The sequence below is a fragment of the Micromonospora sp. WMMD730 genome (genome assembly GCF_049178955.1).
Lineage (GTDB): Bacteria > Actinomycetota > Actinomycetes > Mycobacteriales > Micromonosporaceae > Micromonospora > Micromonospora wenchangensis.
The window spans coordinates 7211332-7268369 of sequence record NZ_JBMHML010000002.1; the positions used below are offsets into that span (position 1 = coordinate 7211332).

The window sequence follows — 57038 nt, forward strand, 5'->3', positions numbered from 1 at the left end:
GCCTCGATCGCCGGGGGCAGGGCGGCCAGGGCGAACAGCGCCGTCAGCCGGGCTCGCGGTCGGTGCACGCCCTCTCCTCACCAGATAACCGGGGCTCCCCTAGCAGGTTCCCCTGCCCGACGACCGCGTGTCGGGCCTACCGCCGAACTACCGCCGACCGGCTTGCCGCTCGTCCCCCCGGTGGAGGGTCGTCGCGCGCTGTTGGAGGCCGGCGAGCCGCAGCGCTATCCGGCGGCGTACCGGCGGCATTCCCGACACCGCGCGCAACGCCAGGTCCCGCAGCGGCCGGCCGGCGGGCGGCAGGGTGGCCAGCCGGGTCAGCCTCGCGGCGAAGCCGACGACCTCTTCGGCGAGCGGCCGACGGCTGGCGGCGTAGTCGTCCAGCAGGGTGTCGGGGTCGCCGGCGAGGACGTCGCCGAGGGCGGTGCCGAGGGCCACCGCGTCGCAGATGCCGAGGTTCATCCCCTGTCCACCGGCCGGGCTGTGCACGTGCGCGGCGTCCCCGGCGAGCAGTACCCGGCCACGTCGGTAGCGGTCGGCGATCCGGTGGTGGACGCGGAACCGGGAACTCCAGAGCACGTCGGTCACCCGGTCCGGCCGCCGGGTCGGGCCACGCTCGTCGAGCAGCGCCTGGAGCCGGGCGGCGTCCGGATCGCGGGGCGCGTCGGCGACGGCGGCGACCAGCCGGACCACGCCGTCCGGCAGGGGTGCCCACACGAGCGGACCCGGTCGGGCGAGGAAGAGCGCGACCTCGTCGCGGGGGAGCACGCTGCTCACCCGGACGTCGGCGAGCAGGAACGACTCGCCCCCGTCGGCCGGCCCACCGAAGCCGATGCCGGCCAGGTCACGGACGGTGCTGTGCATGCCGTCCGCGCCGACCACCCAGCGGGCCCGCACGCTCGTCCCGTCGGCGAAGCCGGCGACCGTCCCGTCGCCGTCGTGGTCCAGGCCGGTGAGCTGGTACGGCCGGTGCACCTGCCCGCCGAGGGCGGCCAGCCGTTCGGTGAGCACCGCCTCGGTCACCGACTGGGAGACCAGCAGCGCGTACGGGTACGCCGACGGCAGGTCCCCGAAGCCGAGGGTGAGCAGCACCCGGTCGCGGTCCCGCACGGTGAAGCGCGACGCCCGCAGTCCCCGGGCCACCAGCGGCGCGGTGACGCCGATCCGGTCCAGCACCTCCAGCGTGTACGCATGCACGACGGCGGCCCGGGAGGTGACCGGCGGCGCGGACGCCCGGTCGACCACGGTCACCTCGACGCCCTGCCGGGCGAGGGTGGCCGCCACGGTCAGTCCGGTCGGGCCGGCTCCCACCACCAGGACGTCGGTCTGCGCGGGCAGCATCTCCCACCTCCGTTGCCAACACACGTTTGCCAACACTTGTTGGCAACGGTAGGCCGGGTGGACAGCGGAGGTCAACGCCTGTTGGCATAGAGTCGGGGACATGACCGCCCGCCGATCGGACGCCACCCGGGCCGCGATCCTGACCGCAGCCCGGCAGCGGTTCGCCGCCGACGGATACGAGCGCGCCACCATCCGGGCCATCGCCGCCGACGCCAGGATCGACCCGTCCATGGTGATGCGCTACTACGGCAGCAAGGAAGGGTTGTTCGCGGCGGCCGCCGAGTTCGACCTGCGGCTGCCGGACCTCACCGACCAGCCCACCGACCAGCTCGGTGAGGTGCTGGTCCGGCACTTCCTCGACCGCTGGGAGGGCGACGGGACGCTGGTCGCACTGCTGCGTACCGCCGCCACCAACCAGGGTGCGGCCGACCGGATGCGGGCGGTCTTCACCGACCAGCTCGGCGCGGCGGTGGCCGCCGTCGTACCCGATCCGGCGCAGGCGCCCCGGCGGGCCGGGCTGGTCGCCAGCCAGATGCTCGGCCTGGCGCTGACCCGGTACGTGCTACGCCTACCCCCGGTGGTCGACACCCCGCCGGCCGACCTGGTCACCTGGCTGGCCCCCACCGTCCACCGCTACCTCCGCGCCCCTGCCTGACCCCCGTCCCGGCGACCGCCGGGTCAGCCGCGACGCAATTGGGCGGATGTTGCGGTGTCCCGGGGCTGGGATACCGCAACATCCGCCCAAGCGCGACCCAGCCGGGCGCGGCCCGAAGCCCGGCGGAGGGCTGGTCAGCCGGCCAGGCCGCCGGGCTGGTCACCCCGGACCACGGGGGCCCGGACCAGGTTGCCCCACTCGGTCCACGAACCGTCGTAGTTGCGAACCTGCGGGAAGCCCAGCAGGTGGTGCAGCACGAACCAGGTGTGGCTGGACCGTTCACCGATCCGGCAGTAGGCCACCACGTCGTCGGCCGGGCTCAACCCGAGCTGGTCGGTGTAGATCGCCCGCAGCTCGTCGGCCGACTTGAAAGTGCCGTCGTCGTTCGCGGCGGACTTCCACGGCTTGCTCACCGCGCCCGGGATGTGCCCCCCGCGCAGCGCGCCCTCCTGCGGATAGTCGGGCATGTGCAGCATCTCGCCGGTGTACTCACCCGGCGAACGGACGTCGACCAGCGGCCGACCCGCCGCCACATGCGCCATCACCTGCTCCCGGTACGCCCGGACCGGCGCGTCGTTGCGCTGCGGCACCGGATACTCGGCGCGCGGCCGGACCGTCTTCTCCCGGGTCAGCTCGCGCCCCTCGGCGATCCACTTCTGCCGGCCGCCGTCGAGCAGCCGTACGTCGGAGTGGCCGAACAGGGTGAACACCCACAGCGCGTACGCGGCCCACCAGTTGAAGTTGTCGCCGTAGAAGACCACCGTGTCGTCGCGGCCGATGCCCTTGGCCGCGCACAGCTCGGCGAAGCTCTCCGCGTCCAGGTAGTCCCGGGTCACCTGGTCGTTCAGCTCGGTGTGCCAGTCGACCTTGACGGCCCCGGGGATATGACCGGTGTCGTAGAGCAGCACGTCCTCGTCGGATTCGACCACGACGAGACCCTCGTCGCCGAGGTGTTCGGCCAACCATTCGGTGGTGACCAGCCGCTGCGGGTCGGCGTACGACTGGAGGCGGGGATGCGGATCACTCGGCACAGACATGAGCCCCAAGTTACGCCGGAATCCGGGGCGTCGACCGCCCGTTGGGCCCGGAACGTCGGTCGGTCAGGCGCGGCGGTGTACCAGGCGGCCGGCGACGACGGTGGCGAGGCAGCGGCCGTCGTCGGCGAAGACGGCCAGGTCGGCGCGGCCACCGACGGTGAGGGCCAGGGGCCGTGCCACGTCGAGGACGGCCACGTCGTTACGGGCCACCGCCGCCCGTAGCGCCGGGTCGGTCAGGTGCCCGGCGAGCACCGCACCGACCCCCACCCGCAGCAACGCGTGCACCCGTTCACGCGGACTGGTCGCCGGGGGCAGCGGCCCGTCGTGCACCAGCGCCGGCCCGAGGGTGCCGGGCCACCGCCGCACCCGCACCATCGGGTACGCCTGCGTCAGCTCCCCGACCGGTCCGACCGCCTCGATCCGGTCCCCGTCGACCAGCACCGCCCAGCCCGACAGCGACCCACCGTCGCCCGGGGCCGGCTGGCCCGACAGCGACCCACCGGGGGCCGGGGCCGGCTGCCCCGAAGGTGGCCCTCCGTCGCCCGGGGCCGGCTGGTCCGGCGGCGGCCCACCCGGGGCCGGCACCGCCAGGCCCGACAGCGCGTCGTCCTTCGACGTCGCCCCGTCCGACAGCGCATCGTCGTCCCCCGGGGCCGGCCGGTCCGGCGGCGGCCCGTCGTCCCGGGTGAGGCGCAGCAGGGGGGCGGTGTGCAGGGTGCGCACGTCAGTCGGTGACCGGGCCGAGGATCGGACGCTTCGCGGTGACCGTGTCGCCGGAGGACCGGCCGGTGAGTCGACGGGTGATCCACGGGGCCAGGTGCCGGCCGACCCAGCTCAGGTCGGCGGCGCGGGCCGCGAGCCACGGGGTGGCGGCCGGGCGCTCCGGCACCATCAGCCACTCCTCGTCGCAGCCCACCCCGAGCGTCGTCAGCACCTGGGCGGCGACCCGCCGGTGCCCGGCGGCTGACAGGTGCAGCCGGTCAGGGCTCCAGAGCATCGGGTTGAGCCGGAACGTGTCGTCGGCGAACAGGTCGATCAGGATCGCGCCGTGCCGCTCGGAGATCTCGCCGATGAGCCGGTTGATCAGCGCGATCCGAGGTGAGACGAGACGCTGGCCGGGCAGCCGGGCCAGCACGTCGGCGAAGCGGAAGAGGATCACGTCGGAACCGTTGGCGCGCAGCCGGGCCACCACAGCGTCGAACCGGGTCGCCAACGCGTCCGGGTCGAAGGTACGGCGCAGCACGTCGTTGCCGCCGGCCGCGAAGCTGACCAGGTCGGGCTTCATGGCGAGCGCGGCGGGCACCTGCTCGGCGACGACACTCGGGAAGAGCCGGCCCCGGATGGCCAGGTTCGCGTAGCCGAAGTCCGGCCCGGCCTCGGCGGCCAGCCGGGTAGCCACCAGATCCGCCCAGCCCCGGTAGGTGCCGTCCGGGTAGGCGTCGTCCATGCCCTCGGTGAAGCTGTCCCCGACCGCCACGAAGCTCCGCCAGCGCACGCCGCCCCCTCATGCCCTCGTCGACCGCGGCGACCAGTGTGTCACCGGCCGGCCCTCACCTGTCGCCGCCCACCGCCCCAACGTGGCGCAGGTCATCGACCAGCACTCCGCGCCCTTGATCGACTCGCCTGGGGTCGGGGTGGATCGATCCTTTTGGGTCGATATAGCGGCATCCCGTACCTCCGGACACCGCTATATCGGCCCCCATGCCGCCGCCCGCCCCACCCCGGCCAGCTCAGCCCGGACCGCTCAGCCCGGCGGGAGCGGGGTGGCCGGTCCCCGGCGGTAGGGGGCCGTCGAGGTCGCCGGCGGCCTGCCGGGCGTCGTCGGGGTGCGCGACAGCAAGGACCCGACCGGGCCCGTCCTCACCTTCGAGCGCCGGGCCTGGCGCTCCTTCGTCGCCGCCACCGGCAAGGGTGTCGGCACCCACTGACCCGACCCGACCCGCCGGCCCCGACCCGACCCGCCGGCCCCGGCCCGACCCGGCGGCTACTGGCCCAGGATCGCCTCGATCAGGCGCATGGTGCCGTCGCGTTCCCAGGTCGACTGGTAGTTGGCGACGATCGAGCCGGGTGGATAGTGCGCCGGCATGTCCGGCCAGGTGCAGCCGGTGCGTCTGCGGTGGTAGATCGCTTCCACGATCAGCCGGCGGTCGTACCGCCGGCCCCCATGCGCGTCGCTGCCCGGCAGGATCGCCGCGACCTGCCGCCACTGCTCGTCGGTGATGCCGCCCGGAGTCGACGGTCCGCGCTGCTCGACCCGCTCGGGCCGGCGGGATGGTGGTCGCGGCACCTCGACAGCTCTCGGCGTCTCGACGGCTCTCGGCGTCTCGACGGCTCTCGGCGTCTCGACGGCTCGCGGCGTCTCGACGGCTCGCGGCGTCTCGACGGCTCGCGGCGTCTCGACCGGTTGCGGCGGTTGCGCACTGGCCTGTTGGCTTTCCCTGGCCGACAGCCGGGCCCGCGCCGCCGCCGCGATCTGTTCCCGAACCGGCAACGGCTGGGCCGGCGGATATCCGGTGAAGCCGGGTTCGAGGGCGGCGGTGAGGAGCTCGCAGGCCTGGCGGAGCTGCTCCCACTGCGGGGCGAGGGCCTGCAGGTGGGCGGTCGCCGGATCGTCGGGTTGCCCCTGCTGCCCGCCGAACGCCTGGAGGCGACCCAGGATCACCGGTTGACGGTGGGCGTACCAGGCCATGACGCGGGCGATGGCATCGTGCACCGACGACCGGTACTCCTCCTGGTACGGCCCGGCCAGGCTGAACGCGTACGCCTGCGTGTTGTACTCGGCCATGTCGGCGGCGAGGTCCGGGCAGTCCGCCAGCACCTGCGGGAACTGGTCGGGGTCCAGGTAGTCCAACCATCGGGGTGCCGGCTGGTCGCCGCCGTCAGGTGCCGGGTCCCCGGGCTGACCGGGCAGGTCCGGTTGCGCGACGGTGGCGGTCAGGTACCACTGCCGCAGGTGCTCGTCGCAGGCCGCGGCGAAGTACGGCAGGTACGCCCCGGCGACCTCGCCGGCGAGGGCCTCGGCGGCCACCGACCAGAAGGCGAACGTGGCCCCGGTGTCCACCTCGAACACCTGCGCCAACCGGGCGACCAGCGCGTACATGTCGTCGATCTGTGCGAACTCCGCGACGAGCGTCGGATCGACCTCCCCGAACGCCACCGCCAGGGGGTGGTCGACCCACGGCGGCCGGACGGTGTCCACCAGCGCGACGACGAGGTGGTCCCGGTCCAGCTGCCCACTGGCGTGCTGCTGAAGCAACGTGATCGTGGCCAGGCTACGGCGCAGCTGATCGACGCCGGTGTGGGCGGCCTGCTCGTCGGCCCAGGCGTGGAACATCGCCAGGCAGGTGGGGTTCTGCTGGGTCTCGGCCCAGGTGAGGCGCTGGAAGAACGCCGGCTCGTACTCGGCGATCCAGGCGAAGGTCGTGGCGAACGTGTGTTGCCACGGCGCCGGCTGAACGTCCTGATGCGGATGCACGCCTGTCTCCCGGTCGGTGGGCGGGTCCGCACCAGCGTGCACCGGATCTACCGGCCCCCTCCCCGGTCACCGGCCGGCCCTGCGGGCAGTCCGGGCTGCCCCTGCGGGCAACGCGGCGCCGACCAGTCCGGGCGCGGTGATGGTCAGTCCGGGCGCGACGACGTCGAGACGCGGTGCCCACCGCTGAAGGCCGGCGTTGCGCGACCCGGGCAGCCACCCCTCAGGCACGGACGGTCAGCGACCAGGCCCGGATCGTGATCCAGGACCGCGGTCAGAACCTGCCGCTCGTCGACCTTCGGCGTGGCCAGCGCCCCGGTGATCGGCAGACCCGACGGGGTGCAGACCAGATGCAGATGCAGACGCAGGCTAGGGCTAGGGCTAGCTAGGGGCTAGGGCAGACGGTAGACGGAGACGTGGGAGCGGGATTCGGCGGTGAACTCGCCGCCGGTCCAGTCGGCGTGCCGGCTCTCCAGGGTGAACCCGGCGAGCTGCCCCATCAGGTCCAGCTCGGCGGGCCAGACGTAGCGGTGCGGGGTGCGGAACAGTTCCGCCTGCCGACCGTCGCCGAACCGGAAATGGTGGGACACCACCTGCTGGTTCAGCACGTCGTAGGTGTCCAGGCCGACGTAGCCGGGTTCGGAGTGCCACACCACCGCCTGCTGACCGGGCGGCAGTTTGCGCAGCTCGGGCACCCACAGTTCAACGACGAACCGGCCACCGGGGGCGAGGTGCCGGGCGGCGTTGCGGAAGCAGGCCACCTGCTCGGCCTGGGTGAGCAGGTTGGCGATCGTGTTGTAGATCAGATAGACGAGGGAGAACTCACCCGGGGCGACGGCGGTCGCCATGTCACCGGCGACCACCGGGATCGTGTCCGGGTCCACCTTGGTGCGGAGCTGCGCGATCATCGGGGCGGACAGCTCGATGCCGGTGACCGGGATCCCCCGGGCGGCCAGCGGGACGGCGACCCGACCGGTCCCGATGGCGAACTCCAGTGCCGGCCCGTCACCGGCGAGCGCGGCCAGCCGGTCCACCGTCGGCCCCAGCACCTCGGCCGCGAACATGCCCTCGCCCGGCGTGTCGTAGTGCCGAGCAGCCTCGGCGTCCCAGATCTCGTCCTGCCGCATGCCCCGATGCTCACCGCCCCGAAAAACCATGTCCATCGAATTACCCCACCCCGCGCACCCCGCCGCCCCTCGCCCTCTCGCCCCCGCCCCTCGCCATCTCGCCCCGGTGATCAAGAGGTTTGCGTCACCCCGCCCCCGAACCCTGACGCCAACCTCTTGATCACCGCGAAACAGCGGAGGCGGCGGAGGCGCGCGGGGCGGGGGGAGCGCGGGGGCGGGCGGGGTGGAGGGCGGAAGGGGTGAAAGGGATCGCTGGGGTGGGGGGTGCGGCCTTACGCTGCGTCGATGTTGCTTCGTACGTCGACCACCCTGCTGCGGACCCTGCGCGAGGACCCGGCGGACGCGGAGGTGCCGAGCCACCGGCTCCTGCTGCGCGCCGGTTACATCCGCCGCGTCGCCCCGGGCGGGTACGCCTGGCTGCCGCTGGGCAAACTGGTGCTGGACCGGGTCACCGAGATAGTCCGGTCGGAACTGGCCGCGATCGGCGACCAGGAGGTGCACTTCCCGGCGTTGCTGCCGGCGGAGCCGTACCGGACCAGCGGCCGGTGGACGGAGTACGGCGACGACATCTTCACCCTCGCCGACCGGCGCGGAGCCGAGCACCTGCTCGCCCCCACCCACGAAGAACTGGCGACGCTGCTGGTCAAGGACCTGGTCTCGTCGTACCGGGACTTCCCGTTGACGATCTTCCAGATCCAGACGAAGTTCCGCGACGAGGCCCGCCCCCGAGCCGGGCTGCTGCGCGGGCGGGAGTTCCTGATGAAGGACGCCTACTCGTTCGACCTGGACGACGACGGTCTGCGCGCGTCGTACGCCAGGCACCGGGCGGCGTACCGGCGGGTCTTCGACCGGTTGGGGCTGGCGTACACGGTCGTGCGGGCGGTCTCCGGGGCGATGGGCGGCTCGGCCTCGGAGGAGTTCCTGGCCGGCACCCCGGTCGGTGAGGACACCTACGTCGGCTGCACGGCCTGCGACTACGCGGCGAACACCGAGGCGGTGACGACCCCCGCCCCGGCCGGCGGCGACCCGGACGCGCACCGCCCCACCGAGGTGCACGACACCCCGCAGACGCCGACCATCGCCGCGCTGGTGGCCCTCGCCAACGACCGGAGGCTCGCCGGGCGGCACGACTGGACCGCCGCCGACACCCTGAAGAACGTGGTGCTGACCGTACGCCGGCCCGGCACGGACACCCCCGAGGTGCTGGTGATCGGCCTGCCCGGCGACCGGGAGGTGGACCTCCGGCGGGTCGCGGCGGCCCTGCACCCGGCCGACGTGGCGGTCTTCGACGACTGGGCCGCCCACCCCGGGCTGGTCCGGGGCTATCTCGGGCCGCAGGTGCTGGCCAAGCTCGGGCTGCGCTACCTGGTCGATCCCCGGGTGGTCACCGGCACCGCCTGGCTGACCGGGGCCAACGAGCCGGGGCGGCACGCCACCGACGTGGTGTGCGGGCGGGACTTCGTCCCCGACGGCACCATCGAGGCGGCCGAGGTCCGCCCCGGTGACCCCTGCCCGGCCTGCGCCGCCACCGCCAGCGGAACTCCCGGCGGCACCGCCGTCGGGAGGGACGGCACCGGCGGTGAGCTGACGATCCGGCGCGGGATCGAGATCGGGCACATCTTCCAGCTCGGCCGCCGGTTCACCGACGCGTTCGCCCTCGACGTGCTGGGCGCGGCGGGCAAACCGGTCCGGCCCACCATGGGCTGCTACGGCATCGGGGTGTCCCGGGCGGTCGCCGCGATCGCCGAACAGCACCACGACGAGCGGGGGCTGGTCTGGCCGGCGGCGGTCGCGCCGTGCGACGTACACCTGGTGGTGGCGGGCAAGGGGGCGCAGCTCGACGCGGCGCTCGACCTCGGCGGCCGACTGTCGGCGGCCGGCCTGCGGGTGCTCGTCGACGACCGGGCCAACGTCTCGGCCGGGGTGAGGTTCACCGATGCCGAGCTGATCGGCATCCCGTGCGTCGTCGTGGTCGGCCGCCGACTCGTCGACGGGTACGTCGAGGTGCGCGACCGGGCGACCGGCGGACGCGACGAGGTGCCGTGGGACGGCCTGGCCGACCAACTACTGAGTCGGGTTCGCGGCAACGGGGTGTAGCGGACGCGCCACGGGGTACCGAAGTCGGATCGACTACGGGTGTTGTACGGAGGCTCTCATGTACCGGGTCAGTGACGTGATGACCAAGCAGGTGGTCTATCTGTCGGCGGAGACCACTCTGGACGAGGCGGCCAGGGTGATGAAGGAGGCCGACATCGGGGACGTGGTGGTCACCGACGGCTCCACGCTGGCGGGTCTGCTGACCGACCGGGACATCGTGGTCCGGGCGGTGGCCGAGTGCAGCGACCCGACCAGCACCTCGATCGGCTCGATCATCACCCGGGAGGTGGTGATGATCGAGCAGCACGCCACGGCCGGCGAGGCGGTGGCGTTGATGCGCGAGCGCAACATCCGGCGCATCCTGGTCTGCGACAACGAACGCAAGCTCGTCGGCATCGTCTCCCTGGGTGACCTGGCGATGCAGCTCGACCCCAGCTCGGCGCTGGCCGACATCAGCGAGGGCGCCCCGAACAACTGAGCCGGGCACGACGGCCGGGGTACGGGCGGGCACGACGGCCGGCGGTGCGGGCGGGAACGACGGCCGGAGCGGACGAATGACGTGGCCGGGGGCAGGTGGACCCACCCCCGGCCGGAACGGCCGCGCCGGCCGGTGCCGACCGTCGGGCGGGGACGGCAGGGGACGGCGGTAGCCTGGCGGAATGCCCGAGATGCCGACGAAGCTGGCCGAGATCGTCGAGGAGTTCGCCGACGCGCCCCGTGACGTGGTGCTGGAAATGCTGCTGGAGTACGCCGACGTGGTCCCGCCGCTGCCGGCCGGGGTGGACCGCGACGACCTGGAGCAGGTCCCCGAGTGCCAGACGGCGTTCTTCCTGCGCGCCGAGGTCGCCCCGGACGGCACGGTGACCACCGTGTTCGACTGCCCACCCGAGGCACCCACCACCCGGGCCTTCGCCGGCATCCTCGCCGAGGGGCTGGCCGGGGCGAGCGCCGCGCAGGTGCTTGACGTGCCGGACGACCTCTACCAGCGGATGGGCCTGGCCCAGGCGATCAGCCCGCTGCGGGTGCGCGGCGGCACCGCGATCCTGGCCCGACTCAAGCGACAGGTACGGGAACAAGTGGGCTGAGCTGGGGGTTGTCTCCGGTCATGGAGATCGAGATCTACGCCGACGTGGTCTGCCCCTGGTGCTACATCGGCAAGCGCCGACTCGAACAGGCCCTCGCGTCGTACGACGGTGAGGTGACCGTCAGGTACCGGCCGTTCCAGCTCGACCCGTCGCCGGTGACCACGCCCGGGCCGCTGCTCGACGCGCTGGCCGCGAAGTTCGGTGGCCGGGAGCGGGCCGAGTCGATGGCCGGCCAGGTTACCCAGGTGGCCGCCGGGGTGGGGCTGACGTTGAACTTCGACCGGGCGGTGAGCGCCAACACCTTCGACGCGCACCGGCTGGTCCGGTTCGCCGACGAGCACGGCCGGGCGGGTGAGCTGGTCGAGGCCCTCTACCGGGCGCACTTCACCGACGGGGTCGACGTCGGCTCGCCGGAGGCGTTGGTGGCGCTGGCCACCTCGGTCGGGCTGGACGAGACCGGGGCGCGCGAGTACCTGGCGTCGAACGCCGGCCGCCGCGAACTGGCCGCCGACCTGAGCACCGCCCACCAGCTCGGGGTGACCAGCGTGCCGACCTTCGTCCTCGCCGGCAAGTACGGCGTCACCGGGGCGCAGGAGCCCGAGACGCTGCTCGCCGCCCTGACCGAGGTCGCCCAGCGCGAGTCGGCCGCCTGACGCCCGCGCCGGGGTGGCATCGACCGGCGCAATGTTTCACGTGCAACAACATCGATGAACAGGAATGGCTAGGCGGGCCGGGCCAGGCCCTCCACCACCCGCGCCCCGGGCAGCGCGCCGAGCGCCGGCCCGGGCAGGGCGATCTTGCTGTGCCGCACGCCGGACCCGATGATCACGTGCGGGGTGGCGATCACCCGGGCGTCGACCAGGATCGGCCACGACTCCGGCAGCCCGATCGGGGTGATCCCGCCGTACTCCATCCCGGTCGACTCGACCGCCTCGGCCATCGGGGCGAAACTCGCCTTGCGCACGTCCAGCGTCCGGCGGACCACCCCGTTGACGTCGGCCCGGGTGGTGGCGAGCACCACGCAGGCGGCGTACCGGATCTCACCCTCCCGCTTGCCGGCGATCACCACGCAGTTCGCCGACACGTCCAGCCCCACCTCGTACGCCGCGCAGAACGCCGCCGTGTCGGCCAGGGTGGCGTCGATCGGGGCGACCAGGACGGCGTCGACGTCGACGGGCGCCTGCGCCGGCCACGACGCCAACGCGGCGGCCACCGGTGCCGCCAGCAGGTCGGGTCGGGTCCGGGCGGGCTCGGTCTGCAACGTTCCCATCACGGCAGCGATCCTCGCACCCCGGACCGCCGGCCGCCCGTCGGGCCACCCCCGCAGACCACCGGGCCTGCCGCCACGGGTCCGGCAGGTCAGCTGCCGCCGAGGAAGGAGTTCTCCCGCAGGAACGCCCGGTCGTCAGCCGACGCCGACTGCGCACCCCGCAGCACCTGGGGCCGGCGGGCCTCCAGATCCTCCATGCCGTGCCGCACGGCGAGACGGATCACCCCGTAGAGGAAGACCAGGCCGAAGACGTAGAGCAGCACCGTGACGACGAAGACCAGCATGGCGTCACGGTAGGCAGGGCCGGAACCCGTAGCAGGCTCATCTTCGGTCGGTTCCCCCGTACGTGTCGGCCAGGTGATCGGCGTCCCGCCGCCCGGCCGCCCGGCCGACGGGCCGGCCACCCGGCACGGCCTCACTTGAGCAGGTCGACGACGGTCAGCACGAGGAAGAACCCCACCACCGCCTCGCTGATGATCCACGAGTGCCGGTCCGCCCAGTCGCGCATCCGGGGCAGCACCCGGTCCGCCCGGTCACCGAACAGCAGCAACGCCAGCAGCGGCAGCGCGAGCAACAGCACGGTCAGCAGCACGAACGGCACCAGGTGCCACCACGGCAGCCCGTGCCGGGCGGCGGTCGCCCCCACCGTCACCATCGTCAGGTCGTCGGAGGGCATCACCACGAACAGCAACAGGCCCAGCCGGAACGCGTACCCGAAGCCGGCATGCTGCAGGCGGCCCATCCACCCGGGTTCGCCGGCCGAGTGCCGCCGGAGGAACACCACCACGGCCAGCACCACCAGCAGCGCCAGCACCACCCAGTCGATGGCCGTCTCGACCGGCTTGCGGCCACCACCCCCGCCACCACCGGCCGCACCCCTGACCAGCCGGAAGACCAGCCAGGCGAGGGTCGTACCGGCGGACACCGCGAGCGCCGCGCCGGCCAGGAAACCCGCCGATGCCCGCCGGGGCCGGTCACCGGAGGCGAGGAAGACCGCCGCCACCAGCTGCGTACCGGCCACCATCACCACGGCCATCGGCAGGAACGTCAGGAGGTTCATCGCCCACCATCCTCGCCGTCGGCACGGCCGGCCCGGCGGGATTCGCCCGGATCAGGCGGTCCGCTCCCGGCCCGGCACCACCCGGCCGGCGAGCACCGCGCCGAGCAGCGCACACGCCACCGCCACGGCGAGCGTCCCCGCGTACCCGGCCGGGCCGGGCGTCGTCCCGCCGGCGAGCACCGTGCCGGTCAGCGCCAGCACGGTGGCGGTGAACAACGAGTCGGCCAGTTGCAGCGAGGAACTGTTGCGGCCCTGCTCCTCAGGGGCCGACAGGGCCAGCGTCAACACCGACAGCGCCGGGAACGTCAACCCCATCCCCAACCCGGCCACCGCCCAGCCGGCCACCCCGACCGCCACCGGCACCGCCGGCCAGACGGCGAGGGTGACGGTGGCCGTGCCCGCCGCCACGCAGGCCAGCCCGAGCCGGGGCAGGGTCGCCGAGGACCGTGGCGGCGGCAGCCGGCCCTGCGCCCAGGAACCCACCGACCAGGACAGCGCGCCGACGGTCAGCACCAGCCCGGCGGCGGTCGGCGAGAAGCCGCGTTCCCGGGACAGCATCAGCGGGATGACCACCTCCGCGCCCACGAACGCCGCCGCCGCCAACCCGCGCAGACCCACCACCGTGGGCAGGCCCCGGGCCGCCCGCAGGAACCCCGCCGGCAGCAGCCGGGGCGCGCAGACCCCCAGGCCGGCCAGGGCCACCACCACCAGGGTCACCGCGAGCACGCCGCGCTGCTGCCCCCCGTGGTGCAGCAGTGCGGCGCTCACCCCCGCCCCGGCCGCCCACCCGATCCGGGCCGCCGCGCCCGCCGGCGGCCCGGCCGGCGGCGGGCGGTGCAGCGTCCGCAGGCCCGACTCGACCAGCAGCACCGCCGGCAGCGCCACCACCGGTACGGCGAGGAAGACCCACCGCCAGCCCAGGTACTCCACGATCAGCCCGGCCAACGCCGGCCCGACCAGCGACGGTACGACCCACGCCGCCGCGAACGCGGCGAACACCCGACGCCGCAGCTCCTCCGGGTACGCCTGCCCGACCACCACGTACAACGCGACGGAGAGCAGGCCGGAGCCGAAGCCCTGCACCGCCCGGCCGACCACCAGGGTGCCCATCGCGTCGGCGCTCCCGGCGACGAACAGGCCGGCGACGAACAGACCCACCCCGGCCCACATCGGCCCCCGGGGACCCCGGGCGTCGCACCAGATACCGGAGAGCACCATGGCCAGCACGCCGGCGGCGAACGAGCCGCCGAAGGCGAGCGCGTACAGCCCCAGCCCGTCCAGCGCGCGGGCCACCGTGGGCATCGCGGTGCCCACCGCCAACGCCTCGAAGGCGAGCAGCGACACCAGGGCGACGCTGCCCACCGTCATCGCCCGCAGGCGCGGGTCGTAGAGGCGGGTGGCCGGCGTCAGGGTGGCGGTCACGGGGTGACGCCGGGCGGTACGTCAGACATGCGCCCAGCCTGCGACCTGCACCCGGGTTCAGGTCAAGGGTGAGCCCGGTCTCGTCAGGCTGACTCCAGTGCCTCGCCGAGCCCCCTGGCCAGCCCCGACAGGTGCTGGTCGGCGAGCAGGTGACCGGCGGTGATCACCAGGGCCAGCGGCCACTCGATGACCTGGAGGGCGGCGAGCACCCCCAGCCCGGCGTAATAGGCGATCTTGTCCGGTGGTGGCACCGCCACCTCGCCCAGCATCGGCACCTCCACCCGTCGGGTGTACGCCCGGACCATCTCGTGACCGCCGCTGAGATGACGCGTGATCGTGCTCATTCCGGCCTCCCTGCCACTCGTCGGGTCGTCAGGGGGATTCCACCGGCACCGCCGTCCATGCCCCGCCACCGGCGGAAACTTCCCCCGGCCGGGGGGCATAACGGACGTCCGACCGGGAAGCCAGGCCGCCTGACGAACGCGGGAGGCGAGATGGGGTACGGCGGCAGTGGGCGGGACCGATCCGCCCGTACCCCTCGATGACCACGCTGGGCCGGGTCGCCGGCCGGGTCCTCCCGTCGGTGCCGGTGCCGCCGCTGCTCGGCGGGGCGTCCCGTACCGTCGGTTCGGCCGCCGGCCGGCTGGCCCGGGTGGCCGGGTTGACCCGCCGTCGGGTCTGGTCCCGCGACGGCCGGCACCACATCGAGGTGCACGGTGTCTGCCAGGACGGCGGTGACCGGCTGGCCTGCCAGGTCGAGGCGGCGTTGGAGCGGCTGCCCGGGGTGGCCTGGGCGCGGGTGAACGCCCCCTCCGGCCGGGTCGTGGTGGCCGTCGAGGACCCGAAGCCGAAACTCGCCACCCTGATCGACACCGTGGCCCGGGTCGAGCGGGTCTGCCCGCACGAGCCGGACCCGGAGATCCCGCCCCCGCACCCGCCGGAGGACGGGCCACGTACCCCCCGGACCCTCGGCGCGCTCGCCTCCGACGCGCTGGGCCTGACCATCTCCGCCGCCACCCGCATCCTGCCGTTCACCCCGGTACCGGGCGAGGTGGCCGGCCTGCTCACCGCCGTCGACCTGCACCCGAAGCTGCACGACCTGGCCGGCCGGGGGTTGCGTGCCGACCCGCGCGCCGAGGTGCTGTTCCCGCTCGCCGAGGCGGTCGTGCAGGGGCTGACCGGCGGCTGGGCCGGCATCGTCCTCGACGGCGCGCAGCGGATCGTGCAGTGGGGTGAGGCGCGCGCCCAGCTCACCGCGTGGACCCGGGCGGAGCCGAGGCTGACCGGTGACCCGCGACGCGCCGTCGCCCGGTCACCCGGCCCCGGCCGTCCCTGCCCCCGACCCGACGGCCCCGTCGAACGGTACGTCTCGACGATGCTCGCCACCGGAGCCGCCGCCGGGGCCGCCGCGTGGCCCGTCGCCGGTCCGAAGCGGGCCGCCGCGCTCGGGCTCGCCGCGCTGCCCAAGGCCCCCGGCAGTGGCCGCGAGGGGTACGCCGCGCAGCTCGGCCGGGTGCTGGCCCGGCGCGGCGTGATCGCGATGGACCGCAGTGTGCTGCGGGAACTCGACCGGATCGACACGGTGGTGCTGGACGCGGCCGTGCTCGGCTCGCCCCGGGGCGTCCTCGCCGACCTGGCCCCGCTGGCCGACACGGACACCGGGGAGGTGGCCGGCCGGGCGTTCGCCCTGTTCGACCCCGACCACCCGGACGAGACCCACGAGGCCGACGGTTGGCGACTCGGGCCACTGGCCGATCTCGACGCCGTCGACCCGGGGGACACCCCGCAGAGCCGGCGGCTGCGCGCGACGGACGGCCCCCTACTCGGCCTCGCCCACGGTGGCACCCTCGCCGCCGTCGTCCGGGTCGCCCCCGAGCCGGCGCCCGGCGTCGACGCGCTGCCCGCCGCCGCCCGGCACGCCGGCCTGCGCCTGGTCGTCGCCGGCCCGGACCCGCAACGGTACGGCTTCGCCGACGCGGTGCTGCCCGGCGGGGACCGGCTCGCCGGATCCGTCCGGGCCCTGCAACGCGACGGGGCGGTGGTGCTGCTGGTCTCCGGCGACCGGTCGGCGCTGGCGGCGTCCGACTGCGGGCTCGGCGTGGCCGCCCCCGACGACCTGCCCCCGTGGGGTGCCCACCTGCTCGTCGGCACCGACCTGCGGATTGCGGCGCTGCTGATCGAGGCGGCCGGGGTGGCCCGGCGGATGACCGGGCAGAGCATCCGCCTCGCCATGGCCGGCACCGGGCTCGGCGCGTTGGGTGCGTTCACCGCCGCGCCGACGCAGCTTCCCGGCCGTAGCCTCGCCGCCGTCAACGGCGCGGCGGCGGTGGCCTTCGCCAACGGGGTGTGGCGGGCCCGCCGGCTACCCGACCCGGCCGTGGCCCCGACGCCGGCCACCACCGCCTGGCACCTGATGCCGGTCCCGACCGTGCTGCGGCACCTCGGCACCGGCCCGGACGGGCTCACCGATGCCGAGGCACAGCGCCGGCACCGCACCGACCCGGACCCGTCGGCCGGGCCGGTCGGCCTGTTCCGGGCGTTCGTCGACGAGCTGGCCAACCCGCTCACGCCGGTGCTCGCCGCCGGTGCCGTCCTGTCGGCGGCGTTCGGCTCGCTCGTCGACGCAGCCCTGGTCGGCGGCGTGGTCGGCGGGTCGGCGCTGGTCGGGGCGGTGCACCAGCGCAACACCGACCGGGCGCTGGCCGAGCTGCTGTCCCGCTCGGCGGTCACCGCCAAGGTGCTGCGGGACGGCGTCGAACGGGTGGCCGCCGCCGAGGACCTGGTCTGCGGTGACGTGGTGATCCTCGGCCCCGGGGACGCGGTGCCCGCCGACTGCCGGGTGCTCACCGCCGACGGTCTGGAGGCCGACGAGTCGTCGCTGACCGGCGAGTCGCTGCCGGTGCCCAAGGGGGCCGCCCCGGTGGTCGCCGCCGTCCTCGCCGACCGCGCCTCGATGCTGTACGAGGGCACCACCGTCGCCACCGGCCACGGCACCGCCGTGGTCGTCGCCACGGGTGCCGCGACCGAGTCGGGTCGCAGCCTCGCGCTGGCCCGGCAGGCCCCACCGGAGAGCGGGGTGGAGGCCCGGCTCGGCCGGCTCACCCGCTCGGCGGTCCCGCTGGCCGTCGCGTCGGCGGTCGCGGTGGCCGGGGCGGGACTGCTGCGGGGCGTACCGCTGGGGCAGACGGCGGCGACCGCCGCGAACCTGGCCGTGGCGTCGGTGCCGGAGGGGCTGCCGTTCCTGGTCAGCGCGGCCCAGCTGGCCGCCGCCCGACGGTTGGCCGAGCACGGCGCGCTGGTCCGCAACCCGCGCACCATCGAGGCGCTGGGCCGGGTCGACGTGCTCTGCTTCGACAAGACGGGCACCCTCACCGAGGGCCGGCTGCTGCTCGCCGGGGTCGGCGACGGCGACCGGTTCGACCCCGTCGACCGGCTCGACGACGAGTTGCGCCGGGTCCTCGCCGCCGGGCTGCGCGCCACCCCGTACGCGGCCGACCCGCAGGAGCTGCCCCAGCACACCGACCGGGCGGTCCGGTACGGCGCACGGCAGGCGGACACGACCGAACAGACCGGTGCGCACGGGTGGACGGCGGTGGGTGGGCTGCCGTTCGAGCCGTCCCGGGGTTACCACGCGACGGTCGGGCGCACCGCCGACGGTCTGCTGCTGAGCGTGAAGGGCGCCCCGGAGACCGTGCTGCCCCGGTGCGGCGCGTGGCGGCTGCCGGGCGGCCGGGACGAGCCGCTGGACGACGAACGCCGGGAGCGGCTGCACGGTGTGCTCGCCGACCGGGCCGGGGCGGGGCACCGCATCCTCGCCGTCGCGGAGTGCCGGGTCGGTGCCGAGACGGTCACCGACGACGAGGTACGCGGGCTGGTCTTCGTCGGCTTCCTCGCCCTCGCCGACGGGATCCGCGACAGCGCCGCCCCGGCGGTCCGCCGGATCAGGCAGGCCGGCGTGCACACCATCATGATCACCGGGGACCATCCGGCCACCGCCGAGGCGATCGCGTCGGCGATCAGCCCGGATGCCGACGGTCAACGGGTGGTCACCGCCACCGACCTGGACCAGTGGGACGACGCGGAGCTCGGCGAACGGCTCAGCCGTACCGACGTGGTGGCCCGGTGCACCCCGGCGCACAAGGTACGGATCATCCAGGCGTTGCAGAAGTGCGGGCGGACCGTGGCGATGACCGGGGACGGCGCCAACGACGCGCCGGCGATCCGGCTGGCCGACGTGGGCATCGCCCTCGGCCAGCGGGGCACCCCGGCCGCCCGCGCCGCCGCCGACCTGGTGGTCACCGACGACCGGCTGGAGACCATCATCGCCACCCTGGTCGAGGGACGGGCGATGTGGTCGTCGGTACGCCACGCGCTGAGCATCCTGGTCGGCGGCAACCTCGGCGAGATCGCGTTCAGTGTGCTCAGCGCCGCCGTCACCGGCCGGTCGGCGCTCAACGGCCGGCAGTTGCTCCTGGTCAACCTGCTCACCGACCTGGCGCCGGCGCTGGCCATCGCCGTCCGGCCGCCCGACGCCGACCACGCCGACGGGTTGCTCCGCGAGGGGCCCGACGCCTCCCTCGGCGGCACCATGACCCGGGAGATCGGACTGCGCGCCGCCGCCACCACCCTCGGGGCGACCGCCGGCTGGACGGTGGCCCGGTGGACCGGCCGGGAACGACGCGCCGGCACGGTGGCCCTGGTCTCCCTGGTCGGCACGCAGCTGGGGCAGACCGTCCTGGCCGGCGGCACCAGCCCGACGGTGCTCGCGTCGACGGCGGCGTCGGTCGGGGTGCTCGCCGCCGTGGTGCAGACACCCGGGGTGAGCCAGTTCTTCGGCTGCACCCCGCTCGGCCCGGTGGGGTGGACCATCGCCGCCGGGTCGGCGCTCGGCGCGACCTTCGCCAACGGCACGTTGACGCGGCTGGTGGAACACCTGCCGGCCCGGGGCCGGCCCGCTGATCCGCCGTCGGCGGGCTAGACCTTCGGCGAGGTCAGGCCGGGGGCGGGGACCAGGTGGCGGCGGCCCGACCCAGCCGGTCGTTGACCGCCCGGCCGACCCCCTCGTCGGGAGCCGGTTCGGCGAGGATCTCGGTCACCCCGGCCGCGTCCAGCCGGTGCAGCGCGTCGAAGAGGCGGGCGGCGGCCTCGGTCACGTCACCGGCGGGCGACAACACCTCCACCGCCGCGTAGTCCGCCGCAGGGGCCGCGCGGAAGGCCAGGTAGCCCCGCCGGACGCCGTCGTCCGACGCCGGCACCGCACCCCGCACCAACCGCAACGGGGTACGCGGCGCGTAGTGCGCGGCCAACGTACCGGGGGCGACCGGCTGCCCGGAGCTGCCCGGCCGGATCGTCACCGGGCCGACCGCCGCGACGAGGTCCTCCACGGCGAGCGCTCCGAGGCGCAGCACCACCGGCTGCGGGCCACGCGCGTCCACGATGGTCGACTCGATCCCGCACCGGGTCGGACCGCCGTCGAGCACCACGTCGATCGCCGCGCCGAGCCCGCGTACGACATGCTCGGCCCGGGTGGGGCTGAGCTGCCCGAACCGGTTGGCGCTCGGGGCGGCCACCGGCACCCCGGCGGCCCTGATCAACGCACGGGCGGACGCCTCGTCGGGTACCCGCACGGCCATGCTGTCCAGGCCGGAGGTGACGATCGGCGGGATCACGGCCGGCCGGTCCACGATCAGGGTGAGCGGCCCCGGCCAGAACCGCTCGGCCAGCGCCGCGACGGTCGGGGGCAACACGCCGACGAGGGCCGGCAGGTCGGCGGCGTCGGCGAGGTGGGTGATCAGCGGATCGAAGCCGGGCCGAGCCTTCGCCTCGAAGATCCGCGCCGCGGCCCGGGCGTCCAACGCGTTCGCGCCGAGCCCGTAGACCGTCTCGGTGGGGAAGGCCACCAGCCCGCCGGCCCGCAGCACGTCGGCGGCCTCGGCGATGCCGTCGTGTTCGGCGGGCAGGACGCGGCAGGAGCCAGTGGTCACCCCCCGACGCTAGCCTGCCGTCGACGCCCGGACCGATGCGGGTGGCGGGCCGGTCTCCGCCCAGCAGACGCCGCCCCGGAACTCGATGCCCGGGATTCCGTCGACGATCCGGGTGACGTCCGCGACGGAGGCGAGCGCCCTGGTGAGGTCACCGCGCAGCTCCGCGCTGGCGGACGGCAGGTCGTCCTCCTCCTGCGCCCAGTCGATGTCGGCGGCACGCAGCTCGGCGACCGCGTGGCCGGTCAGCGCGGCCGGGTCGGTCACGGTGACGTCGATCCGGCAGTAGAGCTGGAGACGGCGGCTACCCGGGTCACCATCGGTCGTCATGCGGCTCAACGGCTCCGACGGGAGCGGAGCATCGCCCAGACGCCCCCGCCGATGGCCAGCGCCGTGGGCACCAGGCAGCAGAGCATCAGGAGGGCCAGGTGCCACGGTCTGAGTGCTCCCATTGCCGAGAGGTTAGAGGACGCACGCCGACCGTGCCGTCCCGCGGTCGGTCACCCTGCGGGAGAATCGCCGACATGCTCCGCTCGCCGCGCGCCCTCCTGCTGGACTTCGGCGGTGTCCTGGCCGACGCGCCCCCGCAGCCGCCCGCTTCGCCGGAACTCGTCCGGCGGCTCTTCCAGCTCGTCGACGGCGCGGTGTCCGAACGGCAGATCGCCGCCGACCTGACCGGGGGTGCGCGACGGTACTCGGCCTGGCGCGACGACGCGGGCCGGACGGCCGACCCGGTGGAGCTGCCGCACGCCCGGGTGTGGGCAGAGTTCGTCACCGGCTCGTGGCCCCGCCCGGCCCGCGACGCCGTCGACCGCGAGGCGACCCCCCTGTCGTACGCCTGGACGTGGCGGGCGGACTGGGCGGTGCGCCCGGGTATCCCCGAGGCATTGCGGGCAGCGACGGGGGCGGGTCTTCCGCTGGCCGTTGTGAGCAACACCCTCTGCGGCGCCGCGCACCGGGATTTCCTGGCCGCCGTCGGGCTGGCCGGGTCGTTCGCCGCCCAGTTCTACAGCGACGAAGCCGGCCCCCGGAAGCCCAACCCGCGCCTGGCGCTGCTGGCGGCGGAGGCCGTCGGGGTGCCGATCGGAGACTGCTGGTTCGTCGGGGACACCCTCGGTCGGGACGTCGAGTGCGCCCGCCGGGCCGGGGCGGGGGCGGCGATCCTGATGCGTTCCCCCCGCACCGACCGGGAGCAGCCGCACCCCGCCGTCGTACCGGACGCCCGGGTCGAGGACGGCCACGGCCTGCTGGCTCTGCTGCGTCAGGCCTGAGCAGGTTCCGGTTCCTCCTCCCGTCGCCGTCTGCGGGGAGGGCCGTCCCTCGACCGGGTTCGCTGCCTAGCTCTGCCCCAGCGTGTCGTCCACCGACGACGCCCCCGCCACGTGGTGGACCGCGACGACGGCGTCGCGCGGTAGCGCCGAGTAGACGTGCGGGAAGGAACCGCCGTCGGAGGTGTCCTCCCAGCGCACCGCCGCGCCGAGTAGCCCGGCGTCGAGGTCGACGATCACGAGCGCCGGCTCGTGCGCGAAGAACCGCAGGGCGGTCGCACCCACCTGTTCGCGCGAGGAACAGTGGATGAAGCCGCTGCTGTGGTCGAACGGCGATCCGTCGAAGCGGCCGGCGGCTTCGAACTCGGCCCACTCGGCGGGCAGCAGGATCTTGTAAATCAGCACAGCCCAGGGTGGCAGATGGCCGGCTGATCCGCAGCTGCCGCAGCCCGCCAACCCGACCGGCATCCGGCAAGCCACCTGATGCAGTAGGCACCCCGGCTGGCCAGCTACTGAGGCAGGCCACCAACCCGGGCAGACCGCTGGGAGAAGCCGTTCGGCTGAAAGGGATGACGAGGCGAAGAGGGTCGCGGATCGTCTGGTGGAGCCCAGGGGACTCGAACCCCTAACCCCTGCCTTGCAAAGGCGGATGACAGGCGCTGAGCGTGGCCAACGAGAGACAACCCTGGTGGCACGCTGCTTAGCGCCTGCCGTTCTTTGCCATCGGTTGCCAACGACCCACATGGTGTTCGCTGACTTTCCGCTGACGAGGGTGCAAGCTCATATCGGACACAGCCGAGCATTCCTCGCATTACGCGGCTACCGGCGAATAGAGCGTCGTACTGGAGAGTCTTTGGTCACAACACATAGAAGCTTCTATATTTGCAGGTAGTCACCGATGCGACCCCGGCAAGCCTCTGCCGCCCTGCAGTCCTAAGCATCACTATCCGCAGCCTTTGCTTACTCTGTGCACTAGCTTCCACAGCTTCTCTCCCAGGTTCGTCCACCGCGCTTGTTGTGCTGCTCGCGGATCGGGTGATTCGATCTCAGGCAGAGGACCTACACGGCTGACGCTCGATCGCTCATCTGGTCCGTCCGGCTGTCGTCACAGCGGTGTAGAACCTCTAGAGACACGGAGCGGCACCCGCCTTAGGAACGGGTGCCGCAGTGAACTCCGTGTTGATCCGCGAGCAACGGACTTAAGGAGATCGAGTGCCCAGGCTAGCAACCCGGCATGAACGGGCCAAGCAAAGCGATGACCAGCACAGTCGCCGCATCGGCTACCTCACAGCCGTAACGGCCCTGGTAACAGCGGTTTCGACGCTGGTTGCCGCTGCCGCTACCTTCGTCGCACTGTTCGTCGCCTGAGCCCCGGCGGGGGCAGTCTTAACCGACCTGCCCCCGCCGGACCGTTAGGCGGCAAGGCCAAGCAGTGCCCCGGCTCGCGCGTTGAACCGCTGGACCTCGTGCAGGTTGCCGAACGGCTTCATGCGGCGTTGCAGGTCGCGCACCGTCTCGATGGCTCGTGACGAGTTGACCGACGCGGCCAGGTCGACAACGTGCGCCGCCCGTGATGCGGCAGCTTCGACGTTGGCCCGGTCAAGGTCAGCGATCGACAGCGCCGCCTCACTGAGCGCGCCGCGCCGGGCACGCCCCTGCCGTCGAGCGCCAGCAGCGGATTCGTTGGCAAAGCGCTCAAGCTCCGATGGCTGGCCGAGATCACGGAAGCAGTGCGCAGCCTCACCGAAGATGTACGGCGCGTCGATGAACTTCGCCCAGGCCGGTTCGTCGTCGTGAACCACGCGCCCGAACACCTGCTCAGCCTTCACGACCGATGCGGCGGCGGCAGATTTCTCACCGAGCGCCGCGAGCGCACGGCCCTCCAAGATGTGAAGATCCGCGAGGCAGGCGGGCGAATCTCCCTCGGATAGCCCACGGCGACCGGCCCGAGCCAGCATCAGCGCCTCGCGAGGGTGACCGAGCAGGTTCGCCTGATCCGACATGCCGGCCAGCACATGAGCACCGAGCGCAGCGCTACCAGCGGCTTGCGCCAGTCGTAGCGCCTGGATCAGGTACCGCTGCGCTAGACCGTGCTCGCCATCGTCGTACGCCATCCAGCCCACAAGGTAGGACTGTTCGGCGGCGGCTTCGTACAGCGCGTGCTGCACTGAGGGTTCGTGGTCGCGCTTGAGCAGCGGCAGCACGTAGCTCTGCATGTACTCCACGAGGGCGGTCCGGGCATGGCCACCCCCGCGCATCACGTCCATGTCCTGAAAGAGCGCGAACATGTCGCGGATGCCGGCCACCTGGCGCATACCCACCTGGCGCGGACCGCGCTCCGTCGCCGTCTCGTCCAGCATGGCGAGCAGCCAGTCTCGGCTAGGCGCTCCGAGCGCGGCCAGTACAAACGGTGCCTTCACGATGTCGCGGCGCTTCACGTCAGCTCTCCCGAGATCAATGATGGTATCGACTGTCGTGCGCGTGTCATTCGAGTACTGCAACCCCCGCGCGGCAAGGGTTTCTTCCTCGGTCATACCGAAGTCCGACGGGCTGACACGACGACTCAGCCGCTCGGACAGGGCTTGTGCAAGCAGGGTCGGAACGGGCGGACGTGGCTTCTCGCCGCGCTTCACCCAGCGGTTCACCGCGGTGTAGTCGTACCGCAGCGCCCGACCCTCGTTCGCACCCAGGTCGTTGACGCGGCGAGCCAGTCCGGCCCACGAGTAGCCGGCTTCGCCGACGAGAGCGGCAAGAGCGTCGTTCGGTTCGTTCACGGTCCGTCCCTCCCCAGGGCCTACCTCGGACGCTACCGGCTACGACCAGGGGAGGGATACGCCCACGTGGACTCTCGAACTTCACACGGGTCTTCACATGGTGTCGATGCCCACTGCCGTCGGGTTTTCTCGTTGCATGACAACGGTTTCTCAGCGCAAGCCACGAACGACCGTCTTGACGGTCGCCTGCGACACGCCGGCAGCCTCGGCAATCTCGGGAACGGTGTGGTCGGTCGACCGGCGCACGTCGCGGATGAGCTGGTCACGCTTCTGCCGCAGGTCGTCGAGCGCTTGGTTCGCCTCTCGTACGCGAGCAGCGAGCTTCTGAAGGTCGTCAAGGGTCGCCATGTCTCGCAGTGTAGCGACTAGCCGGCTACCGAAGATACGGCTAGACAGCTAGCGGGTAGCCGGCTACCGTATGACCTACGCAAACGGCCCCGGCGGGGTGGCACCCCCGCCGAGGCCAGTGCATCAACCCGTTTCCAGCGAAGGAGTACGAAGATGCAGGTCAAGGCTAACCCCTCGGCGGCAACCGTCAACGGCCCGGCCGCTCCCGTGGTGTCGATTCCCTGTCGCCCGGGGGACTTCGAGTCCACTGGTGTGGCCGTCGTGCAGGTCGCGGCGGTGTTGCCGCTGTCGCTCGATGATCTGGTGATGGCGCTGATGCTGACCGAGTGCAGCATGGCCGAGGTCGCCGAGATGAGCCTTGCGGAGATCCGGGACGAGGTCGCCTACGTCCTCAGCGCGTACGGCCTGGCCGCGCTGCACGACGCCGTGGTTCATGACCGAGACCCGCGTACGGCGCACCTCGGCAAGACCGAGCGGGCTCACCGGCGGATGTGCGAGGCGCGAGTGATCGCCGCGTTCGGCCTGTCGGCCCCGGCCGCGCGGACGCGAGCCGCGTCCCGCTCGACCGGTGCCCGCCGCACGCTGGTCCGGGCCGCCTGATGGCGGCCACCTCGAAGCGCCGTGCGCAGCTACGGCGGTCCCTCGCCGCCCGCGACGGCAAGCGCTGCTTCTACTGCACGACGGTGTTCGTCGACCTAGCGGACGCAACGATCGATCACCTGATCCCGCAGAGCGTGTTGCCGGGCTGGCGTCAGTTCAACCTCGTGCTCGCGTGCAACCCGTGCAACAGCGCCAAGGGCGACACGCTGCCGCAGGTGTTCCTGCGCCAGATCGCCGAGGCTCACCGCCACGCCGAGGCTGCTCGGTCGGTGCCGTGGCCGATCCGGCTGACGCGGTGGGTCCGGCGGCGTCTGCCGCTGCCCGCGCTGACACCGCGTCCTGCCTGAGCAACCCGGTCGGACATCCAGGCACTGCCACCGGTCGGTGGCGCGTCACCATCGCGTCACCGACCGGACCGTCACCAGCACCAACGGCCTTGATCGTCACCCCACGAAAGGGGGTCCGCGTGCGGTCACACCCGAACCATCGACAGGCCCGGCTGACGCCGGACTCACCACCAATGCGCAGCCTCACCACCGCTCACCCCCAGCCGCCGCGCGTGCCGTCCACACCAGACACCCCCTCCTGTTTCAGCCTGCCCTGTAGAAGATTCGGTGCTGCCACGATGACGGCCACCGAACACAACACGACACCCGTCGTCTCCCCCGTGCGGCAGTGCGCGCATCCGATACGAAGCGCACTACGGCTGAAACAGGCGGGCGGCGTCGCGGCGCACACGGACGGGCGGCGTCGAGCTGGGCCGCCGAGTGACAACCCTCGTTGTCACCGTGCCCAAGGGACACCCGCTGTCTCCCGTGTCCCCCCACGTTTACGCAGCTCAACCCCCATCGGGGGACAGCGGGGACACGGGGGACAGCAGGGACACCCGACACCCGCCCGGCTAGCCGCTGTCCCCGTGTCCCCGCTGTCCCCCGTGTCCCCCAAACGCTGTGACCAGCACAAACACCAGGGACACGGCTACCCACTGTCCCCGCCGCCCCGAACTGCCAGAACCACCGACCACCGATGATCCGCACTTCCTACCTGTGGAGGCACACGCAGTGAGCAACGTCGTCAACTTCACCCCCCGCGACACCACCGCCACCGGCCCGGCCAGCGTCGCGCACAACGGCGAGAGCGCCCCGATCGGCCGGATGGTCTACACCGTCAAGGAAGTCGCCCACATGCTCTCGCTCAACCTCGGCGGCACCTACGCCCTGATCCGCTCCGGCGACATCCCCGCCATCAAACTCGGCGGCCGATGGGCCATTCCCCGCCGCCGCTTCCACGAATGGCTGGAGTCCTGCCGCGTCGACCCGCAGACCGACCCGCACCCGTCGCCGGCCGACGTCGAGACCGCCCGCGCCGAGGTCGCCGCCGCGATCCAGACCCGCGCCCACCGCCACGGAACGGGCCGCTAGGCCACCTGCGCCACACACGCACCGTTACCAGACCGCCAACCCGACACGACGCCCTCGCGGTCGCGGCAGACACGCGACCGGTCGCGCAGCCGCGACCCCAGCCGCGACCGGGACGGCCAGCACGACTCTCCGCTAGTCGCGAGTCGCGCCAACCACCGCCAACCACCCCGCACGGCCCCGAAACGACACCTCACGGCCTGCCAAACCGCGACCGCAACCCCCCGTCCGCAGGACGGCACACATCGACAAAGCGTTACCGACCCAAGGAGATTCACAACCGTGGGACACATCATCAAGACCCCCGCCGGGACCTTCCGCGCCAACTGGCGCGATCCATCCGGCCGGCAGAAGGCGAAGACCTTCCGCACCCGCAAGGAAGCCGCCGCGTACCTCGCGGCCACGGAAACGACCGTGAGCCAGGGAACCTACGTCGACCCCGCCGCCGGCAAGACCCGATTCGATACGTACGCCGAACGCTGGCTTGCCTCGCGGTCCGTAGAGGCAACCACGCTGGCCGGCTGGACGTCCCGCCTACGCGCGCGGTTGCTGCCGCAGTGGGGCACCTGGCCGGTTGCCCGCATCGACCACCTGGCCGTTCAGGAGTGGGTAACCCGTCTCGGCCGAGAACTGTCGCCGGCCACCGTCGCCTCCTGTCACTCGCTGCTGTCGTCCATCCTCGCGTCGGCCGTCCGTAGCCGGCTGATCGCGTTCAACCCCTGCGAGGGCGTACGCCTGCCGGCACAACGCAAGCGGGCGGGTGGGCAACTCATGCTGACGCTCGACCAGGTGACGGAGCTACTCCTACCGAGCGTCCCGGAGTGGCATCGTCCCGTCGTCGCGGCGGCGGCCGGGGCGGGGCTGCGGTGGGGCGAGTGCCTCGGGCTGCGGTGGGCCGATATCGACTTGCCCGATGACGACGACCAGGCCGCCACGCTGACCGTGCGGCGAGTGGTGATCGAGGTCAACGGGCACCCGGCCGACAAGCCGTACCCGAAGACGGCGCAGAGTCGGCGCGTCGTCCCCGTACCGCCGTTCCTGCGCGCCGAACTGGGTCGCCACCGTGCCCTGACGAACCCCGACACTACTGATCGGGTCTTCACCAATCAGGCGGGAGACCCGATGCTTCGGAGCAACTTCCGGCGCCAGGTGTGGCGGCCCTCGCTCGTGCGCGCCGGGTTGCTCGGCATCGTCACCGAGGACGGGCCGCACCGGTTCCGGGCGGTCTGGCGCGACAGCGAACGCGCGGAGTGGTCGGCGGAGTTCACCACGCACCGGGACGCGGTGGCGCACGTCGCGTTCAAGGCGACCGGCGGGCTGCGGTTTCACGACCTGCGGCACGGCTATGCGACCTGGCTTGTCTCCAGCGGCGTGCCGGTCAACGTCGTCCAGGCGGTCATGGGGCACGAACAGGCGTCGACCACGCTCAACCGCTACACGCACACGCCGGCCGACTTTCATCGACTCGTACGAGGTGTTTTCGCGCCCCCTGCTGACGACTCGCTGACGACCGATGAAGACGGTCGATCAAACGAGGAAGGCGAGGGTGAGGAAAAGGCCCCGTGACCTGCACGGGAGTTGAGTGGAGCCCAGGGGACTCGAACCCCTAACCCCTGCCTTGCAAAGGCAGTGCTCTGCCAGTTGAGCTAGGGCCCCGAGGGCGGAGAGCCGCCGGGTGCTGGCTGGTCAGCGCAGGTCGGGCGAGGTGGTGGCCTCGTGCCACAGGGCGCGCTCGTCGTTGGATTCCTTGACCTTCTTGGCCACCACAGCAGCGACGCCGATGATGCCGACCAGGAACAGAAGCTTCTTGAACATGGGGCGACCCCTCGCGCTCGACTCGACTGCCCGTCGGAACGGTGTGCGGTGGGGCTAGCTGGAATCGAACCAGCGACCTCAGAGTTATCAGCTCTGCGCTCTAACCGACTGAGCTATAGCCCCGCGTGGCGACGAGCAAGATTAACCCATCGCGTCGTCCGCTCCCAAATCGGGGTGGCCGACGCTCCCGCGCCTTCCCGACCGTACCGGTCGACCCGCTGCCGGGCGAGCCCTTTCCCCCGGTCCCAAGGGCCGGAGATCCACTCCTGTGGCGGGAAACAGCGGCATCGGGCGGCCCGGACACCGCTGGATCGGCCCACGAGCGGGCACGAGCCGGGCCGCTCGGCCACCAGGCCGGAAAAGCACGACGCCGGGGCGGCCGCTGTTCGCGGCGCCCCGGCGTCGGGTCGGATCAGTCGCGCTCGGCGAGCGTCAGCTCGATCCCGCCGACCAGGTCGGCGCAGACGTTGTAGATGAACGCCCCCAGCGTGGCGAGCGCGGTGAACAGCACCACGTTCACCAGCCCGACGAGGGCGGACGTCAGGATGACACCCTTCGCGGTGATCTGGAAGCCGCTGTTGGTGCCCTGCCCGCCGCTGGCGCTGACCAGGTCGGTCAGGCTGTCGTTGACGCTCTGGAACACACCCATTGCGTCCAGCGCGAGGTAGAGCACCGAGGTCGCCACGACCACCACGATGAACAGCACCACGGAGACGGCGAAGGCGAACTTCATCACGGACCACGGGTCGATCCGCTTGAGGTTCAGCCGGGCCCGGCGCGGCCCCCGGGAGGCGGCCGAACTGACCGAGGTACGCGCGGCGCGTACCGCGTCACCCACCCGCGCGGCACCGACGGCGGACGCGCCACCGATGCCCGGAGGCAGACCGCCACCGTTGGCGGGGCGGGCGGCGTTGTCCGGGGTCGGCCGGAAACCGCCGACCTTCGGCTGGGTGCCGGTCGTGGACGGGGAGGTGGCGGCCCCCACCGCGATCGGCTGTGTCGTATTGCTCGACCGGGCCGCCGCAGCCACCGGCTGGGTGGCTGACGAGGGCGCGTCGGTGCCCGTCGGCTGGGACTTCTCCGTCGTCCCCGAGTCCTCACCGGGCTTGTCCGGCGGCGGTGCCATGCCGGGTGCCCGGGTGAACTTCGGGGCAGGCGCGTCGGCGGGGACGGTGGCCCGACCCACGGCGGCGCGGCCGGCGGGGGTTGTACCGCTCTTGGCGGCCTCCTCGTCGACCGGGGTGGCCGAGGTCCCCTTGTTCCCCGACTTCGCCTGTGTCTCCGTCATTCAACTAGTCCTGTTCGTCAGGCTCGTCGGCATTGCGAGCAATCGCCACGATAGTCACGCCGTCCGGGAGGTCCATCAGCTTGACCCCCATTGTGTTCCGGTCACGGGTACGGCGTACAGGCTTCACCGGAGTCCGGATGACGCCGCCGTTGCTGGTGATCGCGAACAGCTCGTCGTCCGGGTCGATCACCACCGCGCCGACCAGACCACCGCGGCGCTCGGTGATCTTCGCAGTCAACACGCCCTTACCTCCCCGGCCCTGAACCGGGTATTCCTCGATGGGGGTACGTTTCGCGTATCCCCCGTTCGTGGCCACCAGGACGTCCAGGCCCTCCCGGACGACCTCCATGGCCAGCAGGACGTCGTCGTCGGTGAAGCGCATGCCGATCACACCGGAGGTGGCCCGACCCATCGGGCGCAGCGCCTCGTCGGAGGCGTTGAACCGGATCGCCTGGGCCTTCTTGGAGACGAGCAGCAGGTCCTCCTCCGGCGCCGCGAGCACGGCACCGACCAGCTCGTCCTCATCGCGCAGGTTGATCGCGATGACGCCGCCGGACCGGTTGGAGTCGAACTCCTCGAGTCGGGTCTTCTTCACCAGGCCGTTTCTCGTGGCCAGTACCAGGTAGGGGGCCACCTGGTAGTTCGGGATTTCGATGATCTGCGCGATCTGCTCGTCCGGCTGGAAGGCGAGCAGGTTGGCCACGTGCTGGCCCTTGGCCACCCTACTGGCCTCGGGCAACTCGTACGCCTTGGCCCGGTACACGCGGCCCTTGTTGGTGAAGAACAGAATCCAGTCGTGGGTGGAGCATACGAAGAAGTGGCTGACGATGTCGTCCTGCCGCAGCGTTGCGCCGCTCACTCCCTTGCCGCCGCGCCGCTGCGAGCGGTAGAGGTCGACCTTGGTGCGCTTGGCGTACCCGGTGCGGGTGATGGTGACCACCACGTCCTCGCGGGCGATGAGGTCCTCCATGGAGACCTCGCCGTCGAACGGGACGATCTTCGTGCGCCGCTCGTCGCCCCACTTCGCGACGATCTCGCTCAGCTCCTCGGAGACGATCTTCCGCTGCCGCTCCGGCTTGGCGAGGATGTCCTTGAGGTCGGCGATCTCCAGTTCGAGCTTGGCCAGGTCGTCCAGGATGCGCTGCCGTTCCAGGGCGGCCAGCCGGCGCAGCTGCATGTCCAGGATCGCGGTCGCCTGGATCTCGTCGATCTCCAGCAGCCGGATCAGGCCCTGCCGGGCGTCGTCGACGGTGGGCGACCGCCGGATCAGGGCGATCACCTCGTCCAGCGCGTCCAGCGCCTTGGACAGACCGCGCAGGATGTGCGCCCGCTCCTCGGCCTTGCGCAGCCGGAACGCGGTCCGCCGCCGGATCACCTCGATCTGGTGCTCGACGTAGTAGCGGAGGAACTGGGCCAGGTTGAGCGTGCGCGGCACCCCGTCGACCAGGGCCAGCATGTTGGCGCCGAAGGTCTCCTGGAGCTGGGTGTGCTTGTAGAGGTTGTTCAGCACCACCTTGGCGACCGCGTCGCGCTTGAGCACCAGCACGATCCGCATGCCGGTACGCCCGGAGGACTCGTCCCGGATGTCGGCGATGCCGGCGAGCTTGCCCTCCTTGATCAGCTCGGCGATCCGCTCGGCCAGGTTGTCCGGGTTGACCTGGTAGGGCAGCTCGCTGACCACCAGCGCCGGCCGGCCCCGCTTGTCCTCCTCGACCTCCACCACGGCGCGCATCCGGATCGAGCCACGCCCGGTCCGGTACGCGTCCTGGATGGCCGCCTGACCGACGATCAGCCCGTGGGTCGGGAAGTCCGGACCCTTGACGATCTCCAGCAGCGCTTCGAGGGTGGTCGCCTCGTCGGCCTCCGGGTTCTCCAGGCACCACTGCACCGCCGCGCCGATCTCGCGCAGGTTGTGCGGCGGGATCTTGGTGGCCATCCCGACCGCGATGCCCTCGGAGCCGTTGACCAGCAGGTTGGGGATGCGCGACGGCAGGATGGTGGGCTCCTTGGCCCGGCCGTCGTAGTTGTCCTGGAGATCGACGGTGTCCTCGTCGATGTCCCGCAGCATCTCCATCGCCAGCGGGTCCAGCTTGCATTCGGTATATCTCATGGCCGCAGCCGGATCGTTACCCGGCGAGCCGAAGTTGCCGTTGCCGTCGACCAGGGGGTAGCGCAGTGCCCAGGGCTGGGCCATCCGGACCAGCGCGTCGTAGATGGCCGAGTCGCCGTGCGGGTGGAACTGCCCCATCACGTCGCCGACGACCCGGGAGCACTTGACGTAGCCCCGGTCCGGCCGGTAACCCGAGTCGTACATGGCGTAGAGGATCTTGCGGTGGACCGGCTTGAGCCCGTCCCGTACGTCCGGCAGGGCCCGCCCGACGATCACGCTCATCGCGTAGTCGAGGTACGAGCGCTGCATCTCGACCTCGAGCCCGACCGGCTCGATCCGGTCGTGCTGGACGACCGCCGCGAGGGGTGTCTCGGTGGTCTCCGGCTCGTTCGGGGTGGACTCGGGAGTATCGGTCACTGTTAACCCTTATCAGACTCAGAGTCGTGTTCGTGCTGTGGATAACGCTGTGGAAACCGGCCAGGCTGTGGATAACCCGGTGGACGACGGTCGGCCGGTGGGGCACCGGCCGACCGTGCCGTCAGATGTCGAGGAACCGCACGTCCTTGGCGTTGCGCTGGATGAACGAGCGGCGGGCCTCGACGTCCTCACCCATCAGCACGCTGAACAGTTCGTCGGCGGTCGCGGCGTCGTCGAGGGTGACCTGACGCAGCGTCCGGGTGGCCGGGTTCATCGTGGTCTCCCACAGCTCGGGATAGTTCATCTCGCCGAGACCCTTGAACCGCTGGATGTCGTCCGGCTTGGCGTTGGGCTTCTTCTGCTGGCGCAGCGTGATCAGCCCGTCCCGCTCCCGGTCGGAGTACGCGTACTGGGCGTCGTCGCCCTTCTTGTTCCACTTGATCTTGTAGAGCGGCGGTGCGGCCAGGTAGACGTGACCCAGCTCGACCAGCGGACGCATGAAGCGGAACAGCAGGGTGAGCAGGAGAGTCTGGATGTGCTGGCCGTCGACGTCGGCGTCGGCCATCAGCACCACCTTGTGGTACCGCAGCTTCTCCATGTCGAAGTCGTCGTGGATGCCGGTGCCCAGCGCGGTGATCAGCGCCTGGACCTCGTTGTTCTTCAGCACCCGGTCGATCCGGGCCTTCTCCACGTTGAGGATCTTGCCGCGGATCGGCAGGATCGCCTGGGTGCGCGGGTCGCGGCCCTGCTTGGCCGAGCCGCCGGCCGAGTCGCCCTCGACGATGAAGACCTCGGACTCGCGCGGGTCGGTGGACTGGCAGTCGGCCAGCTTGCCGGGCATCGAGCCGGACTCCAGCAACGACTTGCGGCGGGCCAGCTTGCGCGCCTGCTGGGCGGCGATCCGGGCCCGCGCCGCCTGGGACGCCTTCTGGATGATGGTCTTGGCCTCGGCCGGGTTACGGTCGAACCAGTCGACCAACCGGTCGTTGCAGACCCGCTGTACGAAGCTCTTGACCGGGGTGTTGCCCAGCTTGGTCTTGGTCTGGCCCTCGAACTGCGGGTTGGCCAGCTTGACCGAGATGATCGCGGCCAGCCCCTCGCGGATGTCCTCGCCGGAGAGCTTCTCGTCGCCCTTGAGCAGCTTGCGCTCGCTGCCGTAGCGGTTGACCACGCTGGTCAGCGCCGCCCGGAAACCCTCCTCGTGGGTGCCGCCCTCGTGCGTGTTGATCGTGTTGGCGAAGGTGTAGACCGACTCGCCGTACGACTCGTTCCACTGCATGGCGATCTCGACCGACATGCCCTCTTCTTCGGCGGCGAACTCGACGACCGTCTTGTGCATCGGGTTCTTCGAGGCGTTGAGGTGCCGGACGAAGTCCGCGATGCCGCCCTCGTAGTAGAAGGTGACCTCGCGGGGCTTGCCCTCCTCGCCCTCGGCGACCCGCTCGTCGAGCAGGTGGATGGACAGGGCCCGGTTGAGGAAGGCCATCTCCTGCAGGCGGCGGTAGATGGTCTGGAAGTCGAAGTCGACCGTCTCGAAGACGTCCGGGTCCGGCCAGAAGGAGACCGCCGAGCCGGTGCGGTCGGTGGTCTCGCCCTTGTCGAGCGGCTCCGGCTTGGAGTTGTGGTACTTCTGCCGCCACACGTGGCCGGACTTGTGGATCTCGACGGCCATCCGGGTGGAGAGGGCGTTGACCACGGAGACGCCGACGCCGTGCAGACCGCCGGAGACCGCGTACGCCTTGCCGTCGAACTTGCCGCCCGCGTGCAGCACGGTCAGCGCGACCTCGACGCCCGGCTTCTTGAGCTTCGGGTGCAGGTCGACCGGGAAGCCACGGCCGTTGTCGGTGACCCGGACCCCGCCGTCGGCGAGCAGCACCACGTCGATGGTGTCGCAGTAGCCGGCGAGCGCCTCGTCCACCGCGTTGTCCACGACCTCCCACACCAGGTGGTGCAGGCCACGCTCGCCGGTCGACCCGATGTACATGCCGGGTCGCTTGCGGACCGCCTCCAGACCCTCGAGGACGGTGATCGACTCTGCGCCGTAATCCTGCTTGTCCTGCGCTGCCACCCTCGGCCACTTTCTCGCACCGTCCGCGCCGAGGGCGCGGGGGCGCGGGTTCGGCGGACAGGACGCGACGTCGGCGTGCACGGGCGACGGCCCCGCAGGGCCGTCCCGGATCGTGCGCGCCGGTCGCCGCGGTTGCCCGCGGATCGCGATCGGCCAGACCCGACCCGGGACGTTGATCAAGGGCCGGTGAGGGCCCCCGTCCGTCGCACCGCGTCAGGTCGTCGTCTCAGCGTCAATCTTACTGTGCGCACACGACATAACCGCCACTCGGCACCCCTTGAAGGCGGCTCAGACCCTCGTAGCGGGCCGAATCTCGCTGTCCGCGACTCCCCCTACACGCCCCGGCCCGGTTTCCGTGCCCGCCGCCACCGGATAGTCCGGCCCGAGGGGTGGCGCGGGGTCGCGTCGGGCGGTGGTCGTACCGTAGCTTTGCGGCGCGCGACGAAGTCGCTCGTCTTGATCTTTTCCGCCCGTAACCGGACGATGGACCCGATCGATCCGACACGTGCTCTCGAGAGGTGACACCAGATGGGGCTGGACAATGTCGCGGTGCACTGGCCGCGGACCGGCCGCTTCTACGACCCGGTCGCGCCGGCCGAGTTCGTCGACTTCGGCGAGATCGTCGACGTTCCGCGCATCTCGGCGCCGACCGCCGCGCTCGCCGAGCACATCGCCAAGACCGGCACGGTCCGGGCGACCGCGTACACCGAGCTGGTCGACCTGATCCTCGGCCTGGAAAATGTGCTCTACGCCACTGACGCCGCCGCCGAGGACGAAGATCCGGTGATCGACCCGGACGGCTGCGCCTGGATCGCCGACGGGGTGGAGAAGTTCGTCGCCCAGCACCGGCCGCACGGGGAGACGGTGACCTTCGAGTCGGTCAGCGACGTGCTCCGCGCGCTGCTCGGTGACGGCCGCCTGGCCGAGCAGCAGTTGCGCTGGCTGGGCAGTCGGCTCGACCGGCTGCGCGACGAGAACGGCGACCCGCCGCAGTGGGACTTCACCTGCGCCGAGTTGGGGGTGCTGGCCGCCTTCTACCGGCGCTGTGCCGACCGGGGCTTCGCGATCTACGCCGACGCCGAGCCCGGCCGTCGTCCGGGCCCGCAGCCCTGATCGGGGCCCGGCTCTAGGGGCTGTCGGGCGTCGCCGGCCCGGCGGGTGGCGGCCCGGCCGTCACCGCGCCGTTGGCGGCGGCGATCACCCGGGTCAACGCCCCGTGCAGGTCGCGTAGCTCGGCCAGCGGCAGCCCGAGCCGTGCCACGACCGCCGGGGGGATCTGCTCGGCCTGTGCCCGCAGCGCCCGGCCGCTCCCGGTGAGCGACACGGCGAGGCTGCGTTCGTCGGCGGGGTCCCGCTCCCGGCGTAGGTAGCCGGCCGCCTCCAGCCGCTTGAGCAGGGGCGACAGGGTGCCCGGGTCGAGTTGCAGCAGCCGGCTCAGCTCGCGTACCGACAGCGGCGCGTACTGCCAGAGCGCCAGCATGACCAGGTACTGCGGGTGGGTCAGCCCCATCGGTTCCAGCAGCGGCCGGTAGACCGCGACGACGCCGCGGGCGGCGACGGAGAGCGCGAAGCAGACCTGCTCCTCCAACGCCAGCGGATCCCCGTCGGGTTGCCCGTCCACGTGTGTTCCTCCTCGTCGCCGTTGCGATGCTACCAACGCTTGGTGTACCAATTGTTTGTACACCAAGCGTCGAGGAAGGTTCGGTTGCCGATGAGTGAGGACAAGCCGGCGGCTAAGGCCCCGGGCGAGGGTGGCCGGCTCCTGGCCTGGGCGTTCAAGAACCTGGCCGGCCCGCCGGAGGTGGCCGGCGCGGTGCAGGGCGGCTCCCGGCAGGCCCGCGACGCCTGGAAAGAGGACCTGGAACGGCGCAAGCAGTGGAGCCGCGAGCAGCGGGAACGCAAACGCGCCGAGCGGGAGGCCCGCCGCGCCGAACGGTGAACCTCAGCCGTAGGTGTCGCGCGGTCCCCGACCACGTACCCGACGCGGCCCCCGCGACCAGGACGGCGCCGCCGGCCCGTGGATGTGCAGCTTGCGCACCACGTTGTGGCCGACCTCCCCGGCGATCCGCTTCAACAGCGATCCGGCGAGCAGCCGCAACTGGGTGGCCCACGCGGTCGAGCGGGCCTCCACGGTCAGCTCGCCGTCCTCCAGCTTGACCGGGCGGCTGTGCTGGGCGATCTCCGCCCCGACGACCTTCTCCCAGGCACCGAAGACGGTCGCCTCGGCCGCCGGTTGCTGCCAGCCCCGCGCCTTCATCAGCCGTTCCAGCACCGCGCCCAACGGCTGCGGGTCACGCGGGTCCGGCCCCGGCCCGGAGTAACCCCGCAGCCGCCGCCCACCACCGTCGGCCGCGCCGGTCACCCCCGGTCGCCGGGTGCGGGCCGCCGCCTCCCGCCGGGCCCGCGCCGCGTCGAGCACCGCCCGCGCCAGCTCCGGCCCGCTCGCCCCCGCCGCGTCACCGGCCGCAGCCGCCGACCCCCCGGGCGCGGCGTCCGCGTCGTCGCCCGCCGGTCGGCCCCGCGCACCCTCCGCGCCCCCGCCGGCTGCACCGGGGGTACGCGCACCGCGTGCCCCGCCCGGGGTGGTGCGCCCCGGGCGACCCGTCGACCCGGTGGGCTGCTCCGGTTCAGTCGGCACGACGGACCGTCCCCTCGCCGACGGCGTACCGGGCGCCACGCAGGGCCACCGGGACGTCGTCGTCCACCGCACAGGTCACCAGGAGCTGACCGGCCCCGCCGACCAGTTCGGCCAGCCGCTCCCGGCGACCCGCGTCCAGCTCGGCGAAGACGTCGTCGAGCACCAGCACCGGCTCGATCCCGTCGGCGCGCAGCAGGTCGTACCCGGCCAGCCGCAGCGCCAGCGCGTACGACCAGGACTCGCCGTGGCTGGCGTACCCCTTGGCGGGCAGCGGGCCGAGGGTGAGCACGAGGTCGTCGCGGTGCGGCCCGACCAGCGTGGTGCCCCGCTCGATCTCGGCCGACCGGGACTCGGCCAGCGCGGCGGTCAACGCCTCGGCGAGCACCTCCCGGTCGGTGCCCACCCCGGTCAGCTCCACCGACGGCCGGTACGCGATGCCCGCCGCCCCGGCCCCCGCCGCCACCGCGTCGTATGCCTTCGCCACGTGCGGGGTGAGCGCGGCGACCAGTTCCAGCCGGCCGGCGAGCAGTTCGGCCCCGTGCCGCGCCAGGTGGGCGTCCCAGACCGCCAGGGTCGACAGGTCACCGCCGCGCGACCCGCCCGTCTTACGGGCCAGGTATGCCGTACGCAGCAGGGCGTTGCGCTGCTTGACCACCCGGTCGTAGTCGGCGCGCACCCCGGCGTACCGGGGCTGGCGGAGCACCAGCAGGTCGTCGAGGTAGCGACGGCGTTCCGCCGGGTCGCCCCGGACGAGTTCCAGATCCTCCGGGGCGAACAGCACCAGCCGCAACGCGCCGATAACGTCCCGGGCCCGCCGGGCCGGGGAGCGCCCGAGCCGGGCCCGGTTGGCCTTACCGGGGACGATCTCCAGCTCGATCAGCAGTTCCCGGCCGTCGTGCACCACCGCGCAGCGGATCACGGCGGCGGTCGCGCCCAGCCGGACCAGGGGAGCGTCGGTGGCGACCCGGTGCGAGTCCAGGGTCGCCACGTAGCCCAACGCCTCGACCAGGTTGGTCTTGCCGACGCCGTTCGCACCGGTCAGGACGTTCGGACCCGGCTCCAGATCGACGCCGACCCGCTCGTACGAGCGGAAGTCGACCAGTTCGAGCCGGCGGACGTACACAGCCTGTGGATGCCGCTCAGCGCTTGTGCACGGCGTGCCCGCCGAACTGCTGGCGCAGCGCGGCGACCGCCTTCATCGCGGGCGAGTCGTCCTGCCGGGAGGAGAACCGGGCGAACAGGGCGGCGGTGATGACGTTGAGCGGGACGGCCAGCCGGATCGCCTCGTCGACCGTCCAGCGCCCCTCACCGGTATCGTCGGTGTACCCGGTCAGCGTGGCCAGGTCCGGGTCCTCGTCCAACGCGCGGTCGAGCAGGTCGAGCAGCCAGGACTGGACGACGGTGCCCTCCCGCCAGGACTTGATGATCCCCGGCACGTTCGTGACCATCTCGGCGGCGGAGAGCAGCTCGAAGCCCTCGGCGTAGGCGTGCATCAGGCCGTACTCGATGCCGTTGTGCACCATCTTGGCGTAGTGGCCGGCGCCGACCGGGCCGGCGTGCACGAAGCCGTGGTCACCGGCCGGCTTCAACGCCTCGAAGATCGGCATCAGGTGGTCGACGTGCTCCTGCGCGCCACCGACCATCAGGGCGTAGCCGTTCACGTTGCCCCAGACACCGCCGGAGACGCCGACGTCGACGTACCCGATGCCCTGCTCGGCCAGCCGGGCGGCCCGGGGCGCGTCGTCGCTGAACCGCGAGTTGCCGCCGTCGATGATGATGTCGCCCTCGCCCAGCACCTCGGCGAGCGCATCGATCGTCGCGTCGGTGACGGCGGCGGGGACCATCACCCAGACCGCCCGGGGCGACTGCAACTTGTCGGCCAGTTCGGCAAGGCTCGCGACGTCACTGCGGTCGGCGTTGCGGTCGTAGCCGACGACCTCCTGGCCGGCGGCGCGCAACCGCTCGCGCATGTTGCCGCCCATCCGGCCGAGTCCTACCAGGCCGAGCTGCATCTGCTCCTACCTCCGTGCGTCCGGGTGCTGCCGGTGCCGATCAGCGGGACACGCGGATCGGCATGATGAGGTACCGGTACCCAGGGATGACCTCGCCATCCTCACCTGCGGGGGAAATCACCGCCGGCTTGAAGGCGTCCACGAAGCGCAGCAGGGCGTACTGGGCCCCCAGGTTGGCCAGGCCGTCGATCAGGTACTGCGGGTTGAACCCGATGGTCAGCGGCTCGCCGGTGAAGGTGGCCTCCATGGCCTCGCTGGCGCGGGCCTCCTCGGTGCCGCCGGCCTCGACGACCAGACCGTCGGAGCTGAAACTGAGCAGCACCGGGGTGGTCCGCTCGGCCACCAGGGCGACCCGCTTGACCACCTCGATCAGGGTGCTCACCGGCACCCGGGCCTCGGCGTTGCTGGTGGCCGGGAAGAGCGAGCGGACCGGCGGGTAGTTGGCCCCGTCGAGCAGCCGGCTGGTGGTCCGACGGGTGCCGCCGGAGAAACCGATCATGCCTTCGCCGGCACCGCCCTGGGACAGCGCCATGGTCACCTGGCCGCCGAGCGGACCGAGCGCCTTGGCGGTGTCGTTCAGGGTGCGGGCGGGCACCAGGGCGTTGATGCTGATCTCGGGGTCGTCCGGGTTCCACTCCATCTCGCGCAGGGCGAGCCGGTAGCGGTCGGTGGCGAGCATCGCCAGGGTGCCACCGGAGAGTTCCAGCCGGACCCCGGTCATCATCGGCAGCGTCTCGTCCCGGCCGGCGGCGATGGCCACCTGGCCGACGGCGGCGGCGAAGGCGGCGGCCTCGACGGTGCCGGCGCTCTCCGGCATCTCCGGCAGGGCCGGATAGTCCTCCACCGGCATGGTGGGCAGGGTGAACCGGGCGCTGCCGCAGACCAGCTCCAGGTGGGCGCCGACCGCGGCGATGTCCACCGGCTTGGCCGGCAGCGCCTTGGTGATCTCGGCGAGCAGCCGGCCGGAGACCAGGGCGGCCCCGTCGGCGTCGCCCTGCACCTCGACGGTCACCTGGCTGGAGACCTCGTAGTCGAAGCCGGAGACCTGGAGGTTGCCGTCGGTGACCCGCAGCATCACCCCGGCGAGCACCGGTACGGACGGCCGGCTGGGCAGGCTCTTCGCGGTCCACGCCACCGCTTCGGCGAGCGCGTCGCGCTCCACTCGGAACTTCATCAATGCCTCCGCGTCGACGTCAGCGACAACTCTCTCATGCCGACCGCTGCCCACCGTCCCGCCCGACCGTGCGGGTACCCATCGCACCTTAGGGCGCGTGGGCATCGGCTGTGCGCCCGACCCCGTGCTTCCGGTGCCGGGGTGACTGCCGACGGCAGCGCTGCGGCCCGATCCACAGGAAGTCCAACGGTGATGATTGGTTTTTGATTCTTCAGAAGAGATAACTCATCGTCTTCATCGCACCTGTGCAAACTGTGGGTAACTCGCGTCGTCGCAGCTCAGACACGTTATCCACCGGTGGGTTCGCTGTGGAGAACCGGGGGGTAAACCCGGTCGGTGGTCCACAGGCACCCGGTGTCCCCAGAGTTGTCCACCGTTGTCCACCGGTTGTCCACCGGTAATCCACCGGGTTTACCCCCAGCGCTGTGGACAACCGGTCGGACCCGGACCGCCGTCATCCCCAGAACCTTCAACAGGTTGCCCACAGGCCCACCGTCGTCGGTGGACAACGCCGCGGTTGTCCCCAGCCGTCCACAGCACTGTCCCCAGGGTTTGTCCACAGTCTGTGGGTAACCGGCTCCGGACGGAGCGTGGTTATCCACCGGTTGTGGAACAGGGGGTGTGGACAACCGGGCGGTCCTGTGGATAAGGAAGACGGCGTCATGCGCCGATCGTGGCCCCTCGACCCGGTCGAGGGTCAACCTCGCTGGGGCGTACCGCCACGCAAACGCCCGGCCGAGGGCATCGGCCGGGCGTCGGTGGTGCAGCGGGAGTGGCGTACGTCTCAGGTGTTCTGCTTGATCCGGTTGGTCAGCTCGGCGATCTGGTTGTAGAGCGAGCGCCGCTCCGCCATCTGCTGGCGGATCTTCCGGTCGGCGTGCATCACCGTGGTGTGGTCGCGTCCGCCGAACGCCTGCCCGATCCGGGGCAGCGACAGGTCGGTCAGCTCTCGACACAGGTACATGGCCACCTGGCGGGCGTTCACCAGCACCCGGGAACGCGAGTGCCCGCGCAGGTCCTCCAGGCTCACCCCGAAGTACTCCGAGGTGGAGATCATGATCTGGTCGGCGGTGATCTCGGGCCCGGTGCCGTCGGGGATGAAGTCCCGCAGCACCTCCTCGGCCAGCGACAGCTCGACGTTGGAGCGGGTCAGGCTGGCGAACGCGGTGACCCGGATCAGCGCCCCCTCCAGTTCCCGGATCGAGTTCGACACCCGGGAGGCGATGAACTCCAGCACGTCCGGTGGGGCGTACAGCCGCTCCTGGGCGGCCTTCTTCTGCAGGATCGCGATCCGGGTCTCCAGGTCGGGCGGCTGGATGTCGGCCAGCAGCCCCCACTCGAACCGGGTCCGCAGCCGGTCCTCCAGCGTCGCCAGCTGCTTCGGCGAGCGGTCGGACGTGATCACGATCTGCTTGTTCGCGTTGTGCAGCGTGTTGAAGGTGTGGAAGAACTCCTCCTGGGTCCGCTCGCGGTTCTCCAGGAACTGGATGTCGTCGATCAGCAGGATGTCGACGTCGCGGTAGCGGCGCTGGAACGCACTGGTCTTGTCGTCCCGCAGCGAGTTGATGAAGTCGTTGGTGAACTCCTCGGTCGAGACGTACCGGACCGAGCGGGCGTTGCCGAGCGTCTGGGCGTAGTGCCCGATCGCGTGCAGCAGGTGGGTCTTGCCCAGCCCCGAGCTGCCGTAGATGAACAGCGGGTTGTACGCCTTGGCCGGTGACTCGGCCACCGCGACGCTCGCCGCGTGGGCGAACCGGTTGGACGAGCCGATGACGAACGTCTCGAACATGTACTTCGGGTTGAGCCGGTTGCCGCTGGACTCCGTACCGCCGGGGCGTCGGTCGCCGGCACCGGGACGGTGGTCGACGCCGGCCCGACCGGGCCCGCTGTCGGTGGCGCCGTCGCGGGCCAGGCCGCGCGGACCCTGCTGGTCACGTGGCGCGCGTCCCTGGTCCCGGTACGCGGGCTCGTAGCCGCGCGGGTCGGTGTCCGGCTCGGCGCGGTGGCGTTCCTCGAAACCGCGCCGCTCGGGGGCGGGGCGGTCCAGCCGTGCCGGTTCGGCGAAGCCGACGCCGAACAGCGTGTCCTGACCGCCGTCGCGGCTGGCCGGAACCCGGGCCGGGCGGTGCCCGTCCGGCTCCGGTTGCCCGGCGGGCGACCGTTCCCCGGCCTGCTCCGGCGCTGGCCCGGCCTCCCGGGGGTACGGCGGTTCGGGTTCGTCGTAGGCCGGCGGCCGGAATCCCGGATAGTCGTCCACGGCCGGACCCGGTTCCACCACGGCGGCGGCCTCCGGCCCGCTGCGGTAGACGGTGCCGGCCGGTCGACCGGCGGCGTCCTCGGCGATCCGGACGGTGACCGCGACCTGGATCGGTCGGCCCAGCCGACGGGTGAGCGCCTCGGTGATGGCCGGGCGCAGCCGGGACTCGATGACGTCCCGGGTGAAGGCGTCCGGCACCGACAGCAACGCGGTGTCCTCGACGATCGCCCGCAGCCGGGTCAGTCGGAGGTAGGCGCGCTGCTGGGCGGAGATGATCTCGTCGGCGAGTTCGTCCGTCGCCGCGGTCCACACCGCGGCAAGGTCGATCGTTCCGGCCACCGTCGTGCCACCCCCTCGCCTCTGCTCCCGGCCGCCGCTGTGGTCCAGCGGATCGTGCCGGGCCCGCCACCGCGTTCGAGCGGGTGGTACCTCTCACCCACCGGACGGCTGACCGGCCGGCATCCACAAGTTATCCACAGCCTGTGTGTACCGACCGATTGTGGCCGCCCGCCGGACGCGGGTCGGACCTGCCCCCCTTGTCGGGGAGGGCGTTGAAGCGGGTTCACCGTGCCGAACGATTCACTGCCGGATCCGGTCTTGCGCTCCGCACGACAACCCGGACCTGAAGCTGACCGCAAACGCGCACGGTAACAGCGACGGCCGGCCGCCATCAACCGACGCCCCCGTCAGGATCGGGACGCGACGCCGGATCGGCGGTGCTGCGGCCACCCCGGAGCCGCAGCCCAGGGTGGTTTGACGGTCATTGCCCCCCTGCGTAGGCTGGAGCGGCTGCTCTGTCGCCCTCTGCTAGGGTGATGGGTGCTCGCTGTCCGTGGTCGCCGCCTCGCCCCGTCGAGGTTCCGTGCCGCCGGGCAGTGCCGATCGGAGGCCACCGCCGAGGTGGTCTGGTCCACCAAACGACCCCGGGCGAACCCGCACCGGGGACGTACGAAAACGGAGAGCCTGACGTGAGCAAGCGCACCTACCAGCCGAACAACCGCCGGCGCGCGAAGACCCACGGCTTCCGGCTGCGCATGCGCACCCGGGCCGGCCGCGCCATCCTGTCGACCCGCCGCGCCAAGGGCCGCACCCGCCTGTCGGCCTGAGGCCGACCGGTCCGGGGACGTGGACAGTCGTGCTGACGGCCGCACAGCGACTGCGGCGTAGCACCGACTTCGCCGCAGCGGTCCGGGGTGGTCGACGCGTCGGTCGTGGCGCCGTCGTCGTCCACCTGACGCTGCCGGCGACCTCCACACCCGCGGCTACACCCCTCGGGACAACCCCGCCGGAGCCGGCGCGGACCACCGACCCGGAGTTGATCTCCGAGTCGAGCCGCGCCGGCTTCGTCGTGTCCAAGGCCGTCGGCCCCGCCGTGGTCCGCAACAAGGTCCGCCGCCGGCTGCGGCACCTGGTCCGCGAACGGTTGGCTGCGCTGCCGGCCGGCAGCACCCTGGTGGTACGCGCCCTGCCCACCGCGGCCGGGACGCCGTACCCCCGGCTGGCGGGCGACCTGGACGCGGCCATCGCCGCCGCCCGGCAGCCCCGGGGCCGGAGGCCGCGGTGAGCAGCAGCCCGATCGTGCCGCCGCGCCGGAGCATGGGTGCCCGGATGCTCAGTGGCCCTATCATCGCGTACCGTCGTTGGATAAGTCCGGCGTTGCCGGCCCGCTGCCGGTTCTACCCGTCGTGCAGTGCCTACGCCCTGGAGGCGGTGACCCGTCACGGTGCGTTGCGGGGAGCCGGCCTGACGGTCCGGCGGCTGTCGCGCTGCCACCCTTTCCACCCTGGTGGACACGACCCGGTGCCGGAGCCGGGCCGCCGCCGACGCGCCGACGTGACTGGAGTCTGAGAATTGAGTCTCGACTGGATCTACTACGCGATCTCGTGGATCCTGCTGACCTGGCACTCGGCGTGGGACGCCATCGGGGTGCCGGTCGACGCGGTCCTCGGCACCAACTGGTCGTGGATTCTCGCCATCGTCTTCCTGGTGGTCACCGTCCGGGTGATCCTCTTCCCGGTCTTCGTCAAGCAGATCAAGTCCCAGCGGGCGATGCAGGCGCTCCAGCCGAAGGTCAAGGAGCTCCAGGAGAAGCACAAGGGTGACCGGGAGACGCTCCAGAAGGAGATGATGGAGCTCTATCGGAAGGAAAAGGCCAACCCGCTGATGGGCTGCCTTCCGATGTTCCTCCAGATCCCTGTCTTCCTGGGTCTCTTCCACGTGCTGCGCCGGCTCGACCCGGCCAAGGAGGCCAAGAGCCTCTACGGCTGGACCGCCGAGCAGTTCGACAGCGCCTCCAGCGCCAAGATCTTCACCGCCCCGATCGCCGGCAAGTTCGGCTCCACCGCCGACGAGCTGGCCCGGCTGGGCGCGAACGGCACCACCGTGAAGGTGATCGCCGGCATCCTGGTCCTGGTCATGATGGGCACCACCTACCTGACCAGCCGCCAGATGATCCTCAAGACCGGCTGGGCCGAGGACCCGCAGCAGCGGATGATCCAGCGGCTGATGCTCTACGGCATCCCGCTCTCCCTGCTGGTCTCCGGTTCGATCTTCCCGATCGGTGTGATCATCTACTGGGTCACCAACAACCTGTTCACCCTCGGCCAGCAGCAGTGGGTGCTCCGCAAGTTCCCGCCGCTGGTGACCAACAAGGGGGTCGCCGGCGGCAAGGCGACGACCCCGGGTGGCCGGAACCCGGTACAGCCGGCCAAGTCCGGTGGTTTCCTCAACCGGAACAAGCCCGTCGCGCAGGTGCCGGCCAAGCCGGCCGCGCCGAAGGTCGCCGGGCCGAAGCCCGGTGCCAAGCCGGTCAACCCGAAGAAGGGCCCGGCCAAGCGCCAGGGTTGAGCCGACGGGCTGCCGTCGGCGGGACCGGCGGCAGCCCCCGGTACGCGCAGCCGCCGTGACGGCAGGCGCCGGACCGGATCCGCCGCGCCCGACGTGGCGGACGGGACTGCCCCCACCAGACGTGCCCGTGTCGAGCCCGGCCCCCTTCAGCCGGCCGACCCGGGAGACCAACGGACCCGACGGTCCGGCCGAGCTAGTACGGAGATGACACCGTGACCGACACCAGCATCCCCAGCGCGGACGCCTCGCTCGACGAGGAGACCGTCCCGACCGCCGCGACCGGTGAGGGTGAGCCCGCCGACGGCGGCAAGGAGAAGAAGTCCGCCGGCGAGGGTGAGTTGTTCGCCCAGAGCGAGATCGCCGCGGACTACATCGAGGGCCTGCTCGACATCCTCGACTACGACGGCGACATCGACGAGCTGGTCTCCGGCGGCCGTCCGGTCGTCGAGGTGGTCGGTGGCCGGTTGCAGAACCTCGTCGGTCAGCGGGGTGCCACCCTGGAGGCGCTCCAGGAGCTGGCCCGGCTGGCCGTGTTCCGGCAGACCGGTTCCCCGAGCCGGCTCCTGCTCGACGTGGGCGGCTACCGCGCCACCCGGCGCAAGGAACTCGCCGCCGTCGCCAAGAACGCGGTGGAGAAGGTCAAGGAGCACGGCGAGCCGGTCCGGCTGGAGCCGATGTCGGCCTTCGAGCGCAAGTGCGTACACGATGTGGTCAACGCGATGAGCGGTGTGGAGAGCGAGTCCGAGGGTGTCGAGCCGACCCGGCGCATCGTCGTCCGGCCGGCGGACTGAACTGGTGCCCACCGACGACGTCACGACCGATACCGCTGCCGGCCCGGGTGCAACACCACCCGGGCCGTCGCCCGAGCGGCCCGTACCCTCGGCGCAGGACGCCGCGCTCCCGGACGAGCTGGCCGCCGCCGCGCGGACCCTCTTCGGGGACCGGCTCGACCTGGCCGTCCGGTACGCCGAACTGCTCGCCACCGACGGGGTGGTACGCGGCCTGATCGGCCCCCGCGAGGCACCCCGGATCTGGGACCGGCACCTGCTCAACTGCGCGGCCGTCGCCGAGCTGATCCCCGAGAACGCCAGCGTGATCGACGTCGGGTCCGGTGCCGGCCTGCCCGGGGTGGTGCTGGCCATCGCCCGTCCGGACCTGAACGTCGTACTGGTCGAGCCGCTGGCCCGACGCACCTCGTTCCTCGTCGAGGCGGTGGAGCGGCTCGGACTGGCCAGGACCGTCCGGGTGTTCCGGGGGCGGGCCGACGAGGCGGCCACCGGAGCGAACGGTGTCGGCCCGTTCACCGCCGACGTGGTCACCGCCCGCGCGGTGGCACCGCTCGACCGGCTCGCCACCTGGAGCCTTCCCCTGGTCGTCCGCGGTGGCCGACTGCTCGCCCTCAAGGGGGCCTCCGCAGCGGACGAGATCGTCGAGCACGCCGGGGCGGTCGCCGCGCTGGGCGGAGGCGAGCCGACGGTACGACTCTGCGGCGTCGATCTCCTCGACCCGCCCACCACCGTGGTGGAGGTCGTCCGGGAGCGGGTGGTCCGTGCCCCCGGCGTGAAGATGGCGCCGAAGCGGTCCCGTGGAGGCCGTAAGCGCGTCCGCTGACCCTGACCTGTCGGTGCCGAGCGCCGCGCGGCGTGGTGGGCTGCCCGACGGGTGGGGGCCACCCGGCCTTCCGGATAACGAAGATGGACCCGCCGCGCCCGTCCCCCGTAGGCTGACCGCGCGTCGATAGTGTGGGGCGGGCGGATGTTCGGGTGCACCGGATACCGATCGCCCCCGCCGGGCCGTACGCCCTGCGGTGCGAGCGCGTGTACGGCAAGCGAGACGGGGTGCGGACCGACCATCCGGAGCGGGTAGGGATGACAGGTGCATGACGACGGCAGGTACGACGACCCACGGGTGAACAGGCCCGAGGGGCCGGGCTCAGGCGTGGACCCTGTTTCACGTGAAACCGACCATCAGCAGGGCTGGACGACCGGCGGGCAGCCCACGATCCGGCCGCCGGAGCGCGATCCCGGGGTACGCCGGGAGCCGCCCGCAGTGGGTGCCGCCCGTCCGGTTCCCGAGTCGTACGTGCCACCGCCTCCCGTGCAGTCCGGCCCCGACGGTCGACCGGTCAACGCTCCGGACGACCGGACGACCACCTCGGTACGACGGAACGCGGGGGCATCCTCGCGCTTCGAGGCACCGGTGCACGGCAACACGCCGCCGGTGCCCGTACAACCCTATCCCGGCGCGGTGCCCGATGCCGTGACCATGGTCGGCGTTCCCGCTCCCGGGACCGTCGATGCGGCGGACGCCGCGTACGTTTCACGTGAAACCCCGACGCGCGAAGAGGATGATCCACCGTTGGCTATGGAGGCGATGCGCGCCGTGCAGATCCTTAATCCGAGTGGCGAGGTGACCATGCCCCGTCCCGAGCGGACCCGGGTGATGTGCGTTGCCAATCAGAAGGGCGGCGTGGGCAAGACCACGACCACGGTGAACCTGGCGGTGGCCCTGGCCCTGCACGGGAACCGCGTGTTGGTGGTCGACCTCGACCCGCAGGGCAACGCTTCCACCGGGTTGAACGTCCCGCACCACACGGGCGTGCCGGATGTCTACGACTGCCTGATCGACAGCGTGCCGCTGGCCGAGGTCGCCCAGGAGGTGGAGGGCATCCCCAACCTGTGGTGTGTGCCGGCGACCATCGACCTGGCCGGTGCCGAGATCGAGCTGGTCTCGGTGGTCGCCCGGGAGTCCCGGCTGAACCGGGCGATCGAGGCGTACCCGGGGCACTTCGACTACGTGTTCATAGACTGCCCACCCTCTCTCGGCCTGCTGACGGTCAATGCTCTGGTGGCCGCCCAGGAGGTGCTGATCCCGATCCAGTGCGAGTACTACGCGCTGGAAGGGCTGAACCAGTTGATAAACAACATCAATCTGGTACGCCAGCACCTGAACCCGAAGCTGGCCGTCTCCACGATCCTGCTCACCATGTACGACCGCCGTACCCGGCTGGCCGACGCCGTGGAACAGGACGTCCGTAACCACTTCGGTGACAAGGTCCTCCAGGCTGTCATCCCCCGCAACGTCCGCGTGTCGGAGGCCCCGAGCTACGGGCAGTCCGTGATGACCTACGATCCCGGATCGCGGGGGGCTACGAGTTACTTCGAGGCCGCCCAGGAGATCGCCGAGCGCGGTGCCAAGGAGCCGGTGAACCGGAATGCGTAGTGCGGACGAGTCGCTGGGAGGCGTCGTATGAAGAACCGTCCCCGGGGCGGTCTGGGTAGAGGGCTCGGTGCGCTGATCCCGACCGGGCCGGTGCAGGAGAGCAGTACGGCCACGGCGACCATGCCCGTGGAGGTCGACCCGGCGCGTCCGGTGATCGAAACGTCCGCCGATCCCGTGAGCCCTGCCCCGTCGATGCCCACCCCGACGGTCAGCGCACCGCCGCAGCCTGAGGAACCCCAACTCAGCCCGGTGCCCGGTGCGCGCTTCGCGGAGATCTCCGTCGACGCGATCGTGCCGAACCCCAAGCAACCCCGGCACGTCTTCGACGAGGAGGCGTTGGAGGAGCTGAAGACCTCCATCCAGGAGGTCGGCTTTCTCCAGCCGATCGTCGTACGTCAGCTCGACGGCGAGAAGTACGAACTCGTCATGGGCGAGCGGCGCTGGCGTGCCGCCCAGGCGGTCGGCCGGGAGAGCATCCCGGCGATCGTCCGGGAAACCAAGGACGACGCGATGCTCCGGGACGCGCTCCTGGAGAACATCCACCGGGCCAACCTCAACCCGCTGGAAGAAGCCGCCGCGTACCAGCAACTGCTGGAGGAGTTCGGCGCCACCCACGAGGAACTGGCCCGCCGGATCGGACGCAGCCGTCCGCAGATCTCGAACACGATCCGACTGCTGAACCTGCCCCCACAGGTCCAGCGGCGGGTGGCTGCCGGCGTGCTGTCGGCCGGTCACGCCCGGGCGCTGCTCAGCCTCGACGAGTCGGAGGCCCAGGAGCAGCTTGCCCTGCGCATCGTCGCCGAAGGACTCTCCGTACGGGCCACCGAGGAGATCGTCGCCCTGGCGCTCAGCGACGGCCCCACGAAGACGCCGGCTGCCAAGCGTCGGGCCAAGCCGCACGCCCCCGCGCTGACCGACCTGGCCGACCGGCTCTCCGACCGGTTCGACACCCGGGTGAAGGTGGACATCGGTCGGAGCAAGGGAAAGATCACGATCGAGTTCGCCACGGTGGACGATCTGGAACGGATCGTCGGCATCATCGGCGTCGGCGAGGAAGAACAGGCGGAACCCGAGGACTGACGACCGTCCGGTACGCCGGTACGGCCTGTCCGCCAGCCTCCGCCGCGCAGTCTTCACTTCGGCCGCGTACCCGCCCGGGTACGCGGCCGATTGCTCGTCCCGGGGAGGTGTCAGGCCGCGCGGCTGGACCGCCGGCGGCGCCGGCGGTCCAGGAGGACACGGGATTCGGCGTGCGGCAGCCGGGGGCTCGGTCCCTCCATACCCCCGCGCATGCGTCGGGCGGACCCTGGAACGACCTCGCCACCGCCGCCGCCGACAACAGTTGGTCCGTGGGCCGGCCTGGCGATGGGAGGCCTGAGAGATGGGACGTCGGGCGTTCCGGTTGGCGCGGTCAGCGGATGGCATCTGGGCAGAGGACCGCGCCCGGAGCGGTGTCCGGCTCGACTGCTGTGGGGACGCGGCGGCTTTTGGTAGCAACGCCCACAAGCCGTTGTTGAACGCCCGGTTTCACGTGAAACCGGGGTGGGGCGGTGGTGCCCGGCGGGCTGAGACCACACAGGGCATCGCGGGAATCATGCTCCGGTGAGGGGCCACCGGAGACGGTTGGAGCCGTCGGGCCCGAGGGTGGTAGGCGCAGCGCCTTGGGTCGGCCCGATCCGCGGGTTGCCAGCGGGAAAAGCCGCGACGGCCGCCCCACCCCTCGGGGGTGGCGTGCTGGCCGCTCAGATCGCCTGGATCACGATGGCCACCGCGACCCACAAGTGGGTCCGTCCGGGAGGTGCAGAGGCCGGCACGATTGATCTGAGGGCCGCCGGCGACCGACTGTGTCCGGCGGGGCGTTGGGAGTGCGGCCAGACGTGTCCGACGCCGCAACGTTTCACGTGGAACAGGGGCCACCCGAGATGCATGACCGCCCGCCGCCTGCGCATCGCAGTCGACCCGGTACCCCGATGTCGACGTCGGCTCTACGGACGTACATTCCCGCTCCGACCGGAACGGCACCCCGACCGCCCTTCGGTCCTCACGGCGGCTTCGTGCGAGCCCACTGCCAACGGTGGGCAGAATCTCGTGGCGGCGACACCTCCGCACGGGTGGTGCTCGAACCGTCAGAGGGCGGGGGATGCCGGGAGCCGGCTCGCACCACGGCGGCAGAGTGCCAGCCCGTGCGACCGACCGCGCCGTCCGGGTGCTGTTTCACGTGAAACCCGTCGACCCGTTCACCTACGGCTTCAGCGCCACGGCGTCGAAGCGAAGGGGAGCGCGGTCGGCGTGGATGGCGAGCGGCCCCCACCACTAGCCATACCGGGTCGCCCTACCTCCTGGATGCGGACAGGGACCGCCCCGCGAGTCGACGATCCCAGGTGTCTGTCGGGGAAAACGGTGGTCGCCCAGCAGCCCGGCGAACCCCTCGATCGTTGAAGAAGACGGACCCCTGGTTCCTGTGAACAGTGCTGTGGATGAAGCACCAGAGTTATCCACAGAAGTTTTCCACAGGCTGCACCCGTTTCACGTGAAACAGCGCGTCAGAACGCACGCCAGCCTGTGGATGACGGGGTGTGCTGGTGATCTCATCAGCCTGTGGACAACCGTCGTGACACCCCTCCGCACGCCCCTGCCGGTCGCCTCCCGTTGACCGAAATCCCCTCATGATCAGCGGCGTTCGGGGTAGGGACAGCGGTCCTCGTCTCGGTTATGGTCAGCGTCGTGCACGACACCCCTCCCCCCTCGGTTCCGGACTTCACCCAGTGGCCGTCGTTCCCCTTCGAAGGTGACCTCCGGGTCAAGCAGCTCGACGAGCCGGTAGCGGTCGAGCCTCCCCGCAAGGGCGAAGGGCTCCGGGAATGCATCGCCTGCAACGCGCCGGACGACGCGTACATCTGGGTGGGTGAACGCTGGCGGGTGCGGGCGATGGACCGTCCCACCGGCCTGCCGATGGTGCTCATCCTGGAGTCGCGGTCCCACCTCGACCTGGGCGACCTGCCCAACCTGCTCGCGGCCGAACTCGGGGTGATGACGGTTCGGCTGGAGCGCGCCATCCGCTCGCTGGACGGTGTCGCCCGGGTGCACGTGAACCGGTGGGGCGACGGGTCCGCCCACCTGCACATGTGGTTCCTGGCCCGGCCGTATGGTCGGCTTCAACTGCGCGGCACGTTCCTGTCGCTCTGGGACTCGATCCTGCCCCCGATCTCGGAATCCCGGTGGCGGGAAAACCTCGCGCACGTCGCGGCCTGGCTGGCCGAGTTCGGTGGACGCCCGCTCGCCGAGCCGCCGCGCATCCAGTGGCAGACGCCCTCCAGCATCGCCGCGCAGTCGTCGGCCGAGGCCGCGGCGGTAGCCGCCGAGGAGGCTGTCTCGGTGATCGAGTCGGCGGAGGAGACCCCACTCCCGGTCACGGAGAACGAGCCCACCCCGGACCTGTCCAGCACCGGGGCGGGAGCACTGGCCGACACCGTGGCGGAACACACGGCGTCGGGGGAAGGCGCGGCGGAAGAACCGAGCAACGGCACCCCGGGCGACGACCCCGACCCGGAGACGGGCCGGGACGCCGACGGTCAGTCCGCCGAGGCCACAGCCCAGCCGGACAGCATGTCCGAGAGTGCCGGTACCGATTCGGTGCCGAGTGACCCCGACGGTCCGGCGACGGACGCCACCGGGACCACCGCGACCGACGAGCCGGTCGGAACCGGAAAGGCAGGCGGCGGAACCGTCACCCGGGACACCGTCCGACCCTGACGGACCGCCGGCCGGAAGCCCGCCGACAGCAGCGGGTCAGGAGCGGCGGGTCAGGAGCGGCGGGCGGCGGCCCGACCGACGAGCGTGCCGAGGACCTGGCCGAGGTCGAGCCCGGCCGCCTGGACCGCCAACGGCAGCAGCGACGTCTCCGTCATACCGGGTGAGACGTTGACCTCCAGCACGTGCGGCTGGCCGTCCCCGTCGACGATCAGGTCGACGCGGGACAGGTCACGCAGCCCGAGCGCGGTGTGCGCGGCCAGCGCCACCTGGGCCACCGCACCGGCGACGGCCGGGTCGAGCCGGGCCGGCGCGTGCCAGGTGGTACGGCCGGCGGTGTATCGGGCCGCGTAGTCGTACACGCCGTTGCGGGGGACGATCTCCACGGGCGGCAGCGCCTGCGGTCCGTCGCCCAGGTCGAGCACGGACACCGCGACGTCCATCCCGGCCACGTACCGTTCGACCAGCGCCGTCGAGTCGTACGCGAAGCAGCCGACCATTGCGGCCGGGAGGGCGGCGGCGTCCTTGACCACGGCGGCGCCGAGGCCCGAACCGCCCTGCGTCGGCTTGACCATCAGCGGTAGCCCGAGCCGGTCCACGATCCGGTCGAGCACCGCCACCGCACCCAGCTCCGAGAAACGGTCGTGTGGCAGGGCCACCCAGTCGGGGGTGGGAATGCCGTTCTCCCGCAGCACCGCCTTCGCCGACGGCTTGTCCCAGGCCAGTCGGGCGGCCCGCGCGTCACAGCCGACGTAGGGCGCGTCGCAGAGGTCGAGCACGCCGCGCAGTGAACCGTCCTCGCCGGTCGCGCCGTGCAGGGCGATCACCACGGCGTCGGGCGGGTCGGCGGCCAGCGCGGGCAGCAACGCCACGTCGGCGTCCCGCAGCTCCGCCTCCACCCCGGCGCTGCGCAACGCGTCGAGGACCCGCCGGCCGGACCGCAGGGAGACGTCCCGCTCGTAGGACAGGCCGCCGGCGAGCACGAGCACGTGCAGGTCGGTGGCGGCGGAACCGGTCACGAGGGAGCGCTCGACGGGGGTGACAGCCATCCCGGAATCATGCCAAGTCGGGGCCGGGGACGTCCGGACCACCCCGCCGGCTCCCGGTCGGCGTGACCGCGCCGAAGACCTGCCGCATGGCCAGCTCCTGCTCCATCACCCGGGCCAGCCGGCGCACCCCCTCGCGGATCCGCTCCGGGGTGGGGAAGGAGAAGTTGAGCCGCATGTTGCCGGTGCCGGTGCCGTCGGCGTAGAAACCGGTCCCCGGCACGTAGGCGACCCGGGCGGCGATGGAACGCGGCACCATGGCCTTGGCGTCCAGCCCGTCGGGCAGGGTGGCCCAGACGAACAGCCCGCCGGTGGGCCTGGTCCAGGTGGTTCCCTCGGGCATCTGGTCGTGCAGCGCGCCGAGCAGCGCGTCCCGCCGCTCGCGGTAGATCTCCCGGTAGACCTTCAGCTGTTCGCGCCAGGGCATCGTCGACAGGTACGTCGAGACGGCGGCCTGCGCGAACGCGCTGGGGCAGAGGATCTGCGCCTCGCTGGCGATGACCAGCTTGTCGCGGACGGCGTGCGGGGCGAGGATCCAGCCCACCCGCAGCCCGGGGGCGAAGGTCTTGGAGAAGGTGCTCAGGTAGAACACCCCGTCGCGGCGGCGGGCCCGCAGCGGCGCGGGCGCGTCGCCCTCGAAACCCAGCTGGCCGTACGGGTCGTCCTCGACCACCAGCAGGCCGGCCCGCTCGCAGATGTCGAGCACCCGTTCCCGCCGCTCGTCGCTCAGCGTCACGCCGGCCGGGTTCTGGTAGGTGGGGATGGTGTAGAGGAACTTGACCCGACGGCCGGCACGGGCCTGGTCGGCGATGGCCACCTCCAGGGCCTCCGGGATCAGCCCGTCGTCGTCCATCGGCACGTGCACGACCTGGGCCTGGGCGGCCTGGAACACCCCGAGTGCGCCGACGTACGTCGGACCCTCGGCGAGCACCACGTCACCCGGGTCGAGGAAGAGCCGGGCCACCAGGTCGAGCGCCTGCTGCCCGCCGACGGTGACCACCACGTCGTCGGGGGAGGCGCCGCAGGAGGCGTCGATGCCGGAGAGCGCCATCACCTCGCAGATCCGCTCGCGCAGCTCCAGGCTGCCCTGGCCGATGCCGTACTGGAGGGTGGTGGAACCGAACTCGGAGCCGAGCCTGCCGAGCATCTCGCCGACCGCGTCGAGCGGCAGCGCGGCGATGTAGGGTGCGCCACCGGCGAGCGAGACGACCTCCGGCCGGCTGGCGACCGCGAAGAGGGCCCGGATCTCCGAGGCGGTCATGCCCCGGACCCGCCGGGCGTACCGGTCGGTGTAGTCGTCGAGCGTCGTGCCGGTCATGACATCACCTCGATCGGGTGTCGGTCGGGCTCCCGCCCGCTGGGGTACCCGCGGTGCCGGCGACCATGGCGGCGCGGGACGCCGGTCGGCCGATCGTAGTCCCCGTTCGGCAGATTGCCGGTCACGATCCGGGTCGGGTCCACATCCCGGACGTCCCGTCCCCGTCCCGGGTGGCCATTCGCGCGTCCCCTCCCGTACGGTCGCCAGTCGGCGTACGATCGCTCGTCGGGGACGCAGCGGGCGATGCTGCCGCCGCGGGCTGGTCTCGCCTCCGAGCCTAAGTGTGGGGATGCTCTGATGTCGCGACGTCTGGTCAGTCTGACCCTGGACACCCTGGAAGACCTGCCTCGCCCGTGCCGGCAGTGCGTCTACTGGGAGCTGGACCCGGTCTCCGCCGAGCGGGCCTGCGCGAACGGCGACCCGGGGCTGGAGAAGGAGGCCTGGGTCTCCCAGACGCTCCTGGAGTGGGGTTCCTGCGGCAAGCTGGCGTACGTCGACGGGATGCCGGCCGGGTTCGTGATGTACGCGCCGCCGGCCTACGTACCCCGGTCGATGGCGTTTCCGACCTCGCCGGTCTCGGCGGACGCCGCGCTGCTGATGACCGCCAACGTGGTGCCGGCCTTCGCCGGGGGCGGGTTGGGCCGGATGCTGGTGCAGGGTGTCGCCCGGGACCTGACCAAGCGGGGCATCAAGGCGATCGAGGCGTTCGGCGACGCGAAGTTCGGTGACGAGCCGGACGACACCCGGGCCTGCGTCGCCCCGACCGACTTCTTCCTCTCGGTGGGCTTCAAGACGGTCCGCCCGCACCCCCGCTACCCGCGCCTGCGCCTGGAGCTGCGCACCGCGCTGAGCTGGAAGTCCGACGTCGAGTACGCGCTGGAGAAGCTGCTCGGCTCGATGAGCCCGGAGAGCCTGCTGCGGCCGGTGCGCCCCGCCCCGGCCACCCGCTCCAGCGCCGGCTGAGCGGCCGCCGACCGGGGCGTCGGCTCAGTCCCGGACCGCGCCGGCCGCCACCACCGCGCGGAGCGCGCTGACGTCGATCGAGCCGGTCGGCACGTCCCGTTCGACGGGGAAGAACATCCGCTGTACGGCCGCCACGAGCGCCTCGACGATCCGGTCCCGGAACCGGGGGTCGACCAGCCGGGCCCGGTCCTGCGGCGAGGTCAGGTAGCCCACCTCGACCCGTACGGCGGGCATCCTGGTCAGCCGCAGCAGGTCCCACGCCTTGGCGTGGGTACGGCAGTCGCGCAGCCCGGTCCGCGCCACGATCTCCCGCTGTACCAGCCCGGCGAGTCGTTCCCCGGTGGCCGAGGTGACGCCGTTGTCGGTGCCGTAGTGGTAGGTGGCGACCCCGTCGGCGGCCGGGTTGACGTGACCGTCGGTGTGCAGCGAGATGAACGCGTCGGCACCGAGGGAGTTGGCCAGCTCCGCCCGGTCGATGTCCGGCAGGCAGGTACGGGGCGCGGGGCCCCGGGTCAGCTGCACCCGGACGCCGGCCGCGGCGAGCCGCCCCTCCAGCCGGCTGGCCAGGTCGTGCACCAGGTCCGCCTCGGTCCAGCGCAGCGTCCCGTCGGGCACCACCACTCCCGGGTCGGTGCCGCCGTGGCCGGGGTCGATGACGACGGTGCGCCCGACCAGGGTCGGCCCGGACTGCCGGATCGCGTCGGATTCGCGCAGCCACTGGGGGCGTCCGCCGACCACCTTGCGGCCGAGCCGGCGCAGCGCGCCCATCGTGTACGGCCCGCAGGAGCCGTCCGGTTTCAGCCCCACCTCACGCTGGAACTGCGCCACCGCCCGCGAGGTGCGTACGCCGTAGACGGCGTCCGCGCCGCCGACGTCGTACCCCATCTCCAGCAGGCGTTCCTGCAGCGACCGGACGTCCTCGCCGATCAGCGGGTCGGGCACCGCGTGGTAGAGGGTGCGGGCGCCGAGCCGCCAGCGGGCGGCGTCCAGGGCCCGCCAGGTCTCGGCACCGACCCGCCCGTCCGCGCTGAGCCCACGGGACTGCTGGAAGGCCCGGACGGCCCGTTCGGTGGCGGCGTCGAACTCGTCGCCGGGCGCGGCGAGAAGGTCCAGGCCGGTCAGGACGGCACGGATCTCGGTCACTGCCGGTCCACGGTC

General features: G+C 72.1%; 53 protein-coding genes, 2 tRNA genes and 2 pseudogenes (2 of these 57 only partly in view). 24 read left to right on the top strand and 33 right to left on the bottom strand.

From position 1 onward, the window contains the following. Both ACN265_RS30980 and ACN265_RS30985 read right to left on the bottom strand, forming a co-directional pair. Positions 1-68, bottom strand: the start of a protein-coding gene (locus ACN265_RS30980; RefSeq protein ID WP_421410902.1) for an esterase/lipase family protein. Its footprint begins 1564 nt before the window's first position; 68 of the gene's 1632 nt are visible here — the first part of the coding sequence; its start codon is at positions 66-68; the stop codon falls past the left edge of the window. Positions 69-147: 79 nt separating this feature from the next. Beyond that, positions 148-1341, bottom strand: a complete 1194-nt coding sequence (locus tag ACN265_RS30985; protein ID WP_421410904.1) for an FAD-dependent oxidoreductase — start codon at positions 1339-1341, stop codon at positions 148-150. Positions 1342-1441: 100 nt separating this feature from the next. Here ACN265_RS30985 and ACN265_RS30990 point away from each other — a divergent pair, with 100 nt between their 5' ends. Continuing rightward, a complete protein-coding gene (locus tag ACN265_RS30990; RefSeq protein ID WP_420116881.1) occupies positions 1442-1996 on the top strand; it encodes a TetR family transcriptional regulator in 555 nt (184 codons plus the stop codon). Between the two features lie 134 nt (positions 1997-2130). Here ACN265_RS30990 and ACN265_RS30995 read toward each other — a convergent pair whose 3' ends face one another. From ACN265_RS30995 to ACN265_RS31005, 3 genes are all read right to left on the bottom strand, one after another. Further along, positions 2131-3033 carry a sulfurtransferase gene (locus ACN265_RS30995; RefSeq protein ID WP_421410906.1) on the bottom strand — a complete coding sequence of 301 codons (903 nt, stop codon included), beginning with the start codon at positions 3031-3033 and terminating at the stop codon, positions 2131-2133. A gap of 63 nt (positions 3034-3096) precedes the next feature. Then, complete coding sequence (locus ACN265_RS31000; protein ID WP_421410907.1) at positions 3097-3756, bottom strand: imidazolonepropionase-like domain-containing protein; 660 nt, start codon at positions 3754-3756, stop codon at positions 3097-3099. 1 nt (position 3757) lies between these two features. Beyond that, positions 3758-4528 (bottom strand): SGNH/GDSL hydrolase family protein, encoded by a 771-nt coding sequence (locus tag ACN265_RS31005; protein ID WP_204925546.1) that lies wholly within the window; start codon positions 4526-4528, stop codon positions 3758-3760. A 295-nt stretch (positions 4529-4823) separates the two neighbouring features. Between ACN265_RS31005 and ACN265_RS31010 the strand changes: the two are divergent. Then, a pseudogene (locus ACN265_RS31010) lies at positions 4824-4961 on the top strand (DUF397 domain-containing protein); the annotation flags it as partial. Positions 4962-5017: 56 nt separating this feature from the next. Here the strand turns inward: ACN265_RS31010 and ACN265_RS31015 are convergent. The 3 genes and pseudogenes from ACN265_RS31015 to ACN265_RS31025 all read right to left on the bottom strand — a co-directional run bounded on the left by ACN265_RS31015 (position 5018) and on the right by ACN265_RS31025 (position 7632). Continuing rightward, positions 5018-6508: a transposase gene (locus ACN265_RS31015; RefSeq protein WP_421410909.1), complete on the bottom strand. Its 1491-nt coding sequence runs from the start codon at positions 6506-6508 to the stop codon at positions 5018-5020. A 221-nt stretch (positions 6509-6729) separates the two neighbouring features. Continuing rightward, a pseudogene (locus ACN265_RS31020) lies at positions 6730-6867 on the bottom strand (IS982 family transposase); the annotation flags it as partial. A 30-nt stretch (positions 6868-6897) separates the two neighbouring features. Further along, positions 6898-7632, bottom strand: a complete 735-nt coding sequence (locus tag ACN265_RS31025; protein ID WP_421410910.1) for a class I SAM-dependent DNA methyltransferase — start codon at positions 7630-7632, stop codon at positions 6898-6900. Between the two features lie 285 nt (positions 7633-7917). On the opposite strand from ACN265_RS31025, the gene ACN265_RS31030 reads away from it, so the two are divergent. The 4 genes from ACN265_RS31030 (at position 7918) to ACN265_RS31045 (ending at position 11467) form a co-directional block, all read left to right on the top strand. Further along, positions 7918-9729, top strand: coding sequence for a proline--tRNA ligase (locus tag ACN265_RS31030; RefSeq protein WP_421410912.1), 1812 nt, complete (start codon positions 7918-7920; stop codon positions 9727-9729). Positions 9730-9787: 58 nt separating this feature from the next. Beyond that, positions 9788-10207 carry a CBS domain-containing protein gene (locus tag ACN265_RS31035; protein WP_204925541.1) on the top strand — a complete coding sequence of 140 codons (420 nt, stop codon included), beginning with the start codon at positions 9788-9790 and terminating at the stop codon, positions 10205-10207. 181 nt (positions 10208-10388) lie between these two features. Continuing rightward, the gene (locus tag ACN265_RS31040; protein WP_145917200.1) at positions 10389-10814 is read left to right on the top strand and encodes a SufE family protein; all 426 of its coding nucleotides are present in this window, start codon (positions 10389-10391) and stop codon (positions 10812-10814) included. Between the two features lie 20 nt (positions 10815-10834). Further along, positions 10835-11467: a DsbA family oxidoreductase gene (locus ACN265_RS31045; protein ID WP_357924864.1), complete on the top strand. Its 633-nt coding sequence runs from the start codon at positions 10835-10837 to the stop codon at positions 11465-11467. A gap of 68 nt (positions 11468-11535) precedes the next feature. Here ACN265_RS31045 and ACN265_RS31050 read toward each other — a convergent pair whose 3' ends face one another. The 5 genes from ACN265_RS31050 to ACN265_RS31070 all read right to left on the bottom strand — a co-directional run bounded on the left by ACN265_RS31050 (position 11536) and on the right by ACN265_RS31070 (position 14910). Continuing rightward, positions 11536-12084 (bottom strand): YbaK/EbsC family protein, encoded by a 549-nt coding sequence (locus tag ACN265_RS31050; protein WP_204925539.1) that lies wholly within the window; start codon positions 12082-12084, stop codon positions 11536-11538. A gap of 89 nt (positions 12085-12173) precedes the next feature. After that, positions 12174-12368, bottom strand: a complete 195-nt coding sequence (locus ACN265_RS31055) for a hypothetical protein (RefSeq protein ID WP_204925538.1) — start codon at positions 12366-12368, stop codon at positions 12174-12176. A gap of 131 nt (positions 12369-12499) precedes the next feature. Further along, on the bottom strand, positions 12500-13144 hold the full coding sequence (locus ACN265_RS31060) for a GAP family protein (protein ID WP_421410914.1): 645 nt from the start codon (positions 13142-13144) through the stop codon (positions 12500-12502). 51 nt (positions 13145-13195) lie between these two features. Beyond that, positions 13196-14566 (bottom strand): MFS transporter, encoded by a 1371-nt coding sequence (locus ACN265_RS31065; protein ID WP_421410916.1) that lies wholly within the window; start codon positions 14564-14566, stop codon positions 13196-13198. Between the two features lie 83 nt (positions 14567-14649). Continuing rightward, complete coding sequence (locus ACN265_RS31070; protein WP_357924857.1) at positions 14650-14910, bottom strand: hypothetical protein; 261 nt, start codon at positions 14908-14910, stop codon at positions 14650-14652. A gap of 197 nt (positions 14911-15107) precedes the next feature. On the opposite strand from ACN265_RS31070, the gene ACN265_RS31075 reads away from it, so the two are divergent. After that, entirely contained in the window at positions 15108-19544 is a 4437-nt protein-coding gene (locus ACN265_RS31075; RefSeq protein WP_421410917.1) for an HAD-IC family P-type ATPase, read from the top strand. Between the two features lie 13 nt (positions 19545-19557). On the opposite strand, the gene ACN265_RS31080 is transcribed toward ACN265_RS31075, so the two are convergent. Together ACN265_RS31080 and ACN265_RS31085 are read right to left on the bottom strand one after the other, a co-directional pair. Next, complete coding sequence (locus ACN265_RS31080; protein WP_421411703.1) at positions 19558-20526, bottom strand: L-threonylcarbamoyladenylate synthase; 969 nt, start codon at positions 20524-20526, stop codon at positions 19558-19560. Positions 20527-20559: 33 nt separating this feature from the next. After that, entirely contained in the window at positions 20560-20877 is a 318-nt protein-coding gene (locus ACN265_RS31085) for a hypothetical protein (RefSeq protein WP_421410918.1), read from the bottom strand. A gap of 194 nt (positions 20878-21071) precedes the next feature. Here ACN265_RS31085 and ACN265_RS31090 point away from each other — a divergent pair, with 194 nt between their 5' ends. Beyond that, complete coding sequence (locus tag ACN265_RS31090; RefSeq protein WP_421410919.1) at positions 21072-21818, top strand: HAD-IA family hydrolase; 747 nt, start codon at positions 21072-21074, stop codon at positions 21816-21818. A gap of 66 nt (positions 21819-21884) precedes the next feature. Here the strand turns inward: ACN265_RS31090 and ACN265_RS31095 are convergent, their stop codons facing one another. The 3 genes from ACN265_RS31095 to ACN265_RS31105 form a co-directional block, all read right to left on the bottom strand. Continuing rightward, complete coding sequence (locus ACN265_RS31095; protein ID WP_421410921.1) at positions 21885-22220, bottom strand: DUF952 domain-containing protein; 336 nt, start codon at positions 22218-22220, stop codon at positions 21885-21887. 1007 nt (positions 22221-23227) lie between these two features. Then, positions 23228-24589, bottom strand: coding sequence for a hypothetical protein (locus ACN265_RS31100; protein WP_421410923.1), 1362 nt, complete (start codon positions 24587-24589; stop codon positions 23228-23230). Positions 24590-24739: 150 nt separating this feature from the next. After that, complete coding sequence (locus ACN265_RS31105; RefSeq protein WP_091249213.1) at positions 24740-24937, bottom strand: hypothetical protein; 198 nt, start codon at positions 24935-24937, stop codon at positions 24740-24742. Positions 24938-25090: 153 nt separating this feature from the next. Here ACN265_RS31105 and ACN265_RS31110 point away from each other — a divergent pair, with 153 nt between their 5' ends. From ACN265_RS31110 to ACN265_RS31125, 4 genes are all read left to right on the top strand, one after another. Beyond that, positions 25091-25537, top strand: coding sequence for a hypothetical protein (locus ACN265_RS31110; RefSeq protein ID WP_421410924.1), 447 nt, complete (start codon positions 25091-25093; stop codon positions 25535-25537). Continuing rightward, entirely contained in the window at positions 25537-25884 is a 348-nt protein-coding gene (locus ACN265_RS31115; protein WP_421410926.1) for an HNH endonuclease, read from the top strand. Before ACN265_RS31110 ends, ACN265_RS31115 begins: the two co-directional genes overlap by 1 nt. Positions 25885-26598: 714 nt before the next feature. Beyond that, the gene (locus ACN265_RS31120) at positions 26599-26958 is read left to right on the top strand and encodes a helix-turn-helix domain-containing protein (RefSeq protein ID WP_421410928.1); all 360 of its coding nucleotides are present in this window, start codon (positions 26599-26601) and stop codon (positions 26956-26958) included. Between the two features lie 279 nt (positions 26959-27237). Then, the gene (locus ACN265_RS31125; RefSeq protein ID WP_421410929.1) at positions 27238-28521 is read left to right on the top strand and encodes a tyrosine-type recombinase/integrase; all 1284 of its coding nucleotides are present in this window, start codon (positions 27238-27240) and stop codon (positions 28519-28521) included. Positions 28522-28538: 17 nt separating this feature from the next. Here ACN265_RS31125 and ACN265_RS31130 read toward each other — a convergent pair. The 6 genes from ACN265_RS31130 to gyrB form a co-directional block, all read right to left on the bottom strand. After that, positions 28539-28611, bottom strand: a tRNA-Ala gene (locus ACN265_RS31130). A gap of 30 nt (positions 28612-28641) precedes the next feature. Beyond that, positions 28642-28770, bottom strand: coding sequence for a DLW-39 family protein (locus ACN265_RS31135; protein WP_211291697.1), 129 nt, complete (start codon positions 28768-28770; stop codon positions 28642-28644). Positions 28771-28819: 49 nt separating this feature from the next. Then, a tRNA-Ile gene (locus tag ACN265_RS31140) sits at positions 28820-28893 on the bottom strand. Positions 28894-29182: 289 nt separating this feature from the next. Further along, entirely contained in the window at positions 29183-30058 is an 876-nt protein-coding gene (locus ACN265_RS31145) for a DUF3566 domain-containing protein (protein ID WP_204925531.1), read from the bottom strand. A gap of 4 nt (positions 30059-30062) precedes the next feature. Then, complete coding sequence (gene gyrA / locus ACN265_RS31150) at positions 30063-32585, bottom strand: DNA gyrase subunit A (RefSeq protein WP_421410932.1); 2523 nt, start codon at positions 32583-32585, stop codon at positions 30063-30065. 121 nt (positions 32586-32706) lie between these two features. Next, on the bottom strand, positions 32707-34653 hold the full coding sequence (gene gyrB, locus ACN265_RS31155; protein WP_421410933.1) for a DNA topoisomerase (ATP-hydrolyzing) subunit B: 1947 nt from the start codon (positions 34651-34653) through the stop codon (positions 32707-32709). 528 nt (positions 34654-35181) lie between these two features. Here gyrB and ACN265_RS31160 point away from each other — a divergent pair. After that, positions 35182-35766 carry a hypothetical protein gene (locus ACN265_RS31160; protein WP_204925528.1) on the top strand — a complete coding sequence of 195 codons (585 nt, stop codon included), beginning with the start codon at positions 35182-35184 and terminating at the stop codon, positions 35764-35766. Between the two features lie 13 nt (positions 35767-35779). On the opposite strand, the gene ACN265_RS31165 is transcribed toward ACN265_RS31160, so the two are convergent. Next, entirely contained in the window at positions 35780-36274 is a 495-nt protein-coding gene (locus ACN265_RS31165) for a MarR family winged helix-turn-helix transcriptional regulator (protein WP_421410935.1), read from the bottom strand. A gap of 90 nt (positions 36275-36364) precedes the next feature. Between ACN265_RS31165 and ACN265_RS31170 the strand changes: the two genes are divergently transcribed. Continuing rightward, positions 36365-36592, top strand: coding sequence for a hypothetical protein (locus ACN265_RS31170; protein ID WP_145917177.1), 228 nt, complete (start codon positions 36365-36367; stop codon positions 36590-36592). A 3-nt stretch (positions 36593-36595) separates the two neighbouring features. Here ACN265_RS31170 and ACN265_RS31175 read toward each other — a convergent pair whose 3' ends face one another. From ACN265_RS31175 to dnaA, 5 genes are all read right to left on the bottom strand, one after another. Continuing rightward, on the bottom strand, positions 36596-37291 hold the full coding sequence (locus ACN265_RS31175; protein ID WP_421410936.1) for a DUF721 domain-containing protein: 696 nt from the start codon (positions 37289-37291) through the stop codon (positions 36596-36598). Further along, a complete protein-coding gene (gene recF, locus ACN265_RS31180; protein ID WP_204925526.1) occupies positions 37281-38414 on the bottom strand; it encodes a DNA replication/repair protein RecF in 1134 nt (377 codons plus the stop codon). Before recF ends, ACN265_RS31175 begins: the two co-directional genes overlap by 11 nt. Before the next feature lie 16 nt (positions 38415-38430). After that, positions 38431-39303: a phosphogluconate dehydrogenase (NAD(+)-dependent, decarboxylating) gene (gnd, locus tag ACN265_RS31185; RefSeq protein ID WP_421410938.1), complete on the bottom strand. Its 873-nt coding sequence runs from the start codon at positions 39301-39303 to the stop codon at positions 38431-38433. 40 nt (positions 39304-39343) lie between these two features. Next, the gene (gene dnaN / locus ACN265_RS31190; RefSeq protein WP_088643664.1) at positions 39344-40477 is read right to left on the bottom strand and encodes a DNA polymerase III subunit beta; all 1134 of its coding nucleotides are present in this window, start codon (positions 40475-40477) and stop codon (positions 39344-39346) included. Between the two features lie 784 nt (positions 40478-41261). After that, a complete protein-coding gene (dnaA, locus tag ACN265_RS31195) occupies positions 41262-43073 on the bottom strand; it encodes a chromosomal replication initiator protein DnaA (RefSeq protein WP_204925524.1) in 1812 nt (603 codons plus the stop codon). 629 nt (positions 43074-43702) lie between these two features. Here dnaA and rpmH point away from each other — a divergent pair. From rpmH to ACN265_RS31240, 9 genes are all read left to right on the top strand, one after another. Continuing rightward, the gene (gene rpmH / locus ACN265_RS31200) at positions 43703-43840 is read left to right on the top strand and encodes a 50S ribosomal protein L34 (RefSeq protein ID WP_067300964.1); all 138 of its coding nucleotides are present in this window, start codon (positions 43703-43705) and stop codon (positions 43838-43840) included. Positions 43841-43869: 29 nt separating this feature from the next. Further along, complete coding sequence (gene rnpA / locus ACN265_RS31205; protein ID WP_421410941.1) at positions 43870-44298, top strand: ribonuclease P protein component; 429 nt, start codon at positions 43870-43872, stop codon at positions 44296-44298. Between the two features lie 44 nt (positions 44299-44342). Next, on the top strand, positions 44343-44582 hold the full coding sequence (gene yidD / locus ACN265_RS31210) for a membrane protein insertion efficiency factor YidD (protein ID WP_204925644.1): 240 nt from the start codon (positions 44343-44345) through the stop codon (positions 44580-44582). Between the two features lie 3 nt (positions 44583-44585). Beyond that, positions 44586-45581: a membrane protein insertase YidC gene (gene yidC / locus ACN265_RS31215; protein WP_204925522.1), complete on the top strand. Its 996-nt coding sequence runs from the start codon at positions 44586-44588 to the stop codon at positions 45579-45581. A 212-nt stretch (positions 45582-45793) separates the two neighbouring features. Continuing rightward, positions 45794-46372 (top strand): protein jag, encoded by a 579-nt coding sequence (locus ACN265_RS31220; protein WP_208565172.1) that lies wholly within the window; start codon positions 45794-45796, stop codon positions 46370-46372. A gap of 118 nt (positions 46373-46490) precedes the next feature. Then, on the top strand, positions 46491-47192 hold the full coding sequence (rsmG, locus tag ACN265_RS31225; protein ID WP_421411706.1) for a 16S rRNA (guanine(527)-N(7))-methyltransferase RsmG: 702 nt from the start codon (positions 46491-46493) through the stop codon (positions 47190-47192). 264 nt (positions 47193-47456) lie between these two features. Beyond that, positions 47457-48803, top strand: a complete 1347-nt coding sequence (locus ACN265_RS31230; protein ID WP_421410943.1) for an AAA family ATPase — start codon at positions 47457-47459, stop codon at positions 48801-48803. A gap of 27 nt (positions 48804-48830) precedes the next feature. Beyond that, entirely contained in the window at positions 48831-49883 is a 1053-nt protein-coding gene (locus ACN265_RS31235; RefSeq protein ID WP_204925519.1) for a ParB/RepB/Spo0J family partition protein, read from the top strand. 1644 nt (positions 49884-51527) lie between these two features. Continuing rightward, positions 51528-52556 carry a hypothetical protein gene (locus ACN265_RS31240; RefSeq protein WP_421410944.1) on the top strand — a complete coding sequence of 343 codons (1029 nt, stop codon included), beginning with the start codon at positions 51528-51530 and terminating at the stop codon, positions 52554-52556. Positions 52557-52606: 50 nt separating this feature from the next. Here ACN265_RS31240 and ACN265_RS31245 read toward each other — a convergent pair whose 3' ends face one another. Both ACN265_RS31245 and ACN265_RS31250 read right to left on the bottom strand, forming a co-directional pair. Beyond that, the gene (locus tag ACN265_RS31245; protein WP_420116333.1) at positions 52607-53602 is read right to left on the bottom strand and encodes a D-alanine--D-alanine ligase family protein; all 996 of its coding nucleotides are present in this window, start codon (positions 53600-53602) and stop codon (positions 52607-52609) included. Positions 53603-53609: 7 nt separating this feature from the next. After that, positions 53610-54917, bottom strand: a complete 1308-nt coding sequence (locus ACN265_RS31250) for a PLP-dependent aminotransferase family protein (RefSeq protein ID WP_204925517.1) — start codon at positions 54915-54917, stop codon at positions 53610-53612. A gap of 297 nt (positions 54918-55214) precedes the next feature. Between ACN265_RS31250 and ACN265_RS31255 the strand changes: the two genes are divergently transcribed. Then, complete coding sequence (locus tag ACN265_RS31255) at positions 55215-55880, top strand: GNAT family N-acetyltransferase (RefSeq protein ID WP_088643653.1); 666 nt, start codon at positions 55215-55217, stop codon at positions 55878-55880. 24 nt (positions 55881-55904) lie between these two features. Here ACN265_RS31255 and ACN265_RS31260 read toward each other — a convergent pair whose 3' ends face one another. Beyond that, on the bottom strand, positions 55905-57038 hold the 3' portion of the coding sequence (locus ACN265_RS31260; RefSeq protein ID WP_204925516.1) for an N-acetylmuramoyl-L-alanine amidase. The gene runs 21 nt beyond the window's last position; only the last 1134 of its 1155 coding nucleotides appear in the window; its start codon lies beyond the right edge, outside the window — the gene reads right to left on this strand; the stop codon is at positions 55905-55907.

Bases quoted from the DNA above. Each gene is read 5' to 3' on its own strand.
- ACN265_RS30985 (WP_421410904.1), bottom strand. From the start codon at position 1,341: ATGCTGCCCGCGCAGACCGACGTCCTGGTGGTGGGAGCCGGCCCGACC.
- ACN265_RS30990 (WP_420116881.1), top strand. From the start codon at position 1,442: ATGACCGCCCGCCGATCGGACGCCACCCGGGCCGCGATCCTGACCGCA.
- ACN265_RS30995 (WP_421410906.1), bottom strand. From the start codon at position 3,033: ATGTCTGTGCCGAGTGATCCGCATCCCCGCCTCCAGTCGTACGCCGAC.
- ACN265_RS31025 (WP_421410910.1), bottom strand. From the start codon at position 7,632: ATGCGGCAGGACGAGATCTGGGACGCCGAGGCTGCTCGGCACTACGAC.
- ACN265_RS31030 (WP_421410912.1), top strand. From the start codon at position 7,918: ATGTTGCTTCGTACGTCGACCACCCTGCTGCGGACCCTGCGCGAGGAC.
- ACN265_RS31035 (WP_204925541.1), top strand. From the start codon at position 9,788: ATGTACCGGGTCAGTGACGTGATGACCAAGCAGGTGGTCTATCTGTCG.
- ACN265_RS31040 (WP_145917200.1), top strand. From the start codon at position 10,389: ATGCCCGAGATGCCGACGAAGCTGGCCGAGATCGTCGAGGAGTTCGCC.
- ACN265_RS31045 (WP_357924864.1), top strand. From the start codon at position 10,835: ATGGAGATCGAGATCTACGCCGACGTGGTCTGCCCCTGGTGCTACATC.
- ACN265_RS31050 (WP_204925539.1), bottom strand. From the start codon at position 12,084: ATGGGAACGTTGCAGACCGAGCCCGCCCGGACCCGACCCGACCTGCTG.
- ACN265_RS31055 (WP_204925538.1), bottom strand. From the start codon at position 12,368: ATGCTGGTCTTCGTCGTCACGGTGCTGCTCTACGTCTTCGGCCTGGTC.
- ACN265_RS31060 (WP_421410914.1), bottom strand. From the start codon at position 13,144: ATGAACCTCCTGACGTTCCTGCCGATGGCCGTGGTGATGGTGGCCGGT.
- ACN265_RS31070 (WP_357924857.1), bottom strand. From the start codon at position 14,910: ATGAGCACGATCACGCGTCATCTCAGCGGCGGTCACGAGATGGTCCGG.
- ACN265_RS31075 (WP_421410917.1), top strand. From the start codon at position 15,108: ATGACCACGCTGGGCCGGGTCGCCGGCCGGGTCCTCCCGTCGGTGCCG.
- ACN265_RS31085 (WP_421410918.1), bottom strand. From the start codon at position 20,877: ATGACGACCGATGGTGACCCGGGTAGCCGCCGTCTCCAGCTCTACTGC.
- ACN265_RS31090 (WP_421410919.1), top strand. From the start codon at position 21,072: ATGCTCCGCTCGCCGCGCGCCCTCCTGCTGGACTTCGGCGGTGTCCTG.
- ACN265_RS31105 (WP_091249213.1), bottom strand. From the start codon at position 24,937: ATGGCGACCCTTGACGACCTTCAGAAGCTCGCTGCTCGCGTACGAGAG.
- ACN265_RS31110 (WP_421410924.1), top strand. From the start codon at position 25,091: ATGCAGGTCAAGGCTAACCCCTCGGCGGCAACCGTCAACGGCCCGGCC.
- ACN265_RS31115 (WP_421410926.1), top strand. From the start codon at position 25,537: ATGGCGGCCACCTCGAAGCGCCGTGCGCAGCTACGGCGGTCCCTCGCC.
- ACN265_RS31135 (WP_211291697.1), bottom strand. From the start codon at position 28,770: ATGTTCAAGAAGCTTCTGTTCCTGGTCGGCATCATCGGCGTCGCTGCT.
- ACN265_RS31145 (WP_204925531.1), bottom strand. From the start codon at position 30,058: ATGACGGAGACACAGGCGAAGTCGGGGAACAAGGGGACCTCGGCCACC.
- ACN265_RS31160 (WP_204925528.1), top strand. From the start codon at position 35,182: ATGGGGCTGGACAATGTCGCGGTGCACTGGCCGCGGACCGGCCGCTTC.
- ACN265_RS31170 (WP_145917177.1), top strand. From the start codon at position 36,365: ATGAGTGAGGACAAGCCGGCGGCTAAGGCCCCGGGCGAGGGTGGCCGG.
- gnd (WP_421410938.1), bottom strand. From the start codon at position 39,303: ATGCAGCTCGGCCTGGTAGGACTCGGCCGGATGGGCGGCAACATGCGC.
- dnaN (WP_088643664.1), bottom strand. From the start codon at position 40,477: ATGAAGTTCCGAGTGGAGCGCGACGCGCTCGCCGAAGCGGTGGCGTGG.
- yidD (WP_204925644.1), top strand. From the start codon at position 44,343: ATGCTCAGTGGCCCTATCATCGCGTACCGTCGTTGGATAAGTCCGGCG.
- ACN265_RS31235 (WP_204925519.1), top strand. From the start codon at position 48,831: ATGAAGAACCGTCCCCGGGGCGGTCTGGGTAGAGGGCTCGGTGCGCTG.
- ACN265_RS31245 (WP_420116333.1), bottom strand. From the start codon at position 53,602: ATGGCTGTCACCCCCGTCGAGCGCTCCCTCGTGACCGGTTCCGCCGCC.
- ACN265_RS31250 (WP_204925517.1), bottom strand. From the start codon at position 54,917: ATGACCGGCACGACGCTCGACGACTACACCGACCGGTACGCCCGGCGG.
- ACN265_RS31255 (WP_088643653.1), top strand. From the start codon at position 55,215: ATGTCGCGACGTCTGGTCAGTCTGACCCTGGACACCCTGGAAGACCTG.